We start from the raw sequence: 55,718 nt of genomic DNA on the forward strand, positions 1-55,718 counted from the left end.
GACCTAGTGAGCTCGGTCCGAAGATCAACGCGCTGGCGATCGCCAGGCGATCGTTGTTGAGAGTAATGGGACGAGCGTCGAGCCAAAAGTCCGGAACCACCGGCGGCGCGTCGAAACGTTCAATTTCCGATATCGATATTCCGCACCTGCCGGTGCTTTCATCGGTCCAATGTAGTTTCATGTTACTTCTCCGACCCGCTCGCGTTTCGAGGTTCTCCCAATTGCGCTCCAGAAAGAACCGAAATGTGCGCACCGACGCCCGACTTTTTGATCACTCGCGCTTCGGTGACGGCCTGCGCCGGGTCTGTAAATCCAAGTGCCACACTTCGAGATTCGATTCCGTCCGTCCCAATGAAGGAAAAATCACGTCCAATGACCGCTCGCGATGCGCTTCCGGATTTGAGGATGGTGGAGTCAGCGTCCAGCCCTGAAACCAGCAGAATTGCCGCTTGCGGCCATTTCTTCATATTGATCGCCAAAATGTCGGCAATACGCGTCTTGAGCGCATCTGACTCCGATACCGCAGAGCTTCGTTGTGGATCGCGGATCGCCTTAACCGCGAGCGTTCCGGACAGTGAAAAGTTAAAATTCGCCTTCCGAAGGGTAACCAAATCCGCCAAGGTGACACCGGAGATTCTGGCCCTGGCGCCAATCCGAGTTCCGTCCAGATCGGTCTCGTCCAAGACGTAATCAACGCTGCTAAGTTTGCCAATCAATCCGGCAGCTCGTTCTGGACCACCGGTAACGGTCACCTGTCGATCGGCCAAGTGATCGGGCAGGTACTTGCTAAACGATTCTTCCAGGTGTCCGCGTTCGTCAAGTTTGGGCCATTTTTCCTGTTTTGCGCGTTTGCGGTAATGGTCGCGAGATGACTCGGGCGTGATCAGTTGCAGCATCTGGTTGCTCCACTTCGCGCCCGTTTTTTGCCCTCCCGAGTCGACGTCAGAGACTTGGCGCTTATGAATCCTGCGCATCACCATGACTTTGCCGGTATGCGCCCATTGAATGCCCGCCCGCATGAGGCGTAGAGCCAGATTATTGTCTACAGCGCTGGTCAGCGATTCGTCATATTTGAATTCGCGAATGAGCGCCGTCTCAAGAAGCCAGGTCGGGTGCCCGGGAGCCTGCCCCGTGGCGTAAACCGTGTTCTTGTTGAAATTGATTTTGGATACGTGCAACACCATCTCGGCGCTCGCGTCATCAAAGTTGACCCAGGATCCAAAGGTTGCGCGCACGCCAGAGCGTATCGCGTTCAGGCTATTTTCTAACCGGTCCGGGAGCATAATGTCGTCGTCATCGTGCACAGCTGTATAAATGCCGCGTGACTCACGTGCTGCTAAATTCCTTGCCGCAGAGATGCCCGCGTTGTCTTGGTAGAAATACCGGACCCTGGGGTCGGCGAAACTCTCGACAACTTCACGCGTGTTATCGGTTGACCCGTCATCGACAATGATGATCTCGAAATTTTGGAATGTTTGCGCAAGAACCGAGTTAATGCTGTCGCTAATGTAGTCGCCGCGATTAAAGGTCGAGATCACCACCGATACTAGCGGCTCATCATCGAGTGGAAACTCCCATGACTTGAGGTTCCGAACGAGGGTGTTATCGGCTTCGACAATCTTCTTGTTGCGCTCCACTGCTACCGATTCCGCTGCAGAGATGGAGTTCCGAGTCGGCGGATGGAAGATGTGATACATGCGAACCTCAGGGTCTTCAACCCAAAGGACTTTCGCCCCGGTATTGCGCACGCGTTTGGCGAAGTCGATGTCTTCGCCACCGTAGGTGTGCATTCGCTCGTCCAGTCCTTGAACCGTGCGAAAAGTCGGACGGGAGACGGCAATCATTCCGCCCATTCCCCATCGCGGACGGAGCTTAGATGCGGCTTCCAACTCATTCCAGTCTGGGTTGATCACCCGATCCGACTCATGTGTGTAACCACCTGGAAGATCACGACATTGCAGCAGCAAACATGACGGAGCGTTTTCGCGGGAGATGGAAATGATACGCTCCATGGACCTGGGCGAGAACAGCATATCGGCGTCAGTGCAGATCAGCACCTCCCCATGGGCATGTGCGAAGCCCGCGTTGAGCGCTCGCGACCTGGACCATGGCCCGTCCGTGGGTGTGTAGATGTATCGGGCTCCCAGCGCCTCGATCTCTGACTGGAGCCCCTCGGTGTTTTTAGATCCGTAGTCCGAGACGATGACCTCACCTTGGTATGGCCCAAATGAGTCAAGGATGCTCTTCACCGAAAGTTTAAGCCGCTCCTGCCCCCAGTCTCGGAAACCAATGACTACGCTCGCGTCGATTCTTGCGTTTTCCAATTCTAGAGTGCGCTTTCTAGGGTGAGGACGTTGATGACAGGGTTAGCTGAAGCGACAGCTCCGGTGGGAGCCGTTCGAAACGAGGATTGCGCGGACATTGACGCAATCACATCGGCCACCGTGAGGCTCTTGTCTTTCCAAGGCTTTGCTTCAATGGTGATGGACTCAATGTCACGAGTACTGGAGATGGCTTTAAGTACCGTTGCGCCAGCCAGACTGAGGTCCGGCATGTACAGATAATTTGCGCCCACTACCCGCGAGTATGGCCAGGAAAGGTCGCTTGCCGGAATTGGTGCACCACCAACCGTGGTTGCTCTCAGGGTCAAAATCACGCCATACTCGAACGCGTAATCCCGCTTGGCATGGACGTTCACCTGAACCGATTTGGGCAGAATGTCGAAATGAAACGCGTGCTTCGAGGTCTTATCCAATTTCTACCTTCCCCAAACGAATGCAAGTTGCTCTGAGCTAAACAACAGTTCGCGGGCGACCATCCGTAGAAACCACGGAGGTACAAAGTAGCCCCTATTGCTCACACCTCGGTATTGCAAGCTTATCCAGGCGCGAAATCTTTTCCAACTCTTTGCACGCCAACTCACAACATCCACCAGTGTCTTGCACAAGTACGTTTCCAAAGTTGCCAGAGAGCAAACACCAGGTAAACAAAAGCGGCGCGAACCGTGCCGGTTCGCGCCGCTTTATTCAGTGACCCCAGCGGGATTTGAACCCGCGTTACCGCCGTGAGAGGGCGGCGTACTAGGCCGCTATACGATGGGGCCGTACTTTGTGTTGGCCAAAAAACCAACCTCTCCATTCTGCCACAACCACGCGTCATGGCCTAATCGAAGGAGAGCGATTCTCTAGCGCTGGGATACCAGGACTCGAACCTAGAATGACGGTACCAGAAACCGTAGTGTTGCCAATTACACCATATCCCAATGGTCTGCCGAGCCCCGTTCCGTGCACCGGTTCAAAGCTCAACGCCGGGTATCTACTTTACCCGATGAGGCCGGGTAGTTTCAAAACCTGGGGAATCTCGGTGACCCGATCCGCAACCAGTTCGGCTTGCGCCGCGTCGGGACCCTCCGCATGCTCGGGCGGATTGAACCAGACGGCCTGCAATCCGGCGGCCTGTGCACCCAACACGTCCGCTTCCCAGTTATCCCCCACAAACAGCACCTCGCCGGGCTCAACACCCAACAGCCGGCATCCTTCCAGGAACATTGCCGGATCCGGCTTGGCCGCGCCAACCGTGTCCACCCCCACCAAATGGGTCACCCGTTCAAGCCCGGAACCATCCAATTTCGCCCGCTGCCGCGCGAACGTGTTATTGCTCACAGCCCCATAGGCAATGCCGCGCGCGTCCAGTTCATCAAGGAGACCCGCCACACCCGAGGTCGGCGCCCAACGCTCGGCAACCGCTGCCCGGTATGCCTCATCCCACGCGGCCATGTCCGGAGCATCAACAACCGCCACCCCGGCACGAGACATCGCCGCAAGAATCCGGCGCTGCCGCTGCTCCTCAAAGCCCATATCGCCATCGAGGAAAGCAAGATAGAACCGGTCAGGATCTCGCACAAAGTCCTCGAACACCGCCCGAAACCGCACCGCATCAACATCGGCCGCGGCAAGCAACCCCAGAGAGACTTCCAGCGCCGCCCACATGGCCGAGCGCAAGTCAACAAGAGTGTCGTCAATGTCAAAGAGCACGCCACGAATCGGCACAACCACTCCGCGCACCTTAGACCTGCTCGCGAAACGCCTTCAACCGCGCAAGCGATGACTCGCGCCCCAAAATCTCCAGCGACTCAAACAGCGGCGGCGAAATTCGGCGGCCCGAAACACCCGTCCGCACCGGCCCAAACGCAAGCCTCGGTTTCAGACCCATTCCATCGATCAACGCAGCACGCAACGCCGCTTCAAGCGACTCGGTATTCCATTCCGACACCCCGGAAAGCGCGCCAATCGCCGCATCCAGCACCTCACCCAAGTTCTCCGGCATGCCCTTCATGGCATCCTCGGCAATATCGACGTCCGCATCGGCAATAAACAGGAACCGCAGCATCTCCGGCGCTTCCCCCAGCAAGTTAATACGGGTTTGAATCAGCGGCGCCGCCGCATCCAAGATCTCCGCCTGCCGTGGACTCATTTCGCCGCCGAGCAACCCCGCGCCGATCAGGTAGGGCACCAGCCGGTCCCGGAAGTCTCCGGGCTCCAGCAGGCGAATATGGGTCCCGTTAATCGCTTCAGCCTTCTTTTGGTCAAAACGCGCCGGATTCGCCAAAACGTCATGCACGTCAAAGGCGGCCACCATCTCCGAAACCGAAAAAACATCCTCATCCGCGGAAATCGACCAACCCAGGAGCGCCAAGTAATTCAGCAATCCCTCGGGAATGAACCCGCGCTCACGGTGCAAGAACAGGTTCGACTCCGGATCGCGCTTGGACAGCTTCTTATTTCCCTGCCCCATCACGTACGGCAAGTGCCCAAACTCGGGCAAATACTTGGCGACCCCAATTTCATACAGCGCCTGATACAGCGCCAGCTGCCGCGGCGTCGAGCTCAACAAATCCTCTCCGCGAAGCACATGCGTGATTTCCATCAGCGCATCATCCACCGGGTTCACTAGCGTGTAGAGCGGTGCCCCATTGGGACGCACCACCACAAAGTCCGGAACCGAACCGGCCTTAAACGTAATCTCCCCACGCACCAGATCCACAAACGAAATGTCTGCGTCCGGCATCCTAAACCGCAAAGCAGGCTGCCGGCCCTCCGCCCGAAAATCCGCAATCTGCTCCGCGGTCAAATCCCGGTCAAAACCGTCATACCCCAATTTCGGGTCTCGCCCGGCCGCCACATGCCGCGCCTCAATCTCCTCCGGCGTCGAAAACGACTCATAAATAAATCCGCCCTCAAGCAACCGCGCAATGACATCCTGATAGATTTCGCCACGCTGCGACTGCCGGTACGGCTCATGCGGACCGCCGACCTCGACGCCCTCATCCCAATCCAGCCCGAGCCACCGCAACGCATCCAGCAACTGCTGATAGCTCTCCTCCGAATCCCGCTTCGCATCGGTATCCTCGATACGGAAAACCAACTTCCCGCCCGTGTGCCGCGCCTGCGCCCAATTGAACAGCGCGGTGCGGATCAGCCCCACGTGCGGCACGCCGGTCGGTGACGGGCAGAACCGCACACGCACCGGGGTATCGGGTTGGACAGCAGGAATTACATCGGAAAGTTCAGTAGTCATGATGCTTCTATCCTAGATGCACGACGGCGATGCCTCCTCCAGCGCGCGCCTTTCCGGCACACACATCGCCACAGCGCCATGCGGGGCCCTTATATCAACGCGGCGACAATCAGCGTGGCAACGAACGCCGCGCCAGCGAGCGCCCACACCCATACTGCCGCCAGGGAGCGGAAGAGCGCCCGCAACAAAGTCGCAACAGCAAGCGCGATCGCGGCGCCAATCAACATCGCGGTGACCACGTCCGGACCGTTCAGAACCGCCTTGTTAAATCGCGCCAAGACGCCCAGAAGCGCCATGACCCACAGGCTGTGCCACCACGCGATCCCGCGAAACCCGCGATGGAACCCGGGCCGCGCCGGCGCGTTAGGCCACTTCCTCTGCCCGGGCTGTTCTTGCGACTCGTCAGGCATGGATTAGCGGCGCGCGGTATTGGCGAGCGCGCCGATGCCTTCGATTTCGATCTCGTATTCTTCGCCCGCCGAAATCAGCCCCACGCCCGCGGGCGTACCGGTGAGAATGATGTCGCCAGGTAGCAGCGTAAACGCCTGCGAAATATAGGACACCAGGAACTCGACGCTGAAAATCATGTCGCGGGTGTTGCCATCCTGCTTGAGCTCGCCGTCGAGCCAGCCCTTAATACTGAGATCGGAAGGATCGAGTTCGGTCTCGATCCAGGGGCCGATCGGGCAGGACCCGTCAAAGCCCTTGGCGCGAGCCCACTGGCTATCGGTCTTCTGCACGTCTCGCGCGGTGAAGTCGTTAGCGCACGTGTACCCGAAGATGACCTCGTTCACCCGCTCTTGCGGCACGTCCTTGCAAATGCGGCCGATCACAACGGCAAGCTCCGCTTCATAGGACACTTCATCGGAAAAGCTGGGCAGGATCACCGGATCGCCGGGTCCGATCACCGAGGTGTTCGGTTTCAAGAAGATTAGCGGAGAGACAGGCACGTCATTGCCGAGCTCTTTCGCGTGGTCGGCGTAATTGCGGCCCACACCAACTACCTTGGAACGCGGAATGACCGGGGCGAGCAGGCGCACATCATCCAGCTTGTGCTTGATCCCCACCGGTTTGACTCCCATGAAAAAGGGGTCGCCCTGGATCTGTTGTACCTCTTCTTCGCCGTCTTCGCCTTCGACCAGGCCATACACGGGGTCATCGTCAACAATGTATCGAGCTATGCGCATGGTTCCACCCTAACTTCCGTGAGCGTTAACTGCGGTTAACGCTCACGGAAGTTATCAGGTGAGCGTCTTGGATAGTTAGGGCTCACGGAAGTTTTAGACGAGGCGGGTCATCCAGCCCTTGCTGTCCTCCACTGTTCCCGTTTGCATACCGACCAGCGTGTCGCGGATCTGGTTTGTGACGGTGAATGCGGTGTCCTCGGGGAGAGCCATGATCTCGTCGCCGTCTTTGAGGGTGCCAATGGGCGTGATCACGGCCGCGGTGCCACACGCGAAGATTTCGGTAATGGCGCCGCTTTCAATGCCCTGGCGCACCTCCTCGAGCGTGATCTTCCGTTCTTGAACGTCCAGTCCCTGATCTTTGGCGACCTGGAGAACCGAGTCGCGGGTGATGCCGCGCAATACATTGTCGGTCAATTCCGGGGATACGAGGCGTCCGTCGGAGAACACGAAGCAGATGTTCATGGTGCCCGCTTCTTCGATGGCCTCGTCATTGGTCGGGTCCAGGTACAGCACTTGGTCACACCCATTGGCGAGTGCTTCCATTTGCGGCAAGAGCGAGGCGGCATAGTTGCCTCCAGCCTTGGCCGCGCCCGTGCCGCCGTGTCCGGCACGAGCGTAGTTGCGGGATACCCAGATGGTGACCGGCTTCGGGTTCGGGCCGAAGTATCCCGCCGCAGGCGAAGCGATGACGCGGAACTCGACCTTTTTTGCCGGACGAACACCCAAGAAGGCTTCGGTCGCAAAAACGTAGGGCCGGATGTAGAGGGACATACCCTCGCCGTCTGGAACCCAGTCTTGATCCTGCTGCACCAGAAGTTTGACGGCTTCAAGGAAAGCCTCTTCGGGCAGTGTCGGCAATGCCATGCGCTTTGCCGAATTGTTGAGTCGCTTGGCGTTCTCTTCGGGACGGAAAGACCAGATCGAACCGTCTTGGTGACGGTAAGCCTTCATGCCTTCGAAAATTTCCTGCGCGTAGTGCAGCACGGCGGCGGCGGGGTCGAGCGTGATTGGCCCGTAAGCCTCAATGCGAGCGTCATGCCAGTCGCCGTTACCGTCGGCGTCCGCGGTGTATTCGATAATGGCCTGGTGGTCAGTGAAGTGGTTGCCGAATCCGGGGTTTTCCAGAATCGTGGCGCGCTCGTCGGCGGATTTCGGTGCCGGGTTCGCATTGACCGAAAAATCGAGTGTTTCTGACACGAGTGGTGCTCCCCTGCGTCCAAGTTAACGTTTATTAACCCAAGCCTAGGACAAACTTTCCGCAATCGCATTGCCGACTATCGCCGTCGTACGCTCTTGATTTCTGTTGGCGGTCACATCGGCGAGCACCGCACTCTCGATGCGCTCGGCTTGTCCCTCAAGGCCAAGGTGACGCAACATGAGCGCGGCCGAGAGGATGGCGGCGCGCGGATCGGCGATGCCCTGGCCGGCAATGTCCGGGGCGGAGCCGTGAACGGGCTCGAACATGGACGGGAACTCGCCGCTTGGGTTGATGTTGCCGCTCGCGGCGAGGCCGATGCCGCCGGTGACCGCGCCGGCGAGGTCGGTCAGGATGTCGCCGAAGAGGTTGTCGGTGACGATCACGTCGAAGCGTGCCGGGTCGGTGACGAGGAAGATGGTGGCGGCGTCAACGTGCAGGTAGTCGAGTGCGACGCCCAGGTAATCTTTCGCGACCGTGTCGACGATGCGCTTCCAGAGGTGGCCCGCGTGGACGAGGACATTGTGTTTGTGAACGAAGGTGAGCTTGTTGCGCCGGGTGGTGGCGCGTTCGAAGGCGTCGCGGACTACGCGCTCGACCCCGTAGGCGGTGTTGACCGAGACTTCGGTGGCGATTTCCTGGTCGGTGCCGGTGCGCAGGCTCCCACCGTTGCCGACGTAAGGACCCTCGGTGCCTTCGCGGACCACCACGAAGTCGATCTCGCCGGGGTTAGCCAGCGGGCTGGCGCCACCGGGGTAAAGGCGGGAGGGGCGCAGGTTGACGGCGTGATCGAGACTGAAGCGGAGTTTGAGAAGTAGTTCGCGTTCGATGAGTCCGGAGGGGATCTGGGTGTCCCCCGGTGCCGCGCCGACCGCGCCGAAGAGGATGGCGTCGGATTGTTTGAGCTGTGCGAGCGTCTCATTGCTGAGGGTTTCGCCGGTGTCTAGCCAGTGCTGGGCGCCGAGGATGAAATCGGTGAAGGTGAAGTCGATGCCGTCCTTTTGGCCGACCGCTTCCAGGACCTTTACGGCCTCTGCTGTGACTTCCGGGCCGATGCCGTCGCCGCCGATGACCGCAATGTTGTAGCTCGTGTTCATGGTGCGAGCCTAGCCAATCCAGTCCAGGATATGAGCAATGCGTCTTGACATGTGGACGAATCTCCTCCCGCGGTCCGAGGTGTTCGGGTGATTGCGCCATTACAGTAGATGCAATGGCTCCACACACTCGGGTTTATCGCTGGATGCAGCGGAACCGCTTTCTTGTTGATCTGCTGACGGCGTTTTTGCTGTGGATCGTGCTTGCCGTGCCTATGGGTATCAGCTATCTGGCGTGGGGCGCCATCGTCTCGACCGCGTTGATTCTGCCATTGCCGTGGCGCCGGGTGCGTCCGGAATGGGCCGGCATCGCGTCGATCGTGGTGTGTGCGGTGCTCTGGGTCTTGAATGTGGGGCCGACGCCTGCCCTCGTGAGTGTCCTCATCATCATTTACTCTATGGCGGCGTACGGCAAGCGGTGGGCAAGCTTCCTCGGTCTCGGCGCCGGTTTTGTCGGCGCTCTCCTCTTTGCGTACCGCAATGCTTGGGCGGCTTGGGGCACTGCGCCTACGGACTTTGAAGTCATTCCGCCGGGTGATGCGCCGTGGCAATCCAAGGTCTTTTTGGCTGTGCTCATTGCGTTGGCTGTGGGAGTTGCCTGGCTGTTGGGCGATTTGACGCGGACCCGTCGCCTGGCAGTCAAGGCGTTGGAGGATCGGGCGCATCGGCTGGAAGTGGAACAACAGCAAGAGCGCGATTTGGCGGCGGCCGACGAACGCAGCCATATTGCACGGGAGATGCATGACATTGTTGCGCACTCTCTCTCCGTCATCATTACGCAATCGGATGGTGCGCGCTATGCCTCGCGCACTGACCCGGAGGTCGCGGTCAAGACGCTGGGGACGATCGCCGAAACCGGCCGCTCCTCGCTGCGGGAAATGCGGCGGTTACTGGGAGTTTTGCGCAGTGATGAGGCGATGGCAACCAGGCCGCTGCCCACGCTTGCAGATATCCCCTCACTGGTCGAGTCGGTGAGGACGTCCGGGGTGGACGTGAGTTTGTCGAGTGTCGGGGAGCCGCGCCGGGAGTTGCCGCCGGGGGCCGAGTTGACCGCATATCGCGTGATTCAAGAGAGCCTGACCAACACGATGAAGCATGCCGGGGAGAATGCCAGGGCAACGGTGTCTTTGACGTGGGATGGGAAAGGACTGCACATCGAGGTCTCAGATGACGGACGGGGCGCGGCTGCAGACCCCGCCACCGTGGGTGCACAACAAGGACTGGTCGGGATGCGAGAGAGAGTGGGCCTTTACGATGGTCAAGTGCAGGCCGGCCCGCGCACCGGTGGGGGGTTCACGGTATCCGTTTTCATTCCCTACAGTGAAGCGTGAGGACGAACACTTCGAGTGCCTGCGATGAGCATGGCAAGTATGGCAATGGGAGCGGAGCAATGAGCGATATCGGTAGTGACCAGGGAGCTGGCGTGGACGTGGGCTCAGGCTCTGGCGCAGATGCTGAATCTCATTCGGAAAAGATTCGCGTTGCCCTGGTGGATGACCAAGTTTTGGTGCGTTCCGGGTTTGAAATGCTCATTAATTCTCAACCGGACTTGGAGGTAGTGGCGCAGGCCAGCAATGGGCGCGAGGCGCTTGCTGCGCTGAGTGCTACCCGTGTCGACGTGGTGTTGATGGACGTGCGCATGCCGGGAATGGATGGGCTGGAAGCAACCGAAAAACTCTTGGAACGCGCCGCCGCGCAACCTGCAGGTTCGGCGCATGGCGAGCTCAAAATTGTTGTACTGACCACCTTTGACTTGGATGAATACGCCCTTGCCGCCGTGCGTGCGGGAGCGAGCGGCTTCTTGCTCAAGGATGCGCCGCCCGAGGAGCTACTCGAAGCGATCCGCACCGTCTACCGAGGCGACGCCGTCATTGCCCCCTCAACCACGAAACGTCTGCTGAATCATGTGGCGCCGCTTCTGCGCGAACCGTCCACTGCCCAGGCCGAAAAAGCGCACTTGGTCGAAACCCTGACCGCCCGCGAACACGAAGTTTTCACCCTCATAGCTCAGGGCTTGGCGAACCCGGAGATCGCGGCTCAACTTTTCGTGTCTGAGGCCACGGTCAAGACCCACGTGGGGCATATTCTGGCCAAGCTCAAAGCGCGGGATCGTGTGCACGCCGTGGTGATTGCGTACGAGACGGGGATTGTCACCCCCTAACCCAAATGATCAACGAAGCAGAACTTTTGGTGGGAGTGCTCTTGCGGTTTTGGATCATTGTTGCAAGGGTGAAGTGTGTAATTGGCTGGTGACTATATTTGGGGGCAGGCCATGAGTCAGCTCAGAGCCGACGCCAATGCATTGGCCGGTTTTTCCGGAAATCTTGCCGCGCACGCAGCAGAGCTAGAGTCGCGGGTGATTGATATCCAGGCTTGAGCGGTTCAGGTCTTCGGCTCCAGTTGGAGCGGGACTGCCGCAGATGAGGTTCGACAATCCTTTGATGGGTGGATGACAAGCGCTCGAAGTGTGTGGGAAGCGCTGAACGGGTTGTCGTCATTTGTGAATGTGAGCGCGGAAAGCTACGAAATCTCCGAGCAGACATTGTCCAGGGCCGCTGAAAGCGCGTCGGGAATCGACTTCACTCCGCCGACCACCAATGGCGGCCCTACTCCTGATCCGCGGATAAGAAACCAAGTGCAATGAGCGTCGAATTCGAAGCTAACAGCGAAGACATGGCGACCCTGGTCTCCGACATGACGGCAGTGACAGTGTATGTTCAAGAGCTCATGGCGCAAGTGGGTTCACGCACCCGCACCGAAGGTGCGGCGTGGGCAGGCGCTGCATCCGACTCTCTCATGGGTCAGATGGCGGTCTGGCAGACCGAAAGGAATGCCATGGTCACCGAATTGCAAACCCTCGTGGGGTGGGTTAGCAAAGCGAGGTAACAATACGAGCTTGCCTCCGAGGCGATACGACAGGCTTGGGCATAACATTGAGCTGCCAAAATTCTGTCAACGAGATCGCGGGGGAGCCATGCGAGTAGCGATTAACACGGATAGTTTTTTTGCCAGCGCGGCCGTCATCGGGTTTGCCGGCAGTGACTTGGATGATGTTTTGTCCACACTTCAGTCCGCACGCTCTGGAACCACCGGGATGGGTGGCAACGATGATGGCTGATTAGAGTTCGCCCAGAGTTACGACCAATCCGCGGGTGCAAGTGGCGAAGCGATTAGCACCTGTGCGGAAGCATGTCGCGGCTTCGAAACCAAACTGCGCGGCACCGCTGCGGCATGGACCAGTGCCGAGTTCTATGCTGCCGGTGGTCAGGGCCCGCAAGGTGAGGCTCCTAACGGAGGCGGCGGCTTTCCTTCCTGCGTGATGACTGCACCGTCGGCCATTGGTGACCCGATGCCGCTACCGGAGGGCTGGGAAGTCATCCAGTCCCTTGTGGGGATGCTTTGGCCCAACGGCGATGAGGAAATGCTCAAAAGCGCCGGAAACGCCTGGCGTGATGCAGGTGCTGGCATCGATCAGGCACGGGCGCAATCAGAGCGGGGAATCGGCCTATTGTCCGGTCAGCGCTCCCCCGAACTATATGTCATCGAGGGCGCGCTGGAAGAGTTCCGTGGACAGTTGAGTGAATTGGCCTCGGCCTGCAACGAACTTGGCGACTCATGCACCGAATACGCGAATGAATTGCAGACCTCGCATGAGCAGGTCCGCAATGAACTGGTAATGCTACTTGCCACTGAAGTGGCGATTGCTGGTGTGAGCCTCGCGGCTTCTATCTTGACCGTTGGTATCTCTGCGTTCGTGGGAGCAGCCGCGGGTGCCGCTCAGCTGTCCGCAACCGCCGCACGCGTTGCGTCAATCATTAGGATCGTGGTCTCGGCCGCCTCGCGTGTTGGCACCAGGATTAGCGGTGTCGCCTCTCGCGTGAGTTCGGTCACGGCACGGATTGGAAATCTTCGGGTGATTCGTGCGGTGTCGTATGCGGGGAATAAGGCTCCACGGTGGGTGCGGATCACTGCTGGGCAGTCGGTGGAGATGGCCACCAATGTGGGCATTGACTTCATTCTCGGCGGCGGGCAGATCACCAACCTGGGTGCCACCCTTCTCGGCGGGATTCGGGCGCCCGGATTCAGGCCGCGACCACCCGTCCCGGGCGGCAGCGGAGGGCCGCCGAGTGTGCGTCCGCCACGCCCGTCCAACCCGAACGGCGTTGTCCCACAGGTTCCGCGGTTGGGTCCACCGAACACGAACGGGCTGCGGTATCCGGACCCGATGCCGGGCGTTGGGACGAAAGTTGGTGTAGGTGAAGTGGTCCCCCGGGGACGCCCGCGCAACCCACATATCGATTACCAACTCCGCGTCACTGGCCACACCCGCACCCCCGACGGTAAAGTCCCCGAGTACCGCGTCAACGGAGTCGACTTCGACGGATTCGCTTACACCGGCCAACCACCCACACCCACCCGCCCTCCTCGACGCCAAAAACGGCTACGCCTTCCTCCAAAACCCCAACTGGAACCCCAAAGCAGTCGAAAGCATTATCGAGTCCGCGAAGAGACAATATCGAGCCGCACGCCAAGCTGGCGTCTCGGTCACGTGGATTGTGTCGACCAAGGCAGGCGCGGACGCTTTAAGGAAGTTGTTCTTGAGGGCGAACGTGCAGATCAATGTTGTTTTTCAACCATAATAGAGATATTATTTTTACATAATTCAACCTTCTATTTCCAGGAGGAACACTGTCCTAATGGGTCTAGATTTATCCTTTCCTTTCGTTGATGCCTGGTGGGCTGGGCGCGCCACCACGCCGGAAATCATCGTGGGTGACATTGACCGAACCCTGGAGTTCATCAAACCCTACGCCACGACAACGGAAAGCTGGGAAGTTGGTAATCCTGACAAGGACTGGCCAGACACCTACGACGAAAAACTAGCGATTGTCGAGTCACGAGTTTCCAAGACCGACCCCGATGATAACGGGAATGTCGAAGCGCAACCAGAATTCGGGTACAGCGTCAGTTTATTTCCTTTGGGAGAGCCCAGTACAGACAGAAGTATAACTACTTTGAGGTTCTGGTCGGGCTCACAGGCGCCGGCAGACGGAATGGTTTATAATCGGGTCACTGTCAATTTTAAAAAAATGGGCAATCCCCTTACTTCTGAGCCGTTCGTGAAGCTTTTTGGATCATTGTCGTCGATCTGGCACCCCGATTTTGTATCGTTCTCATCTGATGGAACGAGGGAACTAGTGGACGTTTCGTTTACGAGTCCGCGTCCGGGGTTGATGATGTGGTTTAGCGACCGGTTACCGTGCGCGCCAGGTGTGAAGAGTTTGGGGTATCCACGCTTGGGTGAGGGCGTGCTGGTGGATCTGCGATCCCTGGTAGAAGACTCTGATGATCCGGTGGCATCCCTCACAAAGGTGTATACGCAGCTGGAAGGGGTGGGAGCGTTTGATCCGATCCCACCAATGTCCCCGCTCGAGCACTAAGCACTCACAGCACCCTTGAGGAACGGCTCCGATCCTGGAGTGAAGCTCCATGATTGGATCTACGTTGCCGGCACCACGATCGCTACCGGGCCACTCCCCCGAATCGTGTCGTTCCGGCGACCCCCACGAACGCTGACTGGCGGCAGTGAAGTGACTATCGTCGTCGCACATCACCCGACTAAACCTGGAAACAGCCAACAAGTGACCGCCTGCAGCGCCCGTCCAACCCGAAGGACGTTGTCCCAAAGGTTCCGCGGCTGGAGCCCCGAACACGCACGGACTGCGGTATCCGGGCCCGATGCCCAAGGTCGGGGACCAGATCGGCATCGGGGACGTCGTTGCCAGGGGCGGCCACGCAACACACATATTGATTACCAACTGCGCGTCACCGGCCACACCCGCACCCACGCTCGTCGACGCCAAAAACGGCTACGCCTTCCTCCAAAACTCCAACTGGAACCCCAAGGCAGTCGAAAGCATTATCGAGTCCGCGCGGAGGCAAGAAAATGCCGCTGTGAAAGCGGGTGCTTCAGCGACGTGGCTCGTTTCGACCAAAGCTGGAGCAGATGCCTTGAGAAAGCTCTTTGCCGATCGTGAGATATCAGTTACCATCATTTTTCCACCATGATAGCCTGGTTTGCTTTTTATTATTATTTAGAGGTAATATTAAAAACATGTCAATATTTTCTGGTCGGATCCGATTAGACGCGTGGTGGGGTGCTCGAGCGACCAAACCGATATTGTTGCTCGCAACGTTTCTCGAACAGACCCCGATTCACACGGGAACGTTCAGGATCGATCAGACAGAGGTTATGCCGTCGCCCTCGCGTCAGCCACTAAAGCACCCGCAACAAATGCAGTGGGTTACGTTCGCTTCTCGGCTGGATCCCAATCACCAGTTCGGAGCATGATCTTCAATCGAGTTGAAGTTGAATCTTCTGAGGATAACGGAAATTTTTACATAGATTTCTCAACGTCCGCATTACTCAGTATTTGCCAAATTTGGCTTCCTGACTTCGTTTCCCTATCAACGGGTGGAACAAGAACTTTAGTCGACCGAACTTTTACGAGTCCGCGTCCCGGGTTGGTGATGTGGTTTAGTGATCGGTTGCCGTGTGCGCCCGGTGTGGCAGCGTTGGGGTATCCACGACTGGGTGACGGCGTGCTGGTGGATCTACGAGCCCTTATAGAAGACTCTGATGATCCAGTGGCATCACTCAAAAAGGTGTATACGCAATTGGAAGAGGTGGGAGCGTTCGACCCGGTCCCACCCACCTCGCCACTCGAGAACTAAGCAAAGGCAGCAGTGCCAAACCCGTCGCCATGGTGACCACAGGATTAGCAAACGTCACCGCGCTAAGCGAGCAACGCCGTCGTACGTGGCAAGACAACTTTTGCGAGGCCTGATTCGACAGAGCTCAACGGGAACTCCTACCAGGGTCGGAGCAGGCAGCACCCAGAAACCTCCCAACGGTCGAGGGCACGCGAAAAGCCGGCCGCATACCGTGGAAATATGACCACGAACATCACTGATGAAACCATGCCTGCCCGGCAAGTCAGCGCCGTCCGCGCACGCTCTCTCACCAAAACCTACGGACGCGGTGAAACCACCGTCCACGCTCTGCGCAATGTCGATATTGACTTTGAGGCCGGAAAATTCACCGCCATCATGGGCCCATCCGGCTCCGGCAAGTCCACACTCATGCACACTCTTGCAGGCCTGGACACCACTGACTCCGGTGAGATTTGGATTGGTGGCGCCAATAGCCAGCCGGTACTGATCACCTCACTGAGCGACAAAGACCTCACGACTCTGCGACGTGACCGCGTCGGCTTTGTGTTCCAGTCCTTCAACCTTGTCCCCACCTTAGACGCCAAGGCCAACATCACTCTTCCGGTGGCTCTGGCCGGAACCCACGTTGACCAAGAATGGTTTGACTTCGTCGTCACCACGTTGGGTCTCAAGGACCGTTTGAACCACAAACCGCACGAACTCTCCGGGGGCCAGCAGCAACGCGTCGCCGTTGCACGCGCCCTGCTCACCCGCCCGGACGTGATTTTCGCCGACGAGCCCACCGGAAACCTGGACTCCAAGGTCGGCGCCGAGGTGCTCTCGCTTCTGCGCCGCAGCGCCCGCGAGTTCGGACAATCCATCATCATGGTCACCCATGATCCGGTCGCCGCCTCCTACGCGGACCGCGTGGTCCTGCTCAGCGACGGCCACATCGCCGGAGAACTCTCCAACCCGACCCCGGAGTCCGTGCTTGCCGCGCTCTCCAACCTGGGGGAATAGGCGCCATGTTAAAAGTTGCACTAGCCCAACTCAACGCACACAAACGCCGATTCATCGCCGTCACCTTGGCCGTGATGCTGGGCGTCGGGTTTCTCTCGGCAACCCTGCTGGTCCGCTCCAGCACCGAGGCCACCCTCGAAGCGTCCATTGGAGCGGCCTATCCCACCGGCGCGGTGATCGTGGAAGGCAATCCGGACCTGGGAAACCAGCCGCAGCGAGACACGCTCGAGAAGATCCGCGCTCTACCCTCGGTGGGTTCGGCAGCCAGCCAGCCCGGGACAGTGTCCACTGTCCAGTCCGGTACCACGGACATTGTCGCCACGGTCCGGAGTGTCCCGGAGGACCCCGCGCTGCGCACCGTCAAGATGGTCTCCGGAGAGTTGCCAAGCGCGGATTCACAGATCGTGATCGATAAGCGCACCGCAGACCAATACTCCATCGCTACAGGTGACGTCCTCAGCATTCCCGTCTACTCTGCAGGTCCAGGCACTTCCTCGGCCGCACAAGCCCAGGGCCAGCTACTCAATTACACCGTCACCGGGATCGCCGAAACGACCTCGGATCCCCGACTCGGCGTCTTTGGCATGGTTCACATGAGCGAATCCGGTATGTCCCGCTTCTCCGGCGATTCCGCACCGATCGGCACCATTTTGGTGGCACCGGCTGCGGGCGTGAACGCCGATCAACTCGCCGCCGAAATTCAAACCGCCATTGGGCCGGACTACACCTCGCGTACATCCCAGGCGCAAACCGCCGCGGACGTTGCGGCCTTCAGTGGCGGCTCGGATCAGCTCACCCCGATCCTCCTCCTGTTTGCCGGGCTCGCACTGGTGGTGACCATGCTGGTCATCTCCAACACCTTCTCGGTTCTCGTGGCGCAGCGAACCCGAGAACTCGCCCTACTACGCACCCTTGGCGCCCAAGGATCCCAAGTGCAACGCTCGGTTCTCGTTGAGGCGTTGATCGTGGGTCTCCTTGCCAGCGTCCTCGGCGTGCTCCTGGCAATTGGCACGGTGGCGGCGCTGATCGCGTGGGCACAGTCCAACCCGGATTTCGCCTTCGCAACCCTACGCTTGGATACCTGGGCACTCACGGTGCCCATCGCCGTCGGAGTTCTCATCACGGTGATTGCCGCCTCCATCCCGGCCCGCCGGGCCACCCGAATTGCGCCGCTGGCCGCGCTGCGACCGGTGGAGGAAGCCACCCTGAAAACCCGCGCGGGGCGCACCCGCCTCACCGTGGGCGTCATCGCGACGCTCGTGGGACTCGCACTGCTCGCGCTCGGCTGGCTCTCCGGCATGCTCGTGATCGCGTTCTTCGGCGGGCTTATCAGCTTTGTCGGCATTCTGATGGCCGCGCAGCTGTTCATGCCCGGCGCTATTGCCGGCGTCGGGAAACTGCTGGGCAAGACCGGTGTTCCGGCGAAACTCGCCGCCCTCAATTCGGTCCGCAACCCGGGGCGCACCACGGCTACCGCCACCGCACTGCTCATTGGTGCCACGCTGGTGTCGATGATGATCGTCGGCGCGCAAACCGCTAAGTCCACCATGGACACCGCGCTCAAGGGCAAGTTCCCGGTGGATCTGAGCATTTCGATTCCGCTCGATAACGGCACCGGAACTAATAACGGAATGCCTGGGGTGCGCACCATGGAGAAGGCGCTCGCGGACGCTCAGACGTTGCGCGGGATTGAGGGCATCACTGGAGCGGCCGTGCTGCAGCCGGTTGGCCAGCTGAACTTGCAAGGGGGCTCGGCGGAGGATTCGCAGTACACAGAGCCGCTCTACGTGCTCAACGATAGCGACGCGAGCATCCTCAACGATTCCGCGATTGACATCAGCAAGCCGGTCATTTGGGCAAGCTATGGCACTCCGGCCAGTTCCGCAACGGTGACCGGCACCTCGGCGAACCCTGGCAGCATCCCGCTGGAAATGACGAGCAGCAACACCTTTGGCTTCGTCATGGGGCAGGGCGCCGCCGCCAAGATCGGCCTGACGCCAGAAGCGGCGCAGCCCACCCCAGAATCGGCGAATTCCACGCAAATCTGGGTCAAGACCGCGCCGGGTGCTTCCACCAACGAGATCATGGAGTTGCGCCAAACCATCGCAGACACCATCAACGTCCCAGCCGGTGCCGTTTCCGGCGCCGTGATCGAGCGCGCGCTGTTCATGCAAATCATCGACGTGCTGCTGCTCATTGTTCTGGCGCTCCTGGCGGTCGCCGTGGTGATCTCCATTATCGGCGTCGCGAACACGCTCTCGCTCTCGGTCCTGGAGCGCACGCAGGAGAACGCATTGCTGCGAGCGCTCGGCCTGACTCGCGGGCAACTGCGCGGCATGCTGGCGCTGGAGGCACTGCTGATTTCGGTGGTCTCGGCGGCGCTGGGCATGGTTCTCGGCGGCATCTATGGTGCGGTTGGGGCCGGAACGGCTTTGGTCGAATTGGGCACGCCGGTCATTACGGTGCCGTGGGCGCAGTTTGGGCTGATCTTGCTGGTAGCTGTGCTGGCCGGGTTGCTGGCCTCGCTGATGCCGGCTCGGCGCGCGGCTCGCCTCTCCCCCGTGCAGGGGTTGGCGACCGAGTAGCCGCGCCCCCCGCGCGTTTCACATCCCCGTACCGCGTTTTCATCCCCTTGTGTGGGGATGAAAACGCGGTACGGGGATGTCTGGCGTTTAGGCTTCGTACTTCGGGAAGACCGGCTCGGGCGCCGGCAGTTGCGTTCCCGGCTGAAGCACGACGGCGATACTCGCCACATCCCGCGCCTCGCCTTCGGCTTGGCCCAAGAGGGCAAGGAGTTTCGCGGTGGAATCCGGCATGAACGCTTGCGTCAAGAGTGCGGCAACCCGCAACACTTCCAGCGTCACGTAGAGGACGGTGGCCATGCGCTCCGGGTCGGTTTTGCGCAGCACCCACGGCGCTTGTCCGGCAAAGTATGCGTTGGCATCGCCCAGCACCGCCCAAATCGCTTCCAGAGCACGGGAGAATTCCTGTTTCTCCATGTGCGCGCGAACCGGGTCTAGGAGTGCGTGAGCGGCATCGAGAATTGACTGGTCTTCGGCAGTGAACGCTCCGGGCGTGGGAACCACACCATCCAGATTCTTGGCCACCATGGACAGCGAGCGCTGCGCCAGGTTGCCAAAGTTGTTGGCCAAATCTGCGTTCATCCGGCCCACGATCGCGTCGTGCGAGTATGAACCGTCCTGCCCATACGGCACTTCACGCAAGAGGAAGTACCGCAATTGGTCCAGACCGTAGGTGTCGACGAGTTCCAACGGATCCAACGAGTTTCCGGTGGACTTCGAGAGCTTCGCGCCGTTGTTCATGAGGAAGCCGTGAATGATGATGCGCTGCGGCAACTCGAGTCCAGCGCTCATCAAGAACGCGGGCCAGAAGATGGCGTGGAAGCGGGAAATGTCCTTGCCGATGACGTGCAGGTCGGCGGGCCAATAGTGTTTGAGCGACTCGCCCTCGTCGTCCCAGTCCGGGAACCCGGTGCCGGTCAAGTAGTTGGAGAGCGCATCGACCCAGACGTACATGACGTGCTTGGGATCGCCGGGGACCGGAACACCCCAATCAAAACTGGTTCGCGAAATCGAAAGATCCGTCAGGCCGTTCTTCACGAAACTGATGACCTCGTTGAAGCGATAGCTCGGAGCGGCGAACTCCGGCTGCTCCTGGTAAAGCTCAAGCAATTTGTCCTGGTAGCGGCTCAACCGGAAGAAGTAGGACTCTTCCTCCGTCCACGAGACCTCTGTCCCCGTCTCCTTCGCGCGGCGCACTCCGTCCTCACCGAGTTCGGTCTCATCGTCGGCCCAATACGCTTCGTCGCGGACCGAGTACCAGCCCTCATACTTGTCGAGGTAAATGTCACCGTTCGCTTCCATCCGGCGCCACACTTCTTGCGCGCTTGCGTAGTGGTCCTTGTCGGTGGTGCGGATGAAACGATCGTAGGTAATGCCGAGCGCCTTATCCAGGCCGATAAACTGCTCGGCCAGACCATCCACAAACTCCTGGGTGGGTACGCCCTCGCGCTCGGCGGTCTGCATAACCTTTTGCCCGTGCTCGTCGGTGCCGGTCAAAAAGCGGACGTCAAAGCCGTCGAGTCGCTTAAACCGCGCCATCACATCCGCGGCAATGTATTCGTAAGCGTGCCCGAGATGAGGGACGCCGTTGGGGTACGCGATCGCGGTGGTGATGTAATATTTTGGCTTCGAACTCACCCTGAAAACTGTACCCGCCCTCGACTGTGTAGCAGAAAGTGCCCATGTTTGTGTCAACATGGGCACTTTCTGCTACACAGTCGAGGCTTGGGGTGGGGTGGGTTGCGCTCGGTGGCCGCCACACAATGGCGAGGAACGACGGCGGCGCCTCACCTTGGCAAGGTGAGGCACCGCCGTCGTGGTTCAGTGAGTGGCGCTACGGCGTGGCCCTGCGAAGGATCGCGTAGGAGACGAGCGCCGTCACGGCGGCCACCGCGATGCTCCACAACGCCACGGTGCCCGGGGTTTGCGCGCCGAACCACGCGCCGACTTGGGGCCACAGCTCGTTCCAGGTTGCCAGCGCCACGCCCGCCACGAGCACCACACCGAGCACGGTGCAGGAGAGCACTAGACCCAACGCGCCCCACCTCTTGTACACGGTGGCAAAGGCGAAACCAAGCATGCACAGCACCAGGGCAAGTCCAAAGACGAGGCCGAGACCTTCGTACCAGGGGTAGTCGCGGACCCAGAGGCCGAAAAAGGTGGCGTGAGATCCCCAGCCGTCGGTCGCCCGCTCAATCAGACCCATGACAAAGAAGAACACAGAAAGTGCCGCGGCGAAGAGCGCGAACGTGGCGACGCTGCCGATGTAGAAGGAGCGGCGAGACACGCTCATGCCCTGCGAGAACGGGAAGGTGTAGGACATGGTCATCACACCGACCGGGACCAAATACCAAAACACGGCTTGGCTTCCCGCGAGCGTGCTGTTTTCGCGGGCGGCTTCCGGGATGAGCAGCCAGATTGTCAGCGAGAGCAAGAACGAGCCGGCGATAATGATGAGCGGCGTCCAAATGAACGTCATCTTGTTCACCAACTGCATCCGCATGATTGCCCAGGTGCGGTTGATCGACCCGGACCTGCGAGCGTTCGGGGAGGGCGCGACTCCCCCGACGTCGGTTGAATTCACGGTTGCGGTGCTCATGATGCCATCTCCATCGTGGCCTGGGCCGGGGACTTCCCGGCGAATTCGTCTTCTTGGGCGGCCAGGGACTTCCGGACCACCAACTGTTGCAAGGACACGGGCCCCAACTCCAGGCCGAGCTCGATGGCCCGGGTGCGGTCTGCCGCGTTCAAGGTCCCTAGCGCCGTGGTCGAGGCCATGGAAGCGAACCGGTCGGTGTGCAAAACCTCGTGTCCGGCCACAAACTGCTCCACCACATTCGCCGGCCCCACCACGTTGAATGCTTGGCCGCGGACACTGTCGGCGTCGTCATTCATCACGATCCTGCCCCGCTCGATCACGATCACGTGCTCGAGAAGGTTCGCGACCTCATCGATGAGGTGGGAAGAAAGCACTATAGTGCGCGGATGCACCGCTTGTTCGGCAATGAGGCGATCGTAAAAGAGTTGGCGGGCAACGGCGTCGAGCCCCAAATACGGTTCATCGAAAAAGGTGAGCTCGGCTCGCGAAGCCAACCCGATAATCACCCCGACAGCGGAGAGCTGGCCGCGGGAGAGCTTCTTAATCCGGCGCTTGAGCGGCAACTGGAAATCTTTGACCAGGGCGCTTGCCAGTCCCTCGCTCCAGTTCTCGAAAAACATCGACGCGGCCTTGAGCGCCTGGCTCGCGGTGAAATCATCAGGGTACCGTTGCGATTCGCGAATAAAGCACATCCGCGAGAGCACCTTGTTGTTTTCATAGGGCTGCATGCCGAACACCTCGACGGTACCGCTCGTCTTGAAACCTTGAGCGGTCAGGATCGACATCAACGTGGTTTTCCCGGCGCCGTTGCGCCCCAGTAGCCCGTAAATCTTGTCCTTCTCCAGCGTGATGCTGACGTTATCCAGCGCTAGCACGCTGCCGTATTTCTTAGTCAAATCGCGCATTTGCGCCACGGTGTTCATTTCATTTCCCCTTGTGCGGTGGTGACTAGGTCGGCGGCCGTATCCCAGTTTTCGGTGATCATGGTGGAGACCTCGCGCGCGCTCAGCCCCAGTTTGGCGGCCTCGGCGACGAGCGGTTGCAGGTATTGCGCGGTGAACTCTTCGCGCCGTTGGGCCATCAGTTTTTCCTTTGCTCCCGGCGCCACGAACATGCCGATGCCGCGGCGTTTGTACAGAATCCCCTGATCAACGAGCCGGTTGATGCCCTTGGCTGCGGTCGCCGGATTGATGCGATAAAACGCGGCGAACTCGTTGGTCGAGGGGGCTTGCGCCTCTTCGGCGAGCGCGCCGGAAATGATGTCATTGGCGATGATCTGAGCGACCTGCTCAAAGATCGGCCGGCTGTCATCAATCATCGCGCCAACCTGGTTGGTTCATTACTCATGTAACTAACCATAGAAGTGCTGGTGCCGCGTGTCAAGGACGGTGTTGTTCAGGCGATGCCCAGTTGGCGGCGCACTGCGTCGGTAAACCCCTCGACGCGCAACTCCCACTCCGGGCGGAGCACCGTGTCTGCCGTGACGCGGTAGCGATACTCCGTGCCATCGTGCCCGGTCCCGGGGGCGTGCCGGGCGGTGCCGTTCGGCACGTAGCCCACCTTCCGGCTCACCGCGTGCGAGGCGCGGTTGGGCCCCCACGCACCGCTGGTGAGTTCGGTCAGCCCAAGATAGTCCAGACCAAAAAGCACGACGGCGATGCGCGCCTGGGTGCCAAGCCCCCTCCCCTGGTACTCACCAGAGAGCCACGAACCGGAGCCGACAGAGCGTGTGGTGACGGGGTCCTCGCCACGGAGGTTTTGTTGGCCGATGATCGTTCCGCGGTGATGGATCGCAAAGGCGAGATTCCACTTGTGAGCGGAAAACGCGGCGCGCTTGCCCCAGTCATTGCGGGCCGAGTTTTCCCGTAATTCTTGGGGCGGCTTAAGCGCCCAATTGGAGGCGAAGGGCACAAAGTCTGCTGTGTGAATTCCGCGTTCAGCTGCGGCGACGAGGCCCGGCAAGTCCTCGTCGCGGATGATGCGCAAATCGAGGTCGGGCGTGTGCAGGCTCAGTCCGAAGAGCGGCCAGATGTCCACCAGGGTGAGGGTCATTATTCGATGGGGCGCCGCGCGCTTCCGAGGCCGAGTTGGGCTGTGACCTTGTCGGTGAACCCGTCCACGCGCAATTCCCACTCTGGGCGCAGGAAGTGCTCGGGTGACATGCGGTAGTTTTGCTTAATCCGATATCCCTCTCCCGCGGCTTGCCGTTCAATGCCGTTGTCGAGATAGCCCAGCGACTTACTGACACCGTTGGAGGGCCCGTTGTCTTCCCACGCATGCGTGATGGCTTCGCTCGCGTGCAGGTGATCGAAGGCGAACATCAGTACTGCGGCGCGCATCTCTTTTCCGATGCCCAACCCTTGGTACTGCTGAGCCAACCACGATCCAGTGGATACATTCCGGGTCCGCGCAAAGTCCTTGGCCATCAAGCCTTGCGATCCCACGATGTGTCCGTCGAGGTGGATGCCGAACTCTACGCTCCAGTCATCCGGTGTGAGCGAGGAGCGCCGCCCCCAATGGAATTGCGCGGTGTTTGCCGGGAGTTCCGCCTTGGGCTGAGTGGCCCAGGGAAAGTCGAAGGGTTGATACGCCGGGTCATGCACGCCGCTGAGGGCGCACTCAATAAGAGCGGGCAAGTCGTGATCGCGCACCGGCCGCAATTGCAGGCGCGGGGTAGAGAGTTCGAGGCCAAAAAGCGGCCACACATCGACCAGATTTACGGTGCCCTCCAACACTGCCTCCCAATTCCCAGTATGTTCCCTGCCACAAACACTGCCACAATTCGGGTCGCCGGGTGTTTTAGACACTACCCTTGAAAGGTGCCTATATCTGCGTCTGCGCCCCAAGCCATTGCCGTGCAACCTCCCACCGGCCTCTTGCCGGACTGGCTAGATCCCTCGGTTTTCCTCGCCGACCCGGCGCTCGCGCCGTGGATTGTGCTGGTTGTCTGCGGGATTGTCTTCGCCGAAACCGGGCTTTTGGTAGGCTTCTTTTTGCCGGGCGACTCGCTACTCTTTACCGCGGGCCTGTTTGTCGCCACCGGCGTCATTGACTTTAATATCTGGCTCCTGGTGGCCCTGATTTTCGTCTGCGCGGTCGCGGGCGACCAGCTGGGATATTACATCGGCCACAAGGTGGGTCCCTCGATTTTCAACAAGCCGGAATCCCGCTTCTTCCGCCAGGAGTACGTGGACAAGGCGCACGCGTTCTTTGAAAAGCACGGCGGCAAGGCCGTCATTCTGGCGCGATTTGTGCCGATTGTGCGCACCTTCACCCCGGTGATCGCCGGCACCGCCCAAATGAACTACCGGACCTTTATCTCCTTCAACGTCATCGGCGGCCTGCTGTGGGGCGTCGGCGTGACATTGCTCGGCTACTTCCTGGGCGGCTCGGTCCCATGGATCGGCGAGAACATCGACATCATCTTTATTGTCATTGTGCTCGTTTCGGTCATCCCGATCGCTGTCGAGTTGCTCCGCGGTACTCGCAAGCCCAAGGATCCCCGGGCAAACTAAGCCCTAGCCCAACTAGCGCGCGGTGTCCTCGGACACGAGCCGCAGGTATTCCACCACGTGCGGCACAAGCGCCCGGAACGCCTTTCCGCGATGGCTAATCGCGTTCTTGTGCTCCGGTGAAATTTCCGCTGCGCTCTGGTTCAGTCCCGCTGGTACAAAAATGGGGTCGTAGCCAAATCCGCCCGCGCCGCGCGGCGTGGTGATCAGGCTCCCGGCCATCTCGCCGCGCTCGGCAATTTCTTGGCCCTCCGGCGTCACGAGCGAGGCGACACACACAAACGACGCGGCGCGATGTTCTGGCCGAACATCGGCGAGCTGAGCCAGAAGGAGATCAAGGTTTGCGCGGTCATCGCCGTGCTTGCCGCTCCAGCGCGCGCTAAAAATACCGGGCGCACCGCCCAGAATAACGACGGCGAGGCCTGAGTCATCCGCGATGCTCGCCACACCCGTGTGGTTGGCAACCGCACGAGCCTTAAGCAATGAGTTTTCTTCAAAGCTGACGCCGTCTTCTTTGACATCCGGGGCGCCGACCTCGGCGGCACCGACTACCGCTTTTTCTAGATCGAGCTCCGGCAAATGCTCGGCAAGGAGAGAGCGGAGTTCACGAATTTTGCCCGGGTTGTGGGTGGCGAGAACTAGGAGAGGCTTCTCTGCGGTGGCCTTTTCCAGGGTCACGCGGATTCCAGGGTTTCGCGTTGAATAACGGCGAGTTGCTCGGTGCCCTTGAGCGCTAAATCGAGCAACTGGTTCAACTCGTCGCGGTCAAAAGGTGCCCCTTCCGCGGTGCCTTGAACCTCGACAAACTTTCCGGATCCGGTCACCACCACGTTCATGTCCGTCTCGGCCCGCACGTCTTCCACGTAGGGCAAGTCCAGCATGGGAACGCCGTCGATAATGCCGACCGACACAGCTGAGACGGTATCGGTCAGCGGCTTCGCGTTGGGTTTGACGATCTTCTTTTCCTGAGCCCATTTCATGGCTTCGGCGAGCGCAACATATGCTCCAGTGATGGCCGCGGTACGGGTTCCGCCATCGGCTTGGAGGACGTCGCAGTCCAGCACCACGGTGTTTTCGCCGAGCGCTTTCGTGTCGATGACGGAGCGGAGCGATCGTCCGATGAGTCGAGAGATTTCATGGGTGCGTCCGCCAATTTTGCCCTTGACCGATTCGCGGTCGCTTCGAGTGTTAGTGGCGCGAGGGAGCATGGCGTACTCGGCGGTGACCCAGCCGCGGCCTTCGCCCTTGAGCCAGCGCGGCACACCTTCGGTCACCGATGCGGTACAGAGGACACGGGTGTTGCCGAATTCGATCAACGCCGAACCTTCGGCTTGGGCCGACCAGCCCCGCGTAATGGAAATGGGGCGCAGTTCGTCAGGAAGGCGCCCGTCGGCGCGAACGGTGGAATGTGCAGAAGGCGTGGTGCTAGTCATGCGTCCAGCCTATCCGGATGCGCTAGGGAGATTCGACTCGATCCGGCACTACCTCGTAGTGCACTCCGGCAATTGCGGCTGCGACATCCAAGCCGTAAGTTTCGCGGGCTTCGGCGAGGACGGTATTGGCGTCAGTCCATGGCGGTAAATGCGTCAGGAGCAAGCGTTTCGCTCCGGCTTCGGTCGCGGTTTGCCCTGCGCGTTTTCCGGTCAAGTGCACGCCGCGAACCTCGTCGCGACCTTCTTGGAATGCGGCTTCGCACAGAAACAGATCGACGTTGTGGGCGGCCTGGACGAGCTCGGGTGAATAATCGGTGTCGCCCGAGTAGCACAGTGTGACGGTGCGCTCTTGACCATCGATGACTTCCGTACATTCCACACGCATCGAGTAGGGTTCGTCGTCCGCATGGTTGGCCGGAATCGGGGTGACCGAGAACGGTCCCACCGTCACCGCTTGCCACGGCGTCCAGCGGATGAAGTCGAATTCTTCTCGCATGCCGGGGTCCAGGGGCAAACCGTATGCCTTCGCCATGCGATCGGCGGTGACGGTTGGCGAATAGACCGGGATGCGGTCTTTCGGCCAACCTGCGGGGTCCCAACGTACCGCCACGTGCAAACCGCACAGGTCCATGCAGTGATCGGGGTGCAAGTGAGAGAGCATGACCGCGTCAATGTCATAGAGGTCCATGTACCGCTGCAAGTTCCCGAGGGCTCCCGATCCGAGATCTAGCAAGATTCGCCACGTGCGTTGACCATCGTGAGCGGTCAGCAAGTAGCACGATGCCGGAGAGGAAGGACCGGGAAAGGAACCCGAGCAACCAACAATGGTCAGTTTCATAAGGTTCCTTCCGCGCTGACAGCGCGCTCCGGTGTGACGATCGGCATCAGTCCGGTCGGGTATCGGGCGGCAATGTGATCTGCGTGGTCGACGGTCTGGACAACGGGACCGAGGAAGCGTTGCGCGAGGGTCCGGAACGAGTCCGGATCGCCGGTAGCGAGGAATTGGTGTTCGGCGGCGGCACCGGATTCGCGTAGGAGATTCTCTTGCACAAGCACTTTGTACAGATCCTTTGCTGATTCTTCGGCGCTGGACACCAATGTGACGTCCTCCCCCATCACCATCGAGATCACACCGGTGAGAAGAGGGTAGTGCGTGCACCCGAGCACGAGCGTATCCACGTTCTGATCCTTGAGCGGCTGAAGGTACTCTTCGGCAACCTTGATCAGTTCCGGGCCCGTGGTGATGCCGTTTTCGACGAACTCGACAAAGCGCGGACAGGCCGCGGAAAAAATGTTCACGTCGACGGCCGCGGCGAAGGAATCCTCATAGGATCGCGACGAGACAGTTGCTTGGGTGCCGATCACACCGATATTGCCGTTGCGCGTCGCCGCGACGGCGCGCCGCACCGCCGGCTGAATGACCTCGACGATCGGTATGCCGCGCCGCTCCGTGTAACGTTCTCTGGCGTCCCGAAGGACCGCGGAGGATGCTGAATTACAGGCGATGACCAGTGCCTTGACGCCCGCATCGACGAGTTCATCCATGATTCCCAGTGCAAAGGCGCGAACGGTGGCCAGCGGCAACGGACCGTACGGGGTATTTTTGGTGTCCCCCACGTAAGCGATCGACTCTTGCGGGAGCTGATCCAAGATGGCCCGCGCCACGGTCAGGCCACCAACCCCCGAATCAAAGACACCGATAGGAGCGTCTGTGGACAAAGACGCAAATTGCGGATGCGATGAACTTTTCATTGTTAACAGAGAGTAGTTGCGATAGCGGCGAGTGGCTAACTTCCGGCTACAAACACACCGGTGTGCTTGCTCACACTAATCGCGTTCGTCCACCATGATCGCGCCGACCAAAGACTCCTGCATGGCGGTCAAAAAGTGGTAGATCAGCGTGAGGTAGGAATCGACGTCGGTCACATCGGTGGCGTCGGTGATTCCCTGAAGCTTTTCGGCGTCCTCGTCGGTTTCTAAACCCAGACGAGCAGCAATTACCAGGCGCACATCGGTCAGCGCCTTCACAAAAACCATGGCCTGCTCCGCGCTCAAGGTGAGCGAATCCCCCTCCGCCAGGTACTGCGCAGCGCGGAGGTTCGCCACCTTTGCCTGCCGGAGCGAGCGCTCGGTGAGCCTTCGAAATTCCAAGGAGGCATCGCCGTCGTTCTTCACCGCGTCCGGAAGGAGGCGCGCCACGGCCGCGTCCGCGGGCCGTTCCACTTCCTCATCCAGACCCACCATCGCGGCGAGCGGATCGTCATCGGTGGGAATCTCCAGCATTTCGATGACGTCGGTGAACAGCTTGGAAAGCAACTGCTTTTCGGCGGGTTCGAGGTGAGCAATAATGCCGCGTGGGGTGCTCTTGAACTCGGAGGACACTATGCTTGATCCGCTTTCTGGTAGGTGGCCCAGAGGCCGAATTCGTGCATGGCCTGGGTATGCCGCTCGGCTTCTTCGAGCGGACCGGATGCGACGACCGCCTTGCCCTCTTGGTGCACTTGGAGCATGAGTTTGTCCGCCTCGACTTGGGAGTAACCGAAGTATTTTTGGAACACCATCGAAACGTAGCTCATGAGGTTCACCGGGTCATTCCAGACAATGACCACCCAGGGAACATCGGGTTCAAGCTGTTGTTCCGAGGTGCTTTGAGGCGTGACCTCCGGCAATGCGGCGACGTTCATACCCACATCCTATTAGGCTAGGGATCGTGAGCAACGTGACTTCCGGGGCGCCATCGACCGCGCTTTTGACAGATAAGTACGAATTGACCATGGTTCAGGCCGCCATGGAATCGGGCACCGCGGAGCGTGCCTCCGTGTTTGAGGTGTTTGCGCGCAGGCTCCCTGAAGGGCGCCGTTACGGGGTGGTCGCCGGGACCGGGCGCGTTTTGGAGGGCTTGGAGCGGTTCCGATTCACCGATGCGGATTTGGAGTATTTGCGATCCGACGGCGCATATTCGGCCCAACTGTTGGACTGGTTGGCGGACTACAAGTTCTCCGGCGACATTTTCGGTTACGCGGAGGGTGAAGCGTATTTTCCGAATTCGCCCATTCTGATTGTGGAATCCACGTTCGCCGAGGCGTGCCTGTTGGAGACCTTTATCCTCTCGGTGCTCAATCATGATTCGGCGGTCGCGTCGGCGGCGTCGCGGATGAGCGGTGCGGCGGGCGGCCGGCCGTTGATCGAGATGGGTTCGCGGCGCACCCATGAGGAAGCGGCCGTGGCGGCCGCGCGTTCGGCGGTGATCTCCGGTTTTGGAAGCACGTCTAATTTGGAGGCCGGTCGGCGTTATGGGCTGGACGTGGTGGGGACCGCGGCGCACTCCTTTACCTTGTTGCACGATTCCGAGCGTGAGGCGTTTGAGGCGCAGGTCAAGGCGTTTGGCCCGTCAACGACCTTGTTGGTGGACACGTATGACGTGGAACAGGGGGTGCGGACCGCGGTGGATGTTGCGGGGCCGTCCTTGGGCGCGGTGCGGCTTGATTCCGGGGATTTACTCGATCAGGCGCGTTGGGTTCGCGCGCTGTTGGACGATCTGGGTAATCGGGACACCCGGATTGTGGTGACCTCGGATTTGGATGAGTACGCAATTGCCGCGCTGCGGGCGGCACCGGTAGATGCGTACGGTGTGGGGACTTCGCTCGTGACCGGGTCCGGCGCGCCGACTGCGGGGATGGTGTACAAACTGGTGAGCCGCGCGGATTCGCAGGGTGTTCCGGTGTCGGTGGCCAAGGCGTCCAAAGACAAGGTGTCTGTCGGTGGCCGAAAGTACGCGTTGCGTCGGCTCAATGAGGACGGTGTGGCGACGGCCGAGGTGATTGGCATCGGCGAGCCGCCAGCCTCGGATAGCAATGACCGCGTGCTGTTGAAACAGTTCATGTCTGCTGGCAAGCTAGCGCCCGGTTTTGTGGGTGCGTCTGCGGTGGTGGATGCGGCAGCACATCACGAGGCGGTCATGGCTGAGCTGCCCGCGAGTGTCACGAAGCTGCAGCGCGGTGAGCCGGCGATCCCGACCGAGTTCGAGAACTCCTGACCCTCCCTCGACTATGTAGCACTTAATGCCCATGTTTATGAGTAGCATGGGCATTAAGTGCTACACAGATTCAGAGTTGTGGATAACTTGACGCTTGAATTTGTTGACGCGCGCATACTGATCAAATGCGAAGGTCACCTTTACCTCCCGGATTAATTACGACGGCGTTCAGCACCTTGGGTGCCCGGCTCGCCGGAGTTTCGGCCAAGAGACTGCGGGCTTTGGATCTCGACTCGCCCGCCCGCGGCATGCGGGTCGTTGGCGGGGTTGAATTGGATCCCTCGTCGCCAGGATCTGGCTGGCTGGAACTCAACGACTACAGTTTCTACTCGCACATATCGGCAGCACGCATTTGGGGTATTCCGCTTCCGTTCAGATACCTTGACGACAAGCGCATTCACGTAGCACGACCCCGTGAAGTTCAGCCGTTACGGCGGGACCCCGTGGTTGGTCACCGTCTAGACCTTTGTCCTCGCGACATTGTGAGACTTCGAGGCGTGAAACTCACATCCCCGGAGCGAACGTGGCTCGACTTGGCCCGATCGTTGAGCCGGGATGAGCTGGTTGCGGCTGGCGACTATTTGGTATCCGAGTACGTGCGCTCAACGTCGGTTGTGCGCGAACCGGTCGTTTCGTTGCCTGACCTGCGAGCGGTTCTGAATCGGTACAAGGGCGTCCCCGGGATCGTCAAAGCGAGAGTGGCCATTGACGATGTTCGGGTGGGTGTCGACTCGGCACAGGAAACACGTGCGCGGTTGCTAATAGTGCGCTGTGGGTTTCCAGAACCCGAGGTCAATGTTCCCATTCGCGACCCTGAAACCGGTCGCACGCGGTGGCTCGATATGGGTTACCCGCAACTGAAATTGGGACTTGAGTATGAAGGCGACCAGCACCGCGAGCGCGATCAATGGGACTCGGACATCACTCGTGACGAGATAGCGTCTCGATTGGGCTGGCGTATTCTCCGAGTGACAGCGCGCCATCTTTCTGGAACGCATCCAGAGCTTATTGATCGTCTTGACCGGATTCTCACTCTGCCCCCTCTTCCTCCCTCGACTGTGTAGCAGTTAATGCCCATGTTTGCACGAACATGGGCATTAACTGCTACACAGTCGAGGGGTTACTTGCGGCCGATGAACCAGTCTTGGAGCTTCTTGAGGCGCGCCTGCAACTGAGACTCGTTCGCCTGGGCCACGGCCGGCCCGCCACACAGCCGCCGAAGCTCGCTGTGAATCACCCCGTGCGGCGTGCCGGTGCGCGCCGACCATGCCGACACATTCTTCGCTAGCTGCGAGCGCAAGTCCGTCAACTGCCGGTGATCGACCCCGGTGAGGTTCTCGGCGCCCGTCGGCTTCGCATTCTTCAACCGCTTTTGCTGATCCTGCTGACGCTGCCGGAGCAAGATTCCCACTTGATCGGCATCCAGCAACCCCGGGATTCCAAGAAACTCCTGCTCGTCTTCGCTGCCCGCATCGGCATGCGTACCGAACTCTCCGCCATCGAAGAGTACCCGGTCAAAGGACGCCTGTGACTCCAGCGCCTCAAACTTTTGCCGCTCCAGCAGGTCGGAGGCCTTCTCCTCGCGCTGCGCCTGATCCATCAGCGCTTCTTCGGGGATGAAATCCTCTGGTTCGATAACCCGGTCCAGGGCGTGATCGCGTTCCTGCTCAAGCTGGTTCGCCAAAATCAGCAGTTGCGGCACCGAGGGCAAAAACACCGACGCCGTTTCACCGCGCTTACGCGAACGGACAAAGCGCCCCACAGCCTGGGCAAAAAACAGCGGCGTGGCTGTGCTGGTGGCATAGACACCCACCGCAAGTCGGGGCACATCCACACCTTCGGACACCATGCGCACGGCCACCATCCACCGCGCGTCACCCTCGGAAAACGCCTCAATGCGGCTCGAGGCCTTCGCATCGTCGGAGAGAATCACGGTTGCCGCTTCCCCGGTAATCTCGCGAAGCCGCTTGGCATAGGCGCGGGCGTCCTCGTGATCGGTGGCGATCACCAGGCCGCCGGCGTCCGGCACGGTCTGGCGCACCTGGGTCAAGCGTTTGTCCGCGGCCGCGAGCACCGTGGGAATCCACTCGCCTTGCGGGTTCAGCGCGGTTCGCCAGGCCTGGGAGGTGATGTCCTTGGTGAGCGAGGCTTCACCGAGCGCGGCAGCCACTTCTTCACCGGCGCTGGTGCGCCAGCGCATGTGCCCGGAATACGCCATGAACAATACCGGGCGCACCACGTGATCGCGCAACGCCTGCGAGTAGCCGTACGTGTAGTTTGCCTTGGAGCGGCGAATGCCATCGGCGTCCTGCTCATAAGTGACAAACGGAATCGCGGCAGTGTCGGAACGGAACGGGGTACCGGTGAGCGCCAGGCGGCGGTGCGCCGGATCAAAGGCATCCCGAATCCCATCGCCCCAGGACAGCGCGTCGCCGCCGTGGTGGATCTCGTCCAGAATCACCAGAGTCCGCACGGCCTCGGTTTTCGCACGGTGCACCGCGGGATTCGCCGCAACCTGGGCATAGGTCACGGCCACGCCATCGAAATGCGCGCCATGCTTGCCGTCCGCGTTCTTATAATTGGGGTCCAGCGCAATCCCGACGCGCGCGGCGGCATCGGCCCACTGACGTTTCAAGTGATCGGTCGGTGCCACCACAATAATGCGGGAGACGGTTCCGCGGCTCTTCAGCTCCGTTGCTACCTGAAGCGCAAAGGTCGTTTTACCGGCACCGGGGGTTGCGACCGCAAGGAAGTCCTTGTGAACGCTCGAAAAGTAGGATTCGAGCGCCTCGCTCTGCCATTGGCGTAGCTTGGTCGCCGTGCCCCACGCCGCGCGCTCCGGGTAGGCCGGTGGGAGACTCTGGTGCGAGGCAGGCACAAAGAGACTCTCTTGCTCCACGGCGGTAGAACTCCTTTACCGATGTCGCGGACTGATCACAGACGGAATATGGACAAAACACTCACACGGAGGCGCACTTGGCGACCCCGCTGGCAACGAAAGACGCGCTACTCAGGCGAGTTATCGCCGTCGTTCTTCCCGTTGTCCCCCGGGATTAAACCTTCATAAATTGCCTTGCACTGCGGGCACACCGGGAAGCGCTGCGGGTCGCGGCCGGGCACCCACACCTTGCCGCACAGCGCGATGACGGGCTCGCCGGAGAGCGCGGACTCAAGGATCTTCTCCTTGCGCACATAGTGCGCGAAGCGCTCGTGATCGCCGGGCTCGACTTCTTGGCGAATCTCTTCGCGCTCCAGCGTCGCGGTCCCGCCGCGGGACGGCTCGGGAGCCGAAGACGGAGCGGAGGGGTCGCTCAGGGGGTTTTCGCTCATTGTTACCGGGCTCATTGATACAGGCAACCAGGTCATGCTTTCCCTCTTCTCGCGTGTCGGCGTGCTCATCAATTCTAGCGTGCGCGGGTTGCGCTCACAGACCCTGCCACTCCGGTTTGTTGTCATAGGTGTGGCGATAATAGTCGGCAAGCTGCAGCGCGCTGGCCGCCGCCTGATCCAACATAATCGTGGCATGTGGGTGCATTTGCAGGATGGAGGCGGGGCACATGGCTGCGACCGGCCCCTCGATCATATTGTGCACGGCTTCGGCTTTATTGGCGCCGGTCGCGATCAACGTCACATGCCGCGCGTCCATGATGGTGCCCAGCCCTTGAGTAATGACATGGTGCGGAACCTGATCGATGCTCTCGAAAAACCGGGCATTGTCGCGTCGGGTTTGCTCGGTCAGCGTCTTGATGCGTGTGCGCGAGGCGAGCGAACTGGTCGGCTCGTTGAACCCGATGTGGCCGGTGGTGCCGACTCCCAAGATTTGGAAGTCCACTCCCCCGGCGGCCGTCATCGCTTCCTCATAAGCGGCGCAAGCGGCCGGTATGTCGGTGGCCATACCGTCCGGGGTGTGTACGTTTTCCGGGAGCACGTTGACCTTGCTGGTGAACTCGCGTCTGATGACCTCGCGGTAAGACTCCGGGTGGTCGGAGGGTAAGCCTACGTACTCATCCAGCGCGAAGGCGCGGACCCGGGAAAAATCGACCAGCCCGTCCCGGTAACGCGAAGCAAGCGCATCATAGGTGGGAAGCGGCGAAGACCCCGTGGCAAGGCCGAGGACGGCGTCCGGCTTGCGGTTGACCAATTCCTGTACCGCTTGCGCCACGCGATCGCCAATTTCCTCGCGGTCTCGCAGAATAATGACTTCCATTCCTGCACTTTCTCCTGAGTTACTCTCGTTGTTGCTCGGCGGCCGCTACCTGTTGAGTGCGACGCTCGCCAACAGTTCTGGGGCACGCCGGTCATAGCTTGCGCCGCCGGTGCGGATGCCAAACCACAGTACAGCCGAACCCCACAGGAGTCCCACTGCCAACACGATCCACTGCCACATCATCTGACCGCTCATAAGCGCCACAACCGTGGGAATGATGAGCGGCAATCCCAGAATACCTACCGCCAGGGTCGAAGCCAGGCTTGTGATGGCGGCGCGGGCTGCGGTGCCCGGCGGAGTCTTGAACGGGCTGTCACCGGGTAGCGGCGTGTTGTAGGTGTAACGCGCGGACACCACACTGGAGACGCCGAGCGCAATGCCTAAGAGCCCAAGACTGACACCTACCGAGAGCACAATCTTGGACCAATCCCCGGTGATCAGCGGCGGCACAATCCAGGCTAGGAGCATCAGCGGCAGGCCAATGGTCGCCGCACCCAAAACGCGTCCGGCCCGGTCCGCCCGACCGCTCACCCCGGTTGACACATGCAGGGCGAACGCCGTGTTATCGAAGGAAATATCCGCAATGATCCCGTACCCCACAAAGTACGCGACAATGGCGCCCAGCATCCAATAGAGCCCGATCCCCGGCAGTGCTTCGCCGCGGCCGCCGCCCGAGCCCCAGAACCAGAGCAAAATCGCAAAAAGCGGCAGCATAAACAGCGAAATCGAGTACCGCGGATCCCGGAACCAATAAGTGGTGGCCCGCGCGGCGACCGCGCCGGTGGGCGTGGCCGGAAAACGGGCAAACCAGCCAAGCTTCCCGGCGGCACGCTTGGTCACCGCGTTCACCGGCGGGTTCTCCAGCGCGCGGGAAAGCATGCGTGACCACAGCCAGGCCAAAGCCAGTAGAAATACGACGGCGATGAGGCTCACCAGAGCGGCTTGTCCCGGATTGCCCGCCGCTATCGCGGCGGGAATCGCCCAGGGCGCACCCAACGGGGTCCAGGCGAGGACTTGGGCGAGATCCACCAGGAAGGCCGGGTTGGACGTCGCGGCCGCAACAATACCGGCGATAATGGGGCCTAGGAGCACAAGCGGGAGAAAAAGAATGATTTGCGAGACGTCCTTGAACCGCCGCGAGTTCATGAGTTGCGCTGCGGCCGTGGTCGCCAAGCGCGAGGCGACGATGCAGGTCAGCAGTCCCAGAACGGCGGCGATCGGGCTGACCAGGGCCGCGGCGGGAGATAATTGCGCATAGGCGACGGGCTGCCCAATAAGAGTCACGAGAATCATCGCAATCCCAGGAATTCCCACAAAGCTTGAGAGCACCAGTCCCGGCACGAGCTTATTCATCGGTATGCCGAAGGTGGCAAACCGCGCCGGATCCAAGGTGAGGTCAACGCCGGTGACAAACACCGGAATGATGATCCACCCCAGGATCATGGCACTTCCGAGCAAGATCCAGCCCGTGGGTACCGCCTCGGGATAGTCGCGGCCAACGGCGACCATGGCCGTGATCGCCATGGAGACCACACCGAGGGCGCAAACCGCCCCAAGAATCACGCCGATGGCCTGCCACTTGCTACGTTTTAGACCGTTCTTGAACAGTGCCCACTTGAGAGCTACGAGTTTCGCAACCACTCTAGCCCCTCCGTCTCGTGACGACCGCCAACCAATTCGACGAACCGGTCCTCAAGGCTCTTTCCGTCACGGACCTCTGCAACGGTCCCGGCAGCGCGCACTTGACCGTGATCAATCACGGCCACGTGATCGCACATGCGCTCCACCAGATCCATCACGTGCGAGGACACAATGACCGTGCCGCCCGAGAGCGCAAAGGATTTGAGGATGTCGCGGATATTGGCGGCCGAGACCGGGTCCACGGACTCAAAGGGTTCATCCAAGACCAACAGCTTCGGCGAGTGGATCAGCGCGCACGCGAGTGCGACCTTTTTAGTCATACCGGCCGAGTAATCAACAACCAAAGTTCCCGCATCATCGGCGAGGTCGAAGGCTTGAAGGAGATCCTGGGTGCGCTGAGCGACCGTATCCCGGTCCATCCCGCGCAATAAACCGGCGTAGGTTATGAGCTGTTCCCCGGAGAGCCGGTCAAAGAGACGAACGCCATCCGGGAGAACTCCCATCTGCTGCTTTGCCTCATTGGGGTTCTCCCACACATCGCTGCCGTACACCCAGACCTTCCCGAACTCCGGGCGCAATAGGCCGGTTGCCATGGAAAGCGTGGTGGTCTTGCCAGCCCCATTGGGGCCGACCAAACCATAAAAGGATCCGGCTGGCACATCAAGATCGATACCGTTGACGGCGATCTTGTCCCCAAAGCGCTTTCCGAGTCCGCGAATGACAAGTGCAGGTTGTGATGAACTCATGCTTTGACGCTATCAAAGCACTCCGACATTCACCCCACCCGAAGGGATGATTACATAGGAAGGGCGCGGGCCCGCAACTTAGAAGAGGAGCGAAGCCAGCTTTCCGCGAGCTTTCACGACGCGCTCGTCTCCGGCTCCCACCAGCGCAAAGAAATCGACGAGCCGCGACCGAGCGGCCTCGCGGTCCTCGCCAACATGAGCGCCAATGAAGACCAGTAACCGGTTAAAGGCATCGTCAACATGACCGCCCACCATGTCCAGATCGGCCACCGCCAATTGCGCCTGAAGGTTATCCGGTTGACCGGCTCCCGCTTCGCGGACTTCGGCCGCGTCCATGTCCGCGGTGCGCTTGAGCAGGCCCACCTGATGCAAACCAACTTGAGCATCCTGATCCGCCGGGCTCTCGGCCAACGCTTTACGGTATGCCTCTTCGGCGGCCCGATAGTCGCCCTTTTCAATGGCGTCAAAGGCCTCCTGGTGCAACGGAGGTAAAGGCGCGTCCGCTCCGCCGTCCTCGGCGTCGCTCGCCTCCCCGGGTAGCCGCCCGGTCACCCCTTGCTGCGCGGCCAGTGTCATCAACTGCTGCAGGAGCCCGGCAAGTTCGTCTTCGCTGATCGGGCCGCTAAAGAGCGGCACCGGTTGGTTCTTGATGACCGCGACGACCGTTGGCAGCGCTTGCACCGCAAACGCCTGCACAATATTGGGATTCGCCGCCGCGTCCACCGCAGCGAGCAAGAGCTTCCCCTGCGCCGCGCTGACCACCTGATCCAAGAGACCGAGCACGTGCGACGATTCGTTCTGCGCCGGATCCACCACGGCAACTAAGACGGGCACCTTGGAGGATGCGCCGATCACTTGCGGGAAGCTTTGCTCGGTCATGGTGACCGCCCACGGGTTGCCGTTGTCGCCACCTGCGCCGGCCCCGCCGGCACCAGCCCCGCCAGCGCCGGGAATCGCGCCCTTGCGCGCCCCCAGCGTTGACAGGTCCACGGCACCGCGCAAGTTCGCCGCATTCATCGACGGACCGGGCGCTCCATTCATCGAACTACTCACAATGCTTCTCCAAACTCGATTTCAGTGACATTCGCCCGCAAGCACCGCGCCTGCTGACCAAGAATCTACTGATCAAGAATACGGACTCGCAACAGCTCTTGCGTCGCGGCAAAGAGCTTCAACGGATCCTTGCTTCCGGCCGGCGGCACATAGAGCGCCACGGATTCCCCGAAGAACTCCTCCAACGGCTGATTGGTGCTGTCGGTGCCCAGAATCTCTTGATAGTTCTGGAACTGCAAGGTTGAACGGTTGACCGGAGTGGTCGTCATCAGGTAGTTCAGGTACCCGATCACCACGGCACCGCCATCGGATGTGGAATACGCGTACACCTCATTGCCCGGAGCCGCATGCTGAATCGACACCTCGGAAACGGCCTCGCCCTCGGCATTGGTGCTGCCGTCTATGCGGTCTTTCTGTGTCTTGTCCACAAAGTCCAGGTATTGGTTGCCTTCGATGCTGTCCTTTTGGTCGCCCGCAGGATCGTTCAGCCGCCCCGCAAGAGTATTAATCGCGTCATTGGGGGACATCGCCAAGCCTTCGGCAGAGGCCGGATCGAGTCCGTTCGCGCCCAGGCTGTCCAGATTTGGCTTCGGGAACACGCCGCCGGGAAGCATCGGCACGGACTCGATGATCTTGTAGTTATCGCGTGCGGATTCTTGCCGGAACAAAATGATCTGTGGGACGGTATTGTTTTCGCCCTGCGTGACGGCCACAAACGAGCGCGGCCACGACTGTTCGCCGCCGTCGGTCACCGGGATGTTGTAGGAAAGCAAACGCTCGGCCGCGATCGGTGCGAGGGGAACCGTCCCTTCCACCTTGGCTCCGACCTCATAATTCGCCTTGCGCATGTAGTACGCGACACCGGCAAATCGCGGCGCGATCGTCTGCACGTTCTTTTCCGAATCGCCGCGTGCGGCCACTTCTTCGGCAGAGGCGAGAATCGACTTCAATTGCGTGTCGGTAATGAGCGGGAAGGTCGAGCCATCATCGGCGCCCGGGGTGTCATCGGTGGTTGTCGGTGTGGGTGCCACGCTCGCCGATTCGGTGGGCGCTGGCTCTGTTGCCGTCTCGGCGTTCGCCGCTCCGGCGGGCGTCACCAGGCTGAGCGCAACCAAAAGTACGACGACGCCCCTCGCCCGCTTGCCCAAGGCACCAAACATTTCGGTCATCTTGGGCCGGGTATTTCCGCTCGCCGGCTTGGGCGAAGGCACCTCGGGCGAGCCTGCGGCGTCGCCGGCAGGCTTGGGTGCCGGAGTGTCGCTCGGCTTTGTTCCGGACGCGCCCGCGGTTGTACTGGTCTTGCCTGTGCTGGTTTTATCTGTACCAGTCTTATCGGTGCCGACCTTTTCAGCGCCGGTCTTCTCGGTGCCAGTATCCCCTGGCTTGCCAGTCGGCTTGTCCGCCGATCCATCCCCGGGGCCCTTTACCGGCGAGGACTTCCCGGCGGCCGCTCCGGCCGCCGCGGGAGCAGGAATCTTGGTCAGCGGACCGGTGTGCGCCTTTTCCCAGGCTCTCGTGCCCTCATTGGGCTCTTTGTTCTTGCCGCGACCGGTGAGGAACATCAAGCCAATCCCGAGAAGCGCAATCAGACCGCCAATAATAATAAGCGGAATGGCCCACTGATTGGTGTCGGTATTGGCATAGCGCACCGTGAGTTGGGATGGTGCCGGAGCGGTCCCGTCGGTAGCGACGAGCACGGACCAGTCACCCGGAGGGAACTCTTCCCAACGGTACTCGAGCGTATTAGTACCCTCTTCTTGCTTGACCCACAGGTCTGAGCCGCGAGGATTGGGCGTGGACGCCTCGCCCTCGGTGAACTTGCCCTGCAACGTCTTATCTTCAATGCCGGTGTAGGTGTAATTCGCCGCCGGACCGACCCAGGCCTTGACGTCGGAGGAGCGCCCAATGGCCAGCACCATGTCGCCCTCGCCCTTGATCTGCACGTCGACGTTACCCTCGGACACCTTGCCAATGGCCGAATCGAGGACCACTACGGGAGCTTTCTGGTCGATGGTTTGAGTCACCTCGTTGTACTCCGGCGGAGCCCACACGGTTTGTTGGGCGATGCCGAGCGCACCGACCACGAGGCCAATCAAGAGTAAAGGTAGCCCGAGTAAAAGTCGCACAGTTGTCCAATCACTATCAACAGTCTTATTAAGCAATGGTAACGAACGAGCCTGAAAGGAGCATGATCGTGTGGTATGCGGCACATTTGACGCGGTATTTGCCTGAGCGTCCCCGGCCCATTTAAAAGGTATTCTCAAAAAGGAATGATATGCAGCGCATCGCGGCAAGCAACGCCACAATAGATGTGCTCAAGCGGCGCAATGGATCAATACCGTGACGCGAAAGAAAGGCACCATGGCTGACAAGGACAAGGTACCTGTGGGTGACGCATTGCCCACCCCTGCCCCAGGCGATGACACCAGCACAGACACCGAACCCACTGGAGCACCCGCACCCCAACCGCAAGAGAAGCCCACGTTTTTACAGCGTGTGCGCGGAGTATTCGGCAAAGGCGTTCCCGGCGCAAAGGCGCGCCGCCGCTTTGAGTTCCCGCCGGAACAGTCGCCGGAGCACATCTACAAAAATGAGGACGTGGACCTTGGCGACGAGAAGCTGAAGTTCTCCCCCGCCGAGCCCACAACGGACAGCTCGGTGGCAACGCACCCGATCAGGTTTGGCTTCATGCTCACCGTTGGCGTCGGCATTGCGCTCATGGCCTACTTCATGTTGCAAAACGTGGGACAGCTGTTGCTGTGGATCTTGACCGCACTCTTCATTGCGCTCGGCCTCGACCCGGTCGTGCGCTTCTTGGAGCGGCACAAGTTCCCGCGACCGCTTGCCATCGTTACAGTATTGACGGCCTTCGTGGGAGCGCTCACGCTGTTTTTCGTCAATACGATTCCCACGATCGTGCAACAGACCACGGACTTTGTGAACCAGGTACCGACCCTGACTAATGACTTCCTCTCCTCGGATTTCTTCACGAACATCGATTCGCAGTGGAATGTCCGCGAACGCATCCAGGACGAGGTCAACAACTTCTTTGGCTCTTCTTCGGCGATCGGCAGCGTTTTTAACAACGCCTTTACCGCAGGGCAGGCCGTCGCGAACGGGCTCCTCGGCGCGCTGATCGTTTTGGTGCTCTCGCTGTATTTCCTCGCCTCGCTGCCCGCGATGAAGCGGTGGGCGTACCGTCTGGCACCGCGCTCCAAGCGCAACCGCGTGCAGGCGCTCTCGGAGGAAATCACTCGCAGCGTCGGCAACTATGTGATTGGGCAGGCCTGCGTCGCGCTCATTAACGCCGGCGTCGCCTTCACCCTGATGTCCATTTTCAAGGTCCCGTTCTCCGCCCTGCTCGCGTTTGTGGTGGCGCTCTTGGCGTTCATCCCACTGGTCGGCGGCGTCATCGCCGGTGTGCTTGTGTCCCTCGTCGCGCTGACGGTTTCCCCGCAGACGGCGCTGTTCTACGCGATCGGCTACTTCGCCTACCTGCAAATCGAGGCGTACTTTGTCTCGCCGCGCATTATGCAAAAGGCCGTCGCAGTGCCCGGTGCGGTCGCAGTCATTGCGGTGATCGCCGGTGGCTCGCTACTCGGCGTGCTTGGCGCCCTCATTGCCATCCCGACGGCCGCTGCGGTCATGCTCTTGATCAAAGAGGTGTTTATCGCCAGGCAGGATAAGCTCTAGCCGCTCACGTTTGCGCTCGGGCCCGCCCAGGTATCCGGAAGCGCAACCTTTTCGCCCAAGACGGTGCTGGCAATAATATCCAGCACCGTCTTGACGTATTTCTCCCCGACCCACAGGTGCTTGGCACCCGCCACCGGAATCACCTCGGCTTGCGGCACCAACCCAAAACGCTCGGCCGCCTCGGCCGGGCGCAGATAGTCATCAAATTCAGGTACGACGGCGATGAGCGGCTTGTCCGTCTCGGCCCACCTTTGTAGGTCCTCGTCATTGGCACGCTTGAGCAGCGGCGAGAGCAGTATCGCGCCTTTCGTCGCGCTGGCGGCCGGTTCTTCCGTACCGTACTTGAGGGCCAACTCGGTGCCAAAGGACCAGCCGAGCAACCAGGTGTTGGCGCACTCAAATTGCTTACTGAAGTCCACCGCCGCGGCGACGTCGAAGCGCTCGGAGGCACCGCCGTCGAACATCCCATCGCTTTGCCCGCGCGGCGAGGAGGTGCCGCGCGTGTTGAACCGCAGGATGCCGATGCCGGCGAGCGCGGGCAGCCGGTAGGACGCCTTGCGAAACACGTGCGAATCCATGAAGCCGCCGTGCGTGGGCAGCGGGTGCAGCGAGACGATGAGCCCCTTGAGCTCGCCCTCCGGGAGCGCTATTTCGCCGACGAGTTCCAATCCGTCCTCGGTCGTGAAGGAGCAGTTGGAACGGAGCGCGGGAAGGACTGTGGAGGCGCGGATGTCGGTGGGGTCGGCGCTGGTGGTGAACTCGAGTTCGCTGGGCGAAGAAATCATGAATCCACTCTAACGGCGCGCGCGCTGGGCCCAACATTGGACGTGCCAGTGCCGCCGGTCGGCCAGTGCGGCTTGCTCCGAGGACGGCCCGTCCTCGCGCCAGGCGACCAAGTGGGCGATACCCGGGGCGATGGTGCGAAAGCACCCGGGGCAGGTGTACTCCTTTGTCGAGGTGCCGGCGGCAATGTTGCGCACGAGCCAGGTGCCATCGCGCCCCGTCTCGGTGCGCTGCCCGCGCCCGGAAAGCGCGCGAATGGCGGCGACGTCCAGCGGCGTGTGTTCGGTCTGCCACTTGTTGACTCGTGTCCTTTTTCGCGCCATACCTTCTATTGTGCCGTGCCGACCGCGCCGCGTTTTGCGGGGGCGCCCGGTTCGGTAGAGTTGGCCTGTGCGTTTAGTGATTGCTCAGTGTTCGGTGGATTATGAAGGTCGGCTCAAGGCGCATTTGCCGCTTGCGACGCGGCTGTTGATCGTCAAGGCGGATGGCTCGGTGCTGGTGCATTCGGATGGCGGCTCGTACAAACCTCTGAACTGGATGAGCCCTCCGGCGACGCTGCGCATTGAGGCTGCGAGCGAGGAAGAGACGGCCGAAGGCATTGCCGAGGTCTGGTACGTGCAACACGCGAAAAGCGATGATCGCCTCGTGGTGCGCGTTTACGAGAAGCTGAGCGAGCAGAGCCACGATTTGGGCGTGGATCCCGGGCTGGTCAAGGACGGTGTCGAGGCGGATTTGCAGCGGCTATTGGCCGAGCAGATTGAAACCCTGGGTTCGGGTTTTACGCTGATTCGGCGCGAGTACCCGACGGCGATTGGACCGGTTGATATTTTGGCGCGGGATGCGTCGGGGCAGACCGTGGCGATTGAGCTCAAGCGTCGCGGCGACATCGATGGCGTGGAACAGTTGACGCGCTATTTGGAGTTGCTCAATCGCGACCCGCTGCTGGCGCCTGTTCGGGGTATTTTTGGCGCCCAGTTGATCAAGCCGCAGGCTCGCGTCTTGGCGACCGATCGCGGGATCGAGTGCAAGACGCTGGATTATGACGCGATGCGCGGCGTAGACGATAGTTCGACGCGCCTCTTTTAGGATAATGGCCTGGCCGTGGGTGGCTCGCGGGTCTATGTTTGCCGCAAACTAGACCCATAACCGTTATGGGTCTACTTCGTGGCAGGAATAGACCCTGCGTAGCGCGCAATAGAGGTCGCGGGGCTGACTAGACTGGGGGCATGTCGACCTTTTCGGAGCCTGGAACCTCGTCCTCGTCCAATTATCTTGTTTTCGGTGAGCTCGTCTCTGACGGAGCCCGCGTTCCCGAGGGCGTGGTGGCAACCTCTGGCGATCGCATTACCTACGCAGGGCCGTCAGCGGAACTTGATCAGGCTTCCTTTGACGCTCAGGGCTATGAAGCGAGCAACTCGCCGAACGACGGCGCGCTCATTCTTCCGGGCCTCATCGACCTGCACAACCACGGTGGATTTGGACATGACTTTCCCTCCGGCGACGAAACAGGGCTTCGCAACACCATTGACGCCATGCACCGCAGCGGCACCACGACTTTGCTCGCCAGTACGGTGACGGGGAGCCGGGAAGGGCTCGAAAAGAGCTTCCGTATCCTCGCCAAACTCGCCCATGAGGGACTGATTGCAGGCATTCACGCCGAAGGGCCCTTCATTTCGCCGGATCGCTCCGGGGCGCAAAACCCGGAGTTCATTGTGGAACCGGATCAAGACTTTGTGGCGGCGCTGGTGGATGCCGCCGATGGCGAACTGGTGACCATGACGTATGCGCCCGAATTGAATGGGGCCGAGGCGCTGGTCGAAACCCTGACCGCGCACGGGATCACCCCGTCAATGGGCCATACCGACTCGGATGCGGAGACGGCGATGGATTCGTTGCGGCGCGCCCGTGAGGGTTTGAGCGGTGGCGGTTTTGACGGATACGCCGGACGTCCCACCGTCACGCACCTTTTTAATGGGATGCCGCCCATGCACCACCGGAGCCCGGGACCGGTGGCCGCGAGCCTGCGCTCTGCCGCACGCGGGCACGCGGTGGTAGAACTTATCGGCGACGGCGTGCACCTGGACCCCGCCACGGTGCTCATAGTCTTTGACCTGGTGGGCGCGCCCAATATTGCCCTCGTCACGGATTCGATGGCGGCCGCCGGACTCGCCGACGGTGAATACTCGCTGGGGAACCTGGACGTTTTGGTGGTGGACGGCGCAGCCCGGTTGAAGAGCAACGGGTCACTGGCCGGCGGTACCTCGTTGCTTATCGATGTGGTGCGCAAGACGGCTGAGGCAGGGGTTGCCTTGGAGGACGCGGTCCTCTCCGCGACGGCTGTTCCGGCGAGCGTGCTCGGCCGTGCGGATGAAATCGGCTCCCTGCACAAGGGGTACCGCGCCGACCTGATAGTCGCCGATCCCACAATTCAGGTACAAAAAGTGATGCGCGAGGGCCGTTGGCTGAAATCGATGGGCGCGTAAATTCCCGGTGAATTTTTGAAAATCTGAGGTACCTCGTTGACCGCGTGATAGCGGTGTGTGATGCTTAACGGAGTCTTTGAGGTACTGGGGAACAAACTTTATTACCTGTTAGACCGTGTTGCTGGCATTGAGCTACTGGATACTCGCGGATTCACCGTAGGTTCTTGGTGTTGAGATGTTGCGACTCAAGATACTCACATCCGCGTGAGTGTAAGTTCCATCATGAGGAGATTAAATGGCACAGGGAACCGTTAAATGGTTCAACGCTGAAAAGGGCTTCGGGTTCATTACCCCCGATGACTCCGAAGGCGATGTGTTTGTACACTATTCAGAAATTCAAACGGGCGGTTTCAAGACGCTTGATGAAAATCAGCGCGTCAGCTTTGAAATCGGCCAAGGTGCCAAGGGGCCTCAAGCAACAGGGGTTCAGGTTATCTAGGTTTTTGACGTAACCGAAAGGGGTCGCACCGGAGGGTGCGGCCCCTTTTTTCATCGCCACGCCTCGACTGTGTAGCACTTAATGCCCATGCCGCGCGAAACATGGGCATTAACTGCTACACAGTCGAGGGGCGGGAGACGTTCGCGCCAAGCGCGTGCAGTTTCGGGACGAAGTCCTCGTACCCGCGGTCGATGTGATCCACACCGTGTACCTCGGTCACACCGTCGGCCACGAGACCGGCGATGACCAGCGCGGCGCCAGCGCGAATGTCGGCCGCTTCCACCGGCGCACCGGACAACTGATCCACACCGCGCACCAAAGCGTGATGCCCGTCCAAGTGCACCACCGCCCCAAGACGCGCCAATTCAGAGGTAAACCCCCACCGCGCCTCAAAGACGTTCTCGGTGACCATCCCAGAGCCCGTCGCGATGGAATTGAGCGCCACCACAAAGGGCTGGAGGTCTGTCGGGAAGCCGGGATACGGCATGGTCGAGACGTTGATCGCCTCGGGACGCTCCGGCCCCACCACGTGCAAGGACGTTTCCGTCGCATCGATGGCGCACCCTGCCTGGCGGAGCTTATCCAGCACCACCACCAGATGCTCGGGCTCGACATCGTCAATGTGCACATCGCCGTGAGTCATCGCCGCGGCAAACGCCCAGGTCCCGGCAACAATGCGGTCTGGCACCACCCGGTGTTCCACCGGACGCAGCCGCTTGACACCGGTAATGGTCAAGGTCGGGGTGCCAACACCGTCAATCTGAGCGCCCATCGCGATCAGCATGTGCGCAATATCGGAAATCTCGGGCTCGCGCGCCGCATTATCGATCACGGTCACGCCGCGCGCCAAAGTTGCGGCCATCATCAAGTTTTCGGTGGCCCCCACCGACGGGAACTCCAAGTTCAACGGCACCCCGGCAAGGCCGGAGGGCGCCGACGCCACCAAATACCCGTGATCAATCGAGATCGAGGCGCCCATCTGTTCCAGGCCCGCCCGATGCATGTCCAGTCCACGGGAGCCAATCGCATCTCCCCCGGGCAACGCCACTTCGGCCTGATGGCACCTGGCCACCAGCGGCCCGAGCACAGAGATCGACGCACGCATCGCGCGCACCAGGTCGTAATCCGCCTGGTGACCCACCACCTCAGGTACCTCGATGTGTACCAAGGAGGCATCGGCGTCGTAATTCACCACGCACCCAAGCCGCCGCAGCAATTCGGACATGATCCACACGTCCTGAATGTTCGGGACGTTGGTAATAGTGGAACGCCCCGGGGCCAAAAGCGTTGCAGCCATGAGCTTCAAAACGCTGTTTTTGGCACCCGGGACGCTGACTCGGCCCGCCAAACGGTTGGGGCCCGCTACACGTATGGTGTCTGTCACTGGAGGTTAGGCGCTAGCCTTCTCGCGCAGTTCGCCGCCGCCGATCTGTGCGTTGTCGGCCACGATCACCACGCGGTTCTTGTCCACGGAGAAGAACCCGCCGTCAACGGTGACCTTGATACGCTCACCGTTGACGGGCTGGATCTCAAACTCTCCGGGAGCCAAGATCGCGAGCACCGGGGTGTGACCGGCCATGACGCCAATCTCACCGTCGGTGGTGCGAGCCTTGACCAACGTCGCCTCGCCGGACCACACAAAGTGATCCGCCGCGACGATCTCTACCTCGAGAGTGTTTCCGTCAGCCATTTAGCTACCGGTCTCTTCCTTGATCTTGTCGTACGCCTTGTAGACATCTTCCATGCCGCCGACGTTGAAGAACGCCTGCTCCGGAATGTTGTCGACCTCGCCGTCGCAGATCATCTTGAAGCCTTCGATGGTGTCCTTGATGGACACGGTCGAGCCCTCAACACCGGTGAACTGCTTCGCGGTGTAGGTGTTCTGCGAGAGGAACTGCTGGATGCGGCGGGCGCGTGCCACCACAATCTTGTCCTCTTCGGAGAGTTCGTCCACACCGAGGATCGCGATAATGTCCTGGAGTTCCTTGTTCTTCTGCAGGATCTGCTTGACCCGCACGGCGGTGTCATAGTGGTCCTGGCCGATGTACTGCGGATCCAGAATGCGGCTCGTGGAGGTCAGCGGGTCCACGGCCGGGTAGAGACCGCGGGAGGCGATCTCACGGCTGAGTTCCGTGGTGGCGTCCAAGTGCGCGAAGGTCGCGGCCGGTGCCGGGTCGGTGTAGTCATCTGCGGGCACGTAGATGGCCTGCATCGAGGTGATGGAGCGGCCCTTGGTGGAGGTAATGCGCTCCTGCAGGAGTCCCATCTCATCGGAGAGGTTCGGCTGGTAACCCACAGCGGAGGGCATACGGCCGAGCAGAGTGGACACCTCGGCGCCGGCCTGGGTGAAGCGGAAGATGTTGTCGATGAAGAGCAACACGTCCTGCTTGTCCACATCGCGGAAGTACTCCGCCATGGTCAGCGCGGAGAGCGCCACGCGCAGACGCGTTCCTGGCGGCTCATCCATCTGGCCGAAGACGAGCGCGGTGTCCTTCAGAACGCCGGACTCTTCCATTTCGACCCAGAGGTCATTACCTTCACGGGTGCGCTCGCCCACACCGGCGAACACCGAGGTACCGCCGAAGTTGCGGGCCACACGGGTGATCATTTCCTGGATGAGCACGGTCTTGCCCACACCGGCGCCACCGAACAGACCGATCTTTCCACCCTTGATGTACGGGGTAAGAAGGTCGATCACCTTGATGCCGGTTTCCAGCATCTCGGTGTTGCCTTCCAGGTCCGCGAAGCTCGGCGCCTTGCGGTGGATCGGCCAGCGCTCGGTGATTTCCAGCGCGTCCTTGGTCACGTCCAGCGGATCGCCGAGCACGTTGAAGATGTGCCCCTTGACGACCTCGCCCACGGGAACCGAAATCGGGCCCTGGGTGTCGGTGACCTTGGTGCCGCGCACCAGGCCGTCGGTCGCTTGCAGGGAGATCGCGCGCACCAGGTTGTCGCCCAAGTGCTGGCTGGTCTCAAATGTCAGGGTGCGGGTCTCGCCGTTGAGCGTGACGTCGCAGGTGAGGGCGTTGTACACCTCGGGGATCGCGTCCGCGGGGAACTCCACGTCCACCACGGGCCCGATCACGCGCGCGATGCGGCCGGTCGCGCCCTCGGATGCGCTCTTGGCATCCTTCTCGGTAGTTTGGGCTGTCATGTTTCTCACTTCACTTGGTTGAGTGGGCTTGTCGTTGGGTTTGCCGAGCTAGGAGGCCGAGAGGGCGTCCGCCCCGGCCACAATCTCGGAGAGCTCTTGAGTGATCTCGGCCTGACGCGCGTTATTGCGCAAACGCGTGTATTTCTTGATCAAATCATTGGCGTTATCCCCGGCGGTCTTCATGGCGCGCTGACGGGCGGCAAGCTCGCTGGCTGCCGACTGCAACAGCGCGTTGAAGATGCGGGATTCGATGTATCGCGGCAACAGCGCATCCAAAACCTGCTCGGTTCCCGGCTCAAATTCGTAGAGCGGCAACAGGTCTTCGGCTGCGGTCTCTTCTTCCTCGACCACTTCCAGGGGCAACAGACGTATCACGGTCGGTTCCTGCGTCACCATGGACTTGAAACGGGTGAAGACCACGTGGATCTCATCAACGCCGCCCTCCTCGAAGGGGGTGTTGAACGCTTCAAGTAGCGTCTTGCCGATCTCGCGCGCCATCTCAAAGGTGGGCGCATCGGTGTGACCGGTCCAGGCCTTCACGAACGGGCGGCCGCGGAAATCGAAGTACGCCTGTGCCTTGCGGCCCACCAGGAAATACTCGACTTCCTTGCCTTCCTTGTGCAGCAGTTCGGTCAGACCCTCCGCTTGCTTGAGCACGGATGCGGAATACGCACCGGCCAGGCCGCGGTCGCTGGTCATGATCAGCACGGCCGAGCGGCGAATCTGCTCCGGCTCGGTGGTCAGCGGGTGATCGATGGTGGATTGCGAAGCAACAGCTGAGACGGCACGGGTAATCGCGTTCGCGTACGGCAGCGATGCCGCCACACGTGCGCGCGCCTTCCCGATGCGGGATGTCGCGATCAGTTCCATCGCCTTGAAGATCTTCTGCATCGACTCAGTCGACTTGATCCTCTGGCGGTAGACCCGGATCTGGGCTCCCATAGTCTTCCTTTCCTAGACGTCAGTGGGTTGTTCGGCGTGAAGAACGACGGCGATGCTCGCCTTCACGCCGAAAACTCACCTAGCGCTTTTGCTTCTTGATTTGCTCTTGGTCAACGTCGCCTTCGCCGATGGACTCGTGCTCTTCGTGGCCTGCGCCTACGAGCTTGTCATCGCCTTCGCCGAAGAAGCCCTGCTTGAAGTCCTCCACTTGGGACTTGAGCTCATCGATGGTGGAGTCTTCCAACTTGTTGGTTTCACCAATGGTGGTCAACACGTTGGACTTGTGCTTCAGGTGTTCCAAGAACTCGGACTCGAAGCGGGAGACGTCCTCCACGGGAATGTCATCCAAGTAGCCGTTGGTGCCAACCCAGATGGAGACCACCTGTGCGGGGACCGGGAACGGATCGTACTGCGGCTGGCGGAGCAACTCCATCAGGCGCGCACCGCGGGTCAGCTGCTGCTTGGATGCGGCGTCCAGGTCCGAGGCGAACATGGCGAATGCCTGCATGTCGCGGTACTGGGCCAAGGTCAGCTTCAAGGTACCGGAAACCTGCTTCATGGCCTTGACCTGAGCGGCGCCGCCCACGCGGGACACGGACACGCCCACGTCCACCGCGGGACGCTGGTTGGCGTTGAAGAGGTCGGACTGCAGGAAGATCTGGCCATCGGTAATGGAGATGACGTTGGTCGGGATGTAAGCCGAGACGTCATTGGCCTTGGTCTCGATGATCGGCAGGCCGGTCATCGAGCCACCGCCCATGTCATCGGAAAGCTTGGCGCAACGCTCCAGAAGGCGGGAGTGCAAGTAGAACACGTCGCCCGGGTAGGCTTCGCGTCCCGGCGGGCGGCGCAGCAAGAGCGATACCGCACGGTAGGCCTCGGCCTGCTTGGAGAGGTCATCGAAAATAATGAGCACGTGCTTGCCGCCGTACATCCAGTGCTGGCCGATGGCCGAACCGGCGTACGGAGCCAAGTACTTGAAGCCGGCCGGGTCGGATGCCGGGGACGCCACGATGGTGGTGTATTCCAAGGCACCGCGGTCAGCCAAGGTCTGGCGGACGGCGGCAATGGTGGAGGCCTTCTGACCCACAGCCACGTAAACGCAGCGAACCTGCTTCTTGGGGTCGCCTGACTCCCAGTTAGCCTTCTGGTTCAAGATGGTGTCCACGGCGATCGCGGTCTTACCGGTCTGGCGGTCGCCAATGATGAGCTGGCGCTGTCCGCGGCCGATCGGGATCATTGCGTCGATGGCCTTGAGGCCGGTCTGCATCGGCTCATTCACGGACTGGCGCTGCGTCACGGTCGGCGCCTGGATTTCCAGGGCGCGGCGAGCCTCGGCGTCGATCGGACCGAGGTCATCAATGGGTGCGCCGAGCGGATCAACAACACGGCCCAAGAAGGCATCGCCCACAGGGACCGAGAGGATCTCACCGGTGCGCTGAACTTCCTGGCCTTCTTCAATGCCCTTGAAGTCGCCGAGGATGATGACACCGATCTCGCGCACGTCCAGGTTCTGGGCCAGGCCCAGGGTTCCGTCTTCAAAACGCAAGAGTTCGTTTGCCATGACCGAGGGCAATCCCTCGACACGGGCGATGCCATCGCTGGCGGTGGTGACGCGCCCGACTTCAACGCGTTCCGCGTTGCCGGGCTCATACGACGCCGCGAACTCGTTGAGCGCGCTACGGACGTCGTCTGCGTTGATGGTCAATTCGGCCATCTTGAGTCCCTGCTCTCCTTGTGTGCGGTTCCTGGGCTGATTGTTGGTTTCCGGGAACCTTGGGTGGGTAATTTTGTTGTCTTGTGGCCCAAAGGTGCTGGCGGTTTAGCCTGCGAGCTTTCGGCCGAGTTCGTTCAGGCGGTTCATGACCGTCGCGTCAACGACTTCGTCGCCAACCTGCACGCGAATGCCGCCAATCAAGGACGGGTCCACGTGCACATTGAGGTTGAGTTCGCGCTGATAGAGCTTGTTGAGCCCGTTTTGCAAGCGGGACACCTGGTCATCGCTGAGCGGACGCGACACGTACACCTCGGCGATGTAGCGGCGCTGGCGGCCAGCCACAATGTCCTGAAATTCTCGAATTAGGGACTGCGGCTTGTAACCGCGCGGGTGGCGAACGGCCTGCTGGATCAACACCTTCGCCTCTTCCGAGGCGCCGGGGACCAGCTTGAGCGCGAGCGTGCCCTTGGCGTCGCCAGACGCCTGAGGCTCGGTCAACGCCGCCTGGAGACCATGGTCGGAGGCGACGACGTTTTGGAAGGCGAAGAGATCATTCTCCAGCTTCTCCAGTCCCTCCCGACCGTTCTTCTCCGCTGTCGCTGCCACGGCGGTCGCGGCAACCTTTTCCAGCGCGTCGCCAAAGTCGCGAACGTTGGACCAGCGTGCTCGCGCCAGCGCGGAAACGATGTTCAGCGCTTCTGCCGATACCTTGTTGCCAAGGATCGTTTCGACAAGCTTTTCCTTTTCCGCATCGTCTCGAGACGGGTCGGTCAACGCGCGGCGCAGACCCGGGTTCTCATCCAGCAGGTCCAGCACGGCGAAGAGTTCTTCGCCGAGCTTGAGATCCGCTGCGGCGAGGGTCGGTTCGAACTCCTCAAGAATGAGGGCTTGCGATTGCTCGGATGCACCAGCCATTAGGCAGATGCTCCCGAGGATTTCGCGTCCAAGTCCGCCAAGAAACGCTCAACCACGCGGTTGGCACGCTCGTCGTCGTTCAAGGACTCGCCCACAATCTTTCCGGCAAGCTCCGTGGCCAAGGTGCCCACCTCGCTGCGCAGGGACACCATGGCAGCCTCGCGGTCAGCCTGGATTTGTACCTGAGCCTGGTCGGTGATGCGCTTGGCTTCGCTGGCGGCCTTGTCCTTGAGCTCGGCCAGGATCTGAGCACCTTCGGCGCGCGCTTCCTCACGGATGCGGTTTGCCTCGGTGCGTGCTTCGACCAGCTGGGACTTGTAGCTCTCCAGTGCCTGAGTAGCTTCTGCCTGTGCAGCCTCGGCCTTGGCGATGCCGCCTTCAATGGCCTCGGTGCGCTCGGCGAAGGTCTTCTCAAAGTTGGGGACTACGAACTTCCAGACGATGAAAAGCAGGACCAAGAAGCCGACCAATACCAAGAGCGTGTCATAGATATTGGGGACAATCGGGTTCGTTTCTTCAGTCTTGCTCGCAGCGGAAACAATGAGATTCCTCATGTGTTGCCACTCCTATCTGTTCGAGTTGGTCGGTCGTGCTAGAGGATGAAGGCGAAGACCAAACCGAGGATCGCGAGCGCTTCGGTCAGTGCCAGGCCGAGGAAGGCCAAGGGCTGCAGAACGCGCTGAGCCTCAGGCTGGCGAGCAACACCGTTGATGTAAGCCGCGAAGACGAGACCCACACCGACACCACCGCCGATAGCAGCGAGGCCGTAACCGATCATGTTAAGGGAGCCGGTCATTTGTTTTCCTTTCAAGATGCCACAGGTTGCGGCAGGTTGTTTGGGAACTTCCCGTTTGGGAGTCTTTGGTTGAAAATTTCGGGGTTAGTGGGAGTCCGCGTGAAGCGCACCCTCAATGTAGATGGCGGACAGAAGCGTGAAAACGTAGGCCTGAAGGAGCATGATTAGCGCCTCGAGCATGTACATCGCAAGGAAGCCCACCACCACTAGGACGCTGGACGCCTTCGCAAAGGGGTTCTCCAGGTTCACCAGAAACTCCAGCGAGTATCCGGCAATGAGCACAATCATGTGTCCGGCGAGCATCGTCGCGAAAAGACGGAGGCTGTGGGTCATCGGGCGAACGAGGAAGTTGGAAATGATCTCGATCGGCACCACGAGAATCAACAGGTACCACGGCACTCCGGAGGGAACCACCGCCAGTTTGAAGTAGCGCAAACCGTATTTCTTGAGCCCCACGCCGATCCATAGGAAGAAGACGAGCAACGCTAGGCCATAGGCGCCACCCACGTGACCGAAGGTCGGCAGCTCAAGCAGCGGGATCGCGCCATAAATGTTGTTGACCAGAATAAAGAAGAACAACGTGAACAGCAGTGGAATGAAGGGACGGAAATCGCGTTCGCCGATGACGTCCTTTGCGATTCCATTGCGCACAAAACCGTAGGCGGATTCACCGGCGAATTGAAGTTTCCCAGGAACCAGACTGCCCTTGCGCGAAGCGATCAAAAAGAACGCCGCAATCAGAATTACGGAAAGAATGACTAGAATCTGGTAGCGGCCAAAGCCGTCCCATCCAAACCAAGGGGAAGGGATTCCAGCTTCACCAATACCAGGCGGCGTAAATTCGCCGCTGTTCTCAGCGGGGAGCGATAGCGCGAGCAACGCGTTTCCTCTCTGCAGTGTCCATCGTTGGGCATTCAGCCATCGTGCCCGCGCAAGCGAGCGTGGCTAAAGTGTGTGCGAGCATCATGTGTCCTTTTCTCCGGACTGATCTTTCACAGTTGAGCCTTGTGGGCGAAAGTAACCGTGGTGGTTTGCGAGGTAAAAACCTCCGGCCAAACCCACGGCAACCCCAATGAGAGTGATCCATGGAGAATTCAGCAGAATGCTTACTCCCCACCCTATCAAACTCCAGACTATGATCCCGCCAGCTATGTAGCTAAAAGCGCTCAAACCGGCGTTGTAGGAGCCCTCGTTGCTGGCGCGATCTCCGGACTGGGCCTGCTTGCCGACAGCCTTTTTGGCGCTCATGCTTCGCCCCCACTCTTGACCGGCGCGTAGGCGAGGAAGCGAGCCTTGGCGAACGTCCAAATTTCCACGCTTTGCCACACAATAACAATTGCCAGCGCGGACCAGAGCGCCCACGCCCCGTGATACCACTCCGGTGTGCGCACGAGCCACAGGAGGACACCCAGCGCAACGACCTTCACCAGGTAAACGGGTACGAACGTGCCCACCGCGCCATGGGCGAAGTGCTTACCGAAAACATGAGCGGCCAGAAGCGAGAGAGAGAAAAACGCCATCACAGCAAGGGATGTGAGCAGCACACTCAGCATCGCGGCCATTGAGGTACTCACCCAGGCAACGATGCAAAGAACGACGGCGAGTCCCCCACTTGCGAGGGCACAGTTGCGGAGCGTGGTGAGCCAGATGGCATCATTGTGGCCGTCGGCGGACGCCAAGGAAGGTGCGGAGTGCGACGGCACATCTGTCATCGACGCTCAGACCTTATCTGAAGAAACTTCGTGGGGGCGCTCCCGATTGGGAATCAGTCTCATCTTAGCTTATTTCTACGCGGCGTAGAAACCTGCCGACCAACTTTTCCGCCGCCGTCCCTCCCGCGAGTTGCCACTTGCGACGCTTATCCGGCAGGTGGTTTCAAGGGGCTAGTGCAACACGGTTTGCTTGTATTTGTTGTTCCAGTTTGACGGTTGCGCTGAGGTAATCGTGCATTCGGCGGGGTCGGATGTTGATGAGGTGTTCCGTGTTCGCGATGTCCTCGTCGCTAATGTCGTTGAAGTTGGTGCCTTTGGGGTAGAAGTCGCGGATGAGCCCGTTCGTGTTCTCGTTGCTCGGGCGCTGCCAGGGCGAGTGCGGGTCGCAGAAGTACACTTTGCAACCGGTATCGATGGTGAATTGTGCGTGGTGAGCCATTTCTTGGCCTTGGTCCCAGGTGATCGCATTCGTGGACGCTTTCTCCGGG

57 protein-coding genes, 2 tRNA genes and 1 pseudogene (1 of these 60 only partly in view) are annotated in these 55,718 nt (G+C 60.5%); 16 read left to right on the forward strand and 44 right to left on the reverse strand.

Going from position 1 to position 55,718, the window contains the following annotated elements:
- The 11 genes from O148_RS0110570 to O148_RS0110620 all read right to left on the reverse strand — a co-directional run.
- Positions 1–181, reverse strand: the beginning of a protein-coding gene (locus O148_RS0110570) for a hypothetical protein (protein ID WP_026530881.1). The gene continues 497 nt to the left of window position 1, outside the view; 181 of the gene's 678 nt are visible here — the first part of the coding sequence; its start codon is at positions 179–181; its stop codon lies beyond the left edge, outside the window.
- A 1-nt stretch (position 182) separates the two neighbouring features.
- Positions 183–2,324, reverse strand: a complete 2,142-nt coding sequence (locus O148_RS17165; RefSeq protein ID WP_084157260.1) for a glycosyltransferase — start codon at positions 2,322–2,324, stop codon at positions 183–185.
- A gap of 2 nt (positions 2,325–2,326) precedes the next feature.
- A complete protein-coding gene (locus O148_RS0110580; protein WP_026530883.1) occupies positions 2,327–2,755 on the reverse strand; it encodes a hypothetical protein in 429 nt (142 codons plus the stop codon).
- A gap of 275 nt (positions 2,756–3,030) precedes the next feature.
- Positions 3,031–3,103: transfer RNA gene (locus tag O148_RS0110585), tRNA-Glu, on the reverse strand.
- A gap of 87 nt (positions 3,104–3,190) precedes the next feature.
- A tRNA-Gln gene (locus O148_RS0110590) sits at positions 3,191–3,262 on the reverse strand.
- Between the two features lie 58 nt (positions 3,263–3,320).
- Positions 3,321–4,055 carry an HAD family hydrolase gene (locus tag O148_RS16160; RefSeq protein WP_169737532.1) on the reverse strand — a complete coding sequence of 245 codons (735 nt, stop codon included), beginning with the start codon at positions 4,053–4,055 and terminating at the stop codon, positions 3,321–3,323.
- Between the two features lie 10 nt (positions 4,056–4,065).
- Complete coding sequence (gltX, locus tag O148_RS0110600) at positions 4,066–5,577, reverse strand: glutamate--tRNA ligase (protein ID WP_026530884.1); 1,512 nt, start codon at positions 5,575–5,577, stop codon at positions 4,066–4,068.
- A gap of 89 nt (positions 5,578–5,666) precedes the next feature.
- On the reverse strand, positions 5,667–5,873 hold the full coding sequence (locus O148_RS0110605) for a hypothetical protein (protein ID WP_026530885.1): 207 nt from the start codon (positions 5,871–5,873) through the stop codon (positions 5,667–5,669).
- A 117-nt stretch (positions 5,874–5,990) separates the two neighbouring features.
- Positions 5,991–6,764 carry a fumarylacetoacetate hydrolase family protein gene (locus O148_RS0110610; RefSeq protein ID WP_026530886.1) on the reverse strand — a complete coding sequence of 258 codons (774 nt, stop codon included), beginning with the start codon at positions 6,762–6,764 and terminating at the stop codon, positions 5,991–5,993.
- Positions 6,765–6,857: 93 nt separating this feature from the next.
- Complete coding sequence (locus O148_RS0110615; protein WP_026530887.1) at positions 6,858–7,961, reverse strand: branched-chain amino acid aminotransferase; 1,104 nt, start codon at positions 7,959–7,961, stop codon at positions 6,858–6,860.
- Between the two features lie 45 nt (positions 7,962–8,006).
- A complete protein-coding gene (locus tag O148_RS0110620; RefSeq protein WP_026530888.1) occupies positions 8,007–9,056 on the reverse strand; it encodes a 3-isopropylmalate dehydrogenase in 1,050 nt (349 codons plus the stop codon).
- A gap of 113 nt (positions 9,057–9,169) precedes the next feature.
- Here O148_RS0110620 and O148_RS0110625 point away from each other — a divergent pair, with 113 nt between their 5' ends.
- The 9 genes and pseudogenes from O148_RS0110625 (at position 9,170) to O148_RS0110670 (ending at position 19,372) form a co-directional block, all read left to right on the forward strand.
- On the forward strand, positions 9,170–10,384 hold the full coding sequence (locus O148_RS0110625; RefSeq protein ID WP_026530889.1) for a sensor histidine kinase: 1,215 nt from the start codon (positions 9,170–9,172) through the stop codon (positions 10,382–10,384).
- Positions 10,385–10,443: 59 nt separating this feature from the next.
- Positions 10,444–11,214 (forward strand): response regulator, encoded by a 771-nt coding sequence (locus O148_RS0110630; RefSeq protein ID WP_084157261.1) that lies wholly within the window; start codon positions 10,444–10,446, stop codon positions 11,212–11,214.
- 234 nt (positions 11,215–11,448) lie between these two features.
- A pseudogene (locus tag O148_RS18260) lies at positions 11,449–11,697 on the forward strand (WXG100 family type VII secretion target); the annotation flags it as partial.
- Positions 11,694–11,939 (forward strand): hypothetical protein, encoded by a 246-nt coding sequence (locus O148_RS0110635; RefSeq protein ID WP_026530891.1) that lies wholly within the window; start codon positions 11,694–11,696, stop codon positions 11,937–11,939. The pseudogene O148_RS18260 and the gene O148_RS0110635, both read left to right, overlap by 4 nt.
- Before the next feature lie 433 nt (positions 11,940–12,372).
- Positions 12,373–13,782 carry a WXG100-like domain-containing protein gene (locus O148_RS17820; protein ID WP_476702732.1) on the forward strand — a complete coding sequence of 470 codons (1,410 nt, stop codon included), beginning with the start codon at positions 12,373–12,375 and terminating at the stop codon, positions 13,780–13,782.
- Positions 13,751–14,494: a hypothetical protein gene (locus tag O148_RS0110655; protein ID WP_026530894.1), complete on the forward strand. Its 744-nt coding sequence runs from the start codon at positions 13,751–13,753 to the stop codon at positions 14,492–14,494. Before O148_RS17820 ends, O148_RS0110655 begins: the two co-directional genes overlap by 32 nt.
- 298 nt (positions 14,495–14,792) lie before the next feature.
- Positions 14,793–15,122 carry a hypothetical protein gene (locus O148_RS0110660; RefSeq protein WP_026530895.1) on the forward strand — a complete coding sequence of 110 codons (330 nt, stop codon included), beginning with the start codon at positions 14,793–14,795 and terminating at the stop codon, positions 15,120–15,122.
- An 885-nt stretch (positions 15,123–16,007) separates the two neighbouring features.
- Positions 16,008–16,787 carry an ABC transporter ATP-binding protein gene (locus O148_RS0110665; protein WP_026530896.1) on the forward strand — a complete coding sequence of 260 codons (780 nt, stop codon included), beginning with the start codon at positions 16,008–16,010 and terminating at the stop codon, positions 16,785–16,787.
- A gap of 5 nt (positions 16,788–16,792) precedes the next feature.
- Positions 16,793–19,372 carry an ABC transporter permease gene (locus O148_RS0110670; RefSeq protein ID WP_026530897.1) on the forward strand — a complete coding sequence of 860 codons (2,580 nt, stop codon included), beginning with the start codon at positions 16,793–16,795 and terminating at the stop codon, positions 19,370–19,372.
- Between the two features lie 87 nt (positions 19,373–19,459).
- Here the strand turns inward: O148_RS0110670 and metG are convergent, their stop codons facing one another.
- The 6 genes from metG to O148_RS0110700 form a co-directional block, all read right to left on the reverse strand.
- Positions 19,460–21,067 (reverse strand): methionine--tRNA ligase, encoded by a 1,608-nt coding sequence (gene metG / locus O148_RS0110675; RefSeq protein ID WP_084157262.1) that lies wholly within the window; start codon positions 21,065–21,067, stop codon positions 19,460–19,462.
- Positions 21,068–21,203: 136 nt separating this feature from the next.
- The gene (locus O148_RS0110680) at positions 21,204–21,968 is read right to left on the reverse strand and encodes a hypothetical protein (RefSeq protein ID WP_051620109.1); all 765 of its coding nucleotides are present in this window, start codon (positions 21,966–21,968) and stop codon (positions 21,204–21,206) included.
- The gene (locus O148_RS16165) at positions 21,965–22,891 is read right to left on the reverse strand and encodes an ABC transporter ATP-binding protein (RefSeq protein ID WP_051620110.1); all 927 of its coding nucleotides are present in this window, start codon (positions 22,889–22,891) and stop codon (positions 21,965–21,967) included. The genes O148_RS0110680 and O148_RS16165 overlap by 4 nt, the downstream gene beginning before the upstream one ends.
- Entirely contained in the window at positions 22,888–23,286 is a 399-nt protein-coding gene (locus tag O148_RS16170; protein ID WP_084157263.1) for a GntR family transcriptional regulator, read from the reverse strand. The genes O148_RS16165 and O148_RS16170 overlap by 4 nt, the downstream gene beginning before the upstream one ends.
- 77 nt (positions 23,287–23,363) lie before the next feature.
- Entirely contained in the window at positions 23,364–24,020 is a 657-nt protein-coding gene (locus tag O148_RS0110695; protein WP_026530900.1) for a GNAT family N-acetyltransferase, read from the reverse strand.
- The gene (locus O148_RS0110700; RefSeq protein ID WP_035745873.1) at positions 24,020–24,700 is read right to left on the reverse strand and encodes a GNAT family N-acetyltransferase; all 681 of its coding nucleotides are present in this window, start codon (positions 24,698–24,700) and stop codon (positions 24,020–24,022) included. The genes O148_RS0110695 and O148_RS0110700 overlap by 1 nt, the downstream gene beginning before the upstream one ends.
- Positions 24,701–24,787: 87 nt before the next feature.
- On the opposite strand from O148_RS0110700, the gene O148_RS16175 reads away from it, so the two are divergent.
- Positions 24,788–25,483 carry a DedA family protein gene (locus O148_RS16175; RefSeq protein WP_240470851.1) on the forward strand — a complete coding sequence of 232 codons (696 nt, stop codon included), beginning with the start codon at positions 24,788–24,790 and terminating at the stop codon, positions 25,481–25,483.
- 12 nt (positions 25,484–25,495) lie between these two features.
- Here the strand turns inward: O148_RS16175 and rdgB are convergent, their stop codons facing one another.
- The 6 genes from rdgB to clpS all read right to left on the reverse strand — a co-directional run bounded on the left by rdgB (position 25,496) and on the right by clpS (position 29,597).
- Positions 25,496–26,158, reverse strand: coding sequence for an RdgB/HAM1 family non-canonical purine NTP pyrophosphatase (gene rdgB, locus O148_RS0110710; RefSeq protein ID WP_026530902.1), 663 nt, complete (start codon positions 26,156–26,158; stop codon positions 25,496–25,498).
- Positions 26,155–26,913, reverse strand: a complete 759-nt coding sequence (rph, locus tag O148_RS0110715; RefSeq protein WP_026530903.1) for a ribonuclease PH — start codon at positions 26,911–26,913, stop codon at positions 26,155–26,157. The genes rdgB and rph overlap by 4 nt, the downstream gene beginning before the upstream one ends.
- 22 nt (positions 26,914–26,935) lie before the next feature.
- Positions 26,936–27,751 carry an MBL fold metallo-hydrolase gene (locus O148_RS0110720; protein WP_026530904.1) on the reverse strand — a complete coding sequence of 272 codons (816 nt, stop codon included), beginning with the start codon at positions 27,749–27,751 and terminating at the stop codon, positions 26,936–26,938.
- Positions 27,748–28,665, reverse strand: coding sequence for a glutamate racemase (murI, locus tag O148_RS0110725; RefSeq protein WP_035745842.1), 918 nt, complete (start codon positions 28,663–28,665; stop codon positions 27,748–27,750). The genes O148_RS0110720 and murI overlap by 4 nt, the downstream gene beginning before the upstream one ends.
- Positions 28,666–28,740: 75 nt before the next feature.
- Positions 28,741–29,295 carry a DUF2017 domain-containing protein gene (locus O148_RS0110730; RefSeq protein ID WP_026530906.1) on the reverse strand — a complete coding sequence of 185 codons (555 nt, stop codon included), beginning with the start codon at positions 29,293–29,295 and terminating at the stop codon, positions 28,741–28,743.
- Positions 29,295–29,597, reverse strand: coding sequence for an ATP-dependent Clp protease adapter ClpS (gene clpS / locus O148_RS0110735; RefSeq protein WP_026530907.1), 303 nt, complete (start codon positions 29,595–29,597; stop codon positions 29,295–29,297). The genes O148_RS0110730 and clpS overlap by 1 nt, the downstream gene beginning before the upstream one ends.
- Positions 29,598–29,623: 26 nt before the next feature.
- Between clpS and O148_RS0110740 the strand changes: the two genes are divergently transcribed.
- Positions 29,624–30,949 (forward strand): nicotinate phosphoribosyltransferase, encoded by a 1,326-nt coding sequence (locus O148_RS0110740; protein WP_035745844.1) that lies wholly within the window; start codon positions 29,624–29,626, stop codon positions 30,947–30,949.
- Between the two features lie 497 nt (positions 30,950–31,446).
- Complete coding sequence (locus O148_RS16180; RefSeq protein WP_051620111.1) at positions 31,447–32,013, forward strand: hypothetical protein; 567 nt, start codon at positions 31,447–31,449, stop codon at positions 32,011–32,013.
- 56 nt (positions 32,014–32,069) lie between these two features.
- Here the strand turns inward: O148_RS16180 and O148_RS0110750 are convergent, their stop codons facing one another.
- From O148_RS0110750 to O148_RS17170, 7 genes are all read right to left on the reverse strand, one after another.
- Positions 32,070–33,848: a DEAD/DEAH box helicase gene (locus O148_RS0110750; protein ID WP_026530909.1), complete on the reverse strand. Its 1,779-nt coding sequence runs from the start codon at positions 33,846–33,848 to the stop codon at positions 32,070–32,072.
- Between the two features lie 107 nt (positions 33,849–33,955).
- Entirely contained in the window at positions 33,956–34,279 is a 324-nt protein-coding gene (locus O148_RS0110755) for a DUF3039 domain-containing protein (RefSeq protein ID WP_157374619.1), read from the reverse strand.
- A gap of 94 nt (positions 34,280–34,373) precedes the next feature.
- Entirely contained in the window at positions 34,374–35,156 is a 783-nt protein-coding gene (nagB, locus tag O148_RS0110760) for a glucosamine-6-phosphate deaminase (protein ID WP_026530911.1), read from the reverse strand.
- Positions 35,157–35,201: 45 nt separating this feature from the next.
- The gene (locus O148_RS0110765; RefSeq protein ID WP_026530912.1) at positions 35,202–36,797 is read right to left on the reverse strand and encodes a hypothetical protein; all 1,596 of its coding nucleotides are present in this window, start codon (positions 36,795–36,797) and stop codon (positions 35,202–35,204) included.
- A complete protein-coding gene (locus O148_RS0110770) occupies positions 36,779–37,543 on the reverse strand; it encodes an ABC transporter ATP-binding protein (protein WP_026530913.1) in 765 nt (254 codons plus the stop codon). Before O148_RS0110770 ends, O148_RS0110765 begins: the two co-directional genes overlap by 19 nt.
- Before the next feature lie 78 nt (positions 37,544–37,621).
- Entirely contained in the window at positions 37,622–38,596 is a 975-nt protein-coding gene (locus tag O148_RS0110775; RefSeq protein ID WP_240470852.1) for a co-chaperone YbbN, read from the reverse strand.
- 65 nt (positions 38,597–38,661) lie between these two features.
- On the reverse strand, positions 38,662–40,722 hold the full coding sequence (locus O148_RS17170; protein WP_157374620.1) for a DUF8094 domain-containing protein: 2,061 nt from the start codon (positions 40,720–40,722) through the stop codon (positions 38,662–38,664).
- Positions 40,723–40,936: 214 nt separating this feature from the next.
- Between O148_RS17170 and O148_RS16190 the strand changes: the two genes are divergently transcribed.
- Positions 40,937–42,289 (forward strand): AI-2E family transporter, encoded by a 1,353-nt coding sequence (locus O148_RS16190; protein WP_240470853.1) that lies wholly within the window; start codon positions 40,937–40,939, stop codon positions 42,287–42,289.
- Here O148_RS16190 and O148_RS0110790 read toward each other — a convergent pair.
- On the reverse strand, positions 42,286–43,074 hold the full coding sequence (locus O148_RS0110790; protein ID WP_026530916.1) for an alpha/beta hydrolase: 789 nt from the start codon (positions 43,072–43,074) through the stop codon (positions 42,286–42,288). The genes O148_RS16190 and O148_RS0110790 overlap by 4 nt on opposite strands.
- A gap of 9 nt (positions 43,075–43,083) precedes the next feature.
- The gene (locus tag O148_RS16195; RefSeq protein WP_035745847.1) at positions 43,084–43,395 is read right to left on the reverse strand and encodes a hypothetical protein; all 312 of its coding nucleotides are present in this window, start codon (positions 43,393–43,395) and stop codon (positions 43,084–43,086) included.
- A 67-nt stretch (positions 43,396–43,462) separates the two neighbouring features.
- Between O148_RS16195 and nucS the strand changes: the two genes are divergently transcribed.
- The 3 genes from nucS to O148_RS0110810 all read left to right on the forward strand — a co-directional run bounded on the left by nucS (position 43,463) and on the right by O148_RS0110810 (position 45,994).
- Positions 43,463–44,158 carry an endonuclease NucS gene (nucS, locus tag O148_RS0110800; RefSeq protein WP_026530918.1) on the forward strand — a complete coding sequence of 232 codons (696 nt, stop codon included), beginning with the start codon at positions 43,463–43,465 and terminating at the stop codon, positions 44,156–44,158.
- Between the two features lie 140 nt (positions 44,159–44,298).
- Positions 44,299–45,555, forward strand: a complete 1,257-nt coding sequence (locus tag O148_RS0110805) for an N-acetylglucosamine-6-phosphate deacetylase (protein ID WP_026530919.1) — start codon at positions 44,299–44,301, stop codon at positions 45,553–45,555.
- A 235-nt stretch (positions 45,556–45,790) separates the two neighbouring features.
- A complete protein-coding gene (locus O148_RS0110810; RefSeq protein ID WP_026530920.1) occupies positions 45,791–45,994 on the forward strand; it encodes a cold-shock protein in 204 nt (67 codons plus the stop codon).
- 115 nt (positions 45,995–46,109) lie between these two features.
- On the opposite strand, the gene murA is transcribed toward O148_RS0110810, so the two are convergent.
- From murA to O148_RS0110870, 12 genes are all read right to left on the reverse strand, one after another.
- Positions 46,110–47,378: a UDP-N-acetylglucosamine 1-carboxyvinyltransferase gene (murA, locus tag O148_RS0110815; RefSeq protein WP_026530921.1), complete on the reverse strand. Its 1,269-nt coding sequence runs from the start codon at positions 47,376–47,378 to the stop codon at positions 46,110–46,112.
- Between the two features lie 6 nt (positions 47,379–47,384).
- On the reverse strand, positions 47,385–47,684 hold the full coding sequence (locus O148_RS0110820; RefSeq protein ID WP_026530922.1) for a F0F1 ATP synthase subunit epsilon: 300 nt from the start codon (positions 47,682–47,684) through the stop codon (positions 47,385–47,387).
- Positions 47,685–49,148, reverse strand: a complete 1,464-nt coding sequence (gene atpD / locus O148_RS0110825; protein ID WP_026530923.1) for a F0F1 ATP synthase subunit beta — start codon at positions 49,146–49,148, stop codon at positions 47,685–47,687.
- Positions 49,149–49,196: 48 nt separating this feature from the next.
- Positions 49,197–50,090, reverse strand: a complete 894-nt coding sequence (locus O148_RS0110830) for a F0F1 ATP synthase subunit gamma (RefSeq protein ID WP_026530924.1) — start codon at positions 50,088–50,090, stop codon at positions 49,197–49,199.
- A 79-nt stretch (positions 50,091–50,169) separates the two neighbouring features.
- Positions 50,170–51,807 carry a F0F1 ATP synthase subunit alpha gene (atpA, locus tag O148_RS0110835; protein WP_026530925.1) on the reverse strand — a complete coding sequence of 546 codons (1,638 nt, stop codon included), beginning with the start codon at positions 51,805–51,807 and terminating at the stop codon, positions 50,170–50,172.
- A gap of 105 nt (positions 51,808–51,912) precedes the next feature.
- Entirely contained in the window at positions 51,913–52,722 is an 810-nt protein-coding gene (locus tag O148_RS0110840; protein ID WP_026530926.1) for a F0F1 ATP synthase subunit delta, read from the reverse strand.
- On the reverse strand, positions 52,722–53,276 hold the full coding sequence (locus O148_RS0110845) for a F0F1 ATP synthase subunit B (protein WP_026530927.1): 555 nt from the start codon (positions 53,274–53,276) through the stop codon (positions 52,722–52,724). Before O148_RS0110845 ends, O148_RS0110840 begins: the two co-directional genes overlap by 1 nt.
- A 38-nt stretch (positions 53,277–53,314) precedes the next feature.
- Positions 53,315–53,518 (reverse strand): ATP synthase F0 subunit C, encoded by a 204-nt coding sequence (atpE, locus tag O148_RS0110850; RefSeq protein WP_035745850.1) that lies wholly within the window; start codon positions 53,516–53,518, stop codon positions 53,315–53,317.
- 84 nt (positions 53,519–53,602) lie between these two features.
- A complete protein-coding gene (atpB, locus tag O148_RS0110855) occupies positions 53,603–54,397 on the reverse strand; it encodes a F0F1 ATP synthase subunit A (RefSeq protein ID WP_026530929.1) in 795 nt (264 codons plus the stop codon).
- An 84-nt stretch (positions 54,398–54,481) separates the two neighbouring features.
- Positions 54,482–54,766, reverse strand: a complete 285-nt coding sequence (locus O148_RS16200; protein WP_051620112.1) for an AtpZ/AtpI family protein — start codon at positions 54,764–54,766, stop codon at positions 54,482–54,484.
- Complete coding sequence (locus O148_RS17175; RefSeq protein WP_051620113.1) at positions 54,763–55,230, reverse strand: hypothetical protein; 468 nt, start codon at positions 55,228–55,230, stop codon at positions 54,763–54,765. The genes O148_RS16200 and O148_RS17175 overlap by 4 nt, the downstream gene beginning before the upstream one ends.
- 163 nt (positions 55,231–55,393) lie before the next feature.
- Positions 55,394–55,718, reverse strand: a 325-nt coding sequence (locus O148_RS0110870; protein WP_035745852.1) for an IS30 family transposase, incomplete at its 5' end; no start/stop codon positions are given.

Source organism: Haematomicrobium sanguinis DSM 21259 (genome assembly GCF_000688395.1).
Classification (GTDB): Bacteria; Actinomycetota; Actinomycetes; order Actinomycetales; family Micrococcaceae; genus Haematomicrobium; species Haematomicrobium sanguinis.

Coding starts and splice junctions, on each gene's coding strand:
- gltX (WP_026530884.1), bottom strand. CDS start 5,577: ATGACTACTGAACTTTCCGATGTAATTCCTGCTGTCCAACCCGATACC.
- O148_RS0110605 (WP_026530885.1), bottom strand. CDS start 5,873: ATGGCGCTTCTGGGCGTCTTGGCGCGATTTAACAAGGCGGTTCTGAAC.
- O148_RS0110610 (WP_026530886.1), bottom strand. CDS start 6,764: ATGCGCATAGCTCGATACATTGTTGACGATGACCCCGTGTATGGCCTG.
- O148_RS0110620 (WP_026530888.1), bottom strand. CDS start 9,056: ATGAACACGAGCTACAACATTGCGGTCATCGGCGGCGACGGCATCGGC.
- O148_RS0110625 (WP_026530889.1), top strand. CDS start 9,170: ATGGCTCCACACACTCGGGTTTATCGCTGGATGCAGCGGAACCGCTTT.
- O148_RS0110630 (WP_084157261.1), top strand. CDS start 10,444: ATGAGCGATATCGGTAGTGACCAGGGAGCTGGCGTGGACGTGGGCTCA.
- O148_RS0110635 (WP_026530891.1), top strand. CDS start 11,694: ATGAGCGTCGAATTCGAAGCTAACAGCGAAGACATGGCGACCCTGGTC.
- O148_RS17820 (WP_476702732.1), top strand. CDS start 12,373: ATGACTGCACCGTCGGCCATTGGTGACCCGATGCCGCTACCGGAGGGC.
- O148_RS0110655 (WP_026530894.1), top strand. CDS start 13,751: ATGGGTCTAGATTTATCCTTTCCTTTCGTTGATGCCTGGTGGGCTGGG.
- O148_RS0110660 (WP_026530895.1), top strand. CDS start 14,793: ATGCCCAAGGTCGGGGACCAGATCGGCATCGGGGACGTCGTTGCCAGG.
- O148_RS0110665 (WP_026530896.1), top strand. CDS start 16,008: ATGACCACGAACATCACTGATGAAACCATGCCTGCCCGGCAAGTCAGC.
- O148_RS0110670 (WP_026530897.1), top strand. CDS start 16,793: ATGTTAAAAGTTGCACTAGCCCAACTCAACGCACACAAACGCCGATTC.
- metG (WP_084157262.1), bottom strand. CDS start 21,067: ATGTTGACACAAACATGGGCACTTTCTGCTACACAGTCGAGGGCGGGT.
- O148_RS0110680 (WP_051620109.1), bottom strand. CDS start 21,968: ATGAGCACCGCAACCGTGAATTCAACCGACGTCGGGGGAGTCGCGCCC.
- O148_RS16165 (WP_051620110.1), bottom strand. CDS start 22,891: ATGAACACCGTGGCGCAAATGCGCGATTTGACTAAGAAATACGGCAGC.
- O148_RS16170 (WP_084157263.1), bottom strand. CDS start 23,286: ATGATTGATGACAGCCGGCCGATCTTTGAGCAGGTCGCTCAGATCATC.
- O148_RS0110695 (WP_026530900.1), bottom strand. CDS start 24,020: ATGACCCTCACCCTGGTGGACATCTGGCCGCTCTTCGGACTGAGCCTG.
- rph (WP_026530903.1), bottom strand. CDS start 26,913: ATGACTAGCACCACGCCTTCTGCACATTCCACCGTTCGCGCCGACGGG.
- O148_RS0110720 (WP_026530904.1), bottom strand. CDS start 27,751: ATGAAACTGACCATTGTTGGTTGCTCGGGTTCCTTTCCCGGTCCTTCC.
- murI (WP_035745842.1), bottom strand. CDS start 28,665: ATGAAAAGTTCATCGCATCCGCAATTTGCGTCTTTGTCCACAGACGCT.
- clpS (WP_026530907.1), bottom strand. CDS start 29,597: ATGAACGTCGCCGCATTGCCGGAGGTCACGCCTCAAAGCACCTCGGAA.
- O148_RS0110755 (WP_157374619.1), bottom strand. CDS start 34,279: ATGAGCGAAAACCCCCTGAGCGACCCCTCCGCTCCGTCTTCGGCTCCC.
- nagB (WP_026530911.1), bottom strand. CDS start 35,156: ATGGAAGTCATTATTCTGCGAGACCGCGAGGAAATTGGCGATCGCGTG.
- O148_RS0110770 (WP_026530913.1), bottom strand. CDS start 37,543: ATGAGTTCATCACAACCTGCACTTGTCATTCGCGGACTCGGAAAGCGC.
- O148_RS0110790 (WP_026530916.1), bottom strand. CDS start 43,074: ATGATTTCTTCGCCCAGCGAACTCGAGTTCACCACCAGCGCCGACCCC.
- O148_RS16195 (WP_035745847.1), bottom strand. CDS start 43,395: ATGGCGCGAAAAAGGACACGAGTCAACAAGTGGCAGACCGAACACACG.
- O148_RS0110805 (WP_026530919.1), top strand. CDS start 44,299: ATGTCGACCTTTTCGGAGCCTGGAACCTCGTCCTCGTCCAATTATCTT.
- O148_RS0110810 (WP_026530920.1), top strand. CDS start 45,791: ATGGCACAGGGAACCGTTAAATGGTTCAACGCTGAAAAGGGCTTCGGG.
- O148_RS0110820 (WP_026530922.1), bottom strand. CDS start 47,684: ATGGCTGACGGAAACACTCTCGAGGTAGAGATCGTCGCGGCGGATCAC.
- atpD (WP_026530923.1), bottom strand. CDS start 49,148: ATGACAGCCCAAACTACCGAGAAGGATGCCAAGAGCGCATCCGAGGGC.
- O148_RS0110830 (WP_026530924.1), bottom strand. CDS start 50,090: ATGGGAGCCCAGATCCGGGTCTACCGCCAGAGGATCAAGTCGACTGAG.
- atpA (WP_026530925.1), bottom strand. CDS start 51,807: ATGGCCGAATTGACCATCAACGCAGACGACGTCCGTAGCGCGCTCAAC.
- O148_RS0110840 (WP_026530926.1), bottom strand. CDS start 52,722: ATGGCTGGTGCATCCGAGCAATCGCAAGCCCTCATTCTTGAGGAGTTC.
- O148_RS0110845 (WP_026530927.1), bottom strand. CDS start 53,276: ATGAGGAATCTCATTGTTTCCGCTGCGAGCAAGACTGAAGAAACGAAC.
- atpE (WP_035745850.1), bottom strand. CDS start 53,518: ATGACCGGCTCCCTTAACATGATCGGTTACGGCCTCGCTGCTATCGGC.
- O148_RS16200 (WP_051620112.1), bottom strand. CDS start 54,766: ATGAGCGCCAAAAAGGCTGTCGGCAAGCAGGCCCAGTCCGGAGATCGC.
- O148_RS17175 (WP_051620113.1), bottom strand. CDS start 55,230: ATGACAGATGTGCCGTCGCACTCCGCACCTTCCTTGGCGTCCGCCGAC.